The 55,308-nt window shown below is 72.2% G+C and carries 55 protein-coding genes and 1 pseudogene (2 of these 56 only partly in view); 32 read left to right on the forward strand and 24 right to left on the reverse strand.

The genetic code is table 11. The features are described from left to right. The 5 genes from OG933_RS17070 to OG933_RS17090 form a co-directional block, all read left to right on the forward strand. On the forward strand, nucleotides 1–933 hold the 3' portion of the coding sequence (locus tag OG933_RS17070; protein ID WP_362517347.1) for a serine hydrolase domain-containing protein. It extends 189 nt beyond the left edge of the window; 933 of the gene's 1,122 nt are visible here — the last part of the coding sequence; its start codon lies beyond the left edge, outside the window; the stop codon is at nucleotides 931–933. 84 nt (nucleotides 934–1,017) lie between these two features. Continuing rightward, nucleotides 1,018–1,833, forward strand: coding sequence for a hypothetical protein (locus OG933_RS17075; protein ID WP_405627697.1), 816 nt, complete (start codon nucleotides 1,018–1,020; stop codon nucleotides 1,831–1,833). Nucleotides 1,834–2,049: 216 nt separating this feature from the next. Further along, the gene (locus tag OG933_RS17080; RefSeq protein WP_405627698.1) at nucleotides 2,050–3,102 is read left to right on the forward strand and encodes an ABC transporter substrate-binding protein; all 1,053 of its coding nucleotides are present in this window, start codon (nucleotides 2,050–2,052) and stop codon (nucleotides 3,100–3,102) included. Nucleotides 3,103–3,109: 7 nt separating this feature from the next. After that, nucleotides 3,110–4,096 carry a FecCD family ABC transporter permease gene (locus tag OG933_RS17085; RefSeq protein ID WP_405627700.1) on the forward strand — a complete coding sequence of 329 codons (987 nt, stop codon included), beginning with the start codon at nucleotides 3,110–3,112 and terminating at the stop codon, nucleotides 4,094–4,096. Beyond that, complete coding sequence (locus OG933_RS17090; RefSeq protein ID WP_405627702.1) at nucleotides 4,093–5,298, forward strand: FecCD family ABC transporter permease; 1,206 nt, start codon at nucleotides 4,093–4,095, stop codon at nucleotides 5,296–5,298. The genes OG933_RS17085 and OG933_RS17090 overlap by 4 nt, the downstream gene beginning before the upstream one ends. A gap of 149 nt (nucleotides 5,299–5,447) precedes the next feature. Here the strand turns inward: OG933_RS17090 and OG933_RS17095 are convergent, their stop codons facing one another. Next, entirely contained in the window at nucleotides 5,448–6,488 is a 1,041-nt protein-coding gene (locus OG933_RS17095) for an NAD(P)-dependent alcohol dehydrogenase (protein WP_405627703.1), read from the reverse strand. A gap of 173 nt (nucleotides 6,489–6,661) precedes the next feature. Here OG933_RS17095 and OG933_RS17100 point away from each other — a divergent pair, with 173 nt between their 5' ends. Further along, entirely contained in the window at nucleotides 6,662–7,567 is a 906-nt protein-coding gene (locus OG933_RS17100; RefSeq protein WP_362517364.1) for a helix-turn-helix transcriptional regulator, read from the forward strand. A gap of 61 nt (nucleotides 7,568–7,628) precedes the next feature. Here the strand turns inward: OG933_RS17100 and OG933_RS17105 are convergent, their stop codons facing one another. The 5 genes from OG933_RS17105 to OG933_RS17125 form a co-directional block, all read right to left on the reverse strand. Then, nucleotides 7,629–8,420 carry an antibiotic biosynthesis monooxygenase gene (locus tag OG933_RS17105; protein WP_362517367.1) on the reverse strand — a complete coding sequence of 264 codons (792 nt, stop codon included), beginning with the start codon at nucleotides 8,418–8,420 and terminating at the stop codon, nucleotides 7,629–7,631. A 90-nt stretch (nucleotides 8,421–8,510) separates the two neighbouring features. Then, entirely contained in the window at nucleotides 8,511–9,197 is a 687-nt protein-coding gene (locus OG933_RS17110; protein ID WP_054242539.1) for an ABC transporter ATP-binding protein, read from the reverse strand. Nucleotides 9,198–9,243: 46 nt separating this feature from the next. After that, a complete protein-coding gene (locus OG933_RS17115; RefSeq protein WP_405627705.1) occupies nucleotides 9,244–10,725 on the reverse strand; it encodes an ABC transporter permease in 1,482 nt (493 codons plus the stop codon). 155 nt (nucleotides 10,726–10,880) lie between these two features. After that, complete coding sequence (locus OG933_RS17120) at nucleotides 10,881–12,128, reverse strand: Ig-like domain-containing protein (protein WP_234438182.1); 1,248 nt, start codon at nucleotides 12,126–12,128, stop codon at nucleotides 10,881–10,883. 215 nt (nucleotides 12,129–12,343) lie between these two features. After that, on the reverse strand, nucleotides 12,344–12,700 hold the full coding sequence (locus OG933_RS17125) for a hypothetical protein (RefSeq protein ID WP_082412881.1): 357 nt from the start codon (nucleotides 12,698–12,700) through the stop codon (nucleotides 12,344–12,346). Between the two features lie 109 nt (nucleotides 12,701–12,809). Here OG933_RS17125 and OG933_RS17130 point away from each other — a divergent pair, with 109 nt between their 5' ends. Next, entirely contained in the window at nucleotides 12,810–13,211 is a 402-nt protein-coding gene (locus OG933_RS17130) for an LPXTG cell wall anchor domain-containing protein (protein WP_405627707.1), read from the forward strand. Nucleotides 13,212–13,240: 29 nt separating this feature from the next. On the opposite strand, the gene OG933_RS17135 is transcribed toward OG933_RS17130, so the two are convergent. Beyond that, nucleotides 13,241–13,426, reverse strand: a complete 186-nt coding sequence (locus OG933_RS17135) for a hypothetical protein (RefSeq protein ID WP_405627708.1) — start codon at nucleotides 13,424–13,426, stop codon at nucleotides 13,241–13,243. A 10-nt stretch (nucleotides 13,427–13,436) separates the two neighbouring features. Between OG933_RS17135 and OG933_RS17140 the strand changes: the two genes are divergently transcribed. Next, complete coding sequence (locus OG933_RS17140; RefSeq protein WP_405627710.1) at nucleotides 13,437–14,042, forward strand: hypothetical protein; 606 nt, start codon at nucleotides 13,437–13,439, stop codon at nucleotides 14,040–14,042. A 74-nt stretch (nucleotides 14,043–14,116) separates the two neighbouring features. Here the strand turns inward: OG933_RS17140 and hutH are convergent, their stop codons facing one another. The 3 genes from hutH to OG933_RS17155 form a co-directional block, all read right to left on the reverse strand. Then, the gene (gene hutH / locus OG933_RS17145) at nucleotides 14,117–15,655 is read right to left on the reverse strand and encodes a histidine ammonia-lyase (protein ID WP_362268721.1); all 1,539 of its coding nucleotides are present in this window, start codon (nucleotides 15,653–15,655) and stop codon (nucleotides 14,117–14,119) included. Between the two features lie 84 nt (nucleotides 15,656–15,739). After that, the gene (locus OG933_RS17150; protein ID WP_405627712.1) at nucleotides 15,740–16,882 is read right to left on the reverse strand and encodes a diguanylate cyclase domain-containing protein; all 1,143 of its coding nucleotides are present in this window, start codon (nucleotides 16,880–16,882) and stop codon (nucleotides 15,740–15,742) included. A 102-nt stretch (nucleotides 16,883–16,984) separates the two neighbouring features. Beyond that, the gene (locus tag OG933_RS17155; RefSeq protein ID WP_142268034.1) at nucleotides 16,985–17,788 is read right to left on the reverse strand and encodes an enoyl-CoA hydratase/isomerase family protein; all 804 of its coding nucleotides are present in this window, start codon (nucleotides 17,786–17,788) and stop codon (nucleotides 16,985–16,987) included. Nucleotides 17,789–18,033: 245 nt separating this feature from the next. Here OG933_RS17155 and OG933_RS17160 point away from each other — a divergent pair, with 245 nt between their 5' ends. Then, nucleotides 18,034–18,741: a hypothetical protein gene (locus tag OG933_RS17160; RefSeq protein ID WP_405627713.1), complete on the forward strand. Its 708-nt coding sequence runs from the start codon at nucleotides 18,034–18,036 to the stop codon at nucleotides 18,739–18,741. Here the strand turns inward: OG933_RS17160 and OG933_RS17165 are convergent. Further along, entirely contained in the window at nucleotides 18,738–19,886 is a 1,149-nt protein-coding gene (locus tag OG933_RS17165) for an adenylate/guanylate cyclase domain-containing protein (RefSeq protein WP_054242530.1), read from the reverse strand. The two genes, OG933_RS17160 and OG933_RS17165, sit on opposite strands and share 4 nt — an antisense overlap. A 114-nt stretch (nucleotides 19,887–20,000) precedes the next feature. Further along, nucleotides 20,001–20,867, reverse strand: coding sequence for a biotin--[acetyl-CoA-carboxylase] ligase (locus OG933_RS17170; protein ID WP_362517389.1), 867 nt, complete (start codon nucleotides 20,865–20,867; stop codon nucleotides 20,001–20,003). Between the two features lie 110 nt (nucleotides 20,868–20,977). On the opposite strand from OG933_RS17170, the gene OG933_RS17175 reads away from it, so the two are divergent. The 4 genes from OG933_RS17175 to OG933_RS17190 all read left to right on the forward strand — a co-directional run bounded on the left by OG933_RS17175 (nucleotide 20,978) and on the right by OG933_RS17190 (nucleotide 23,763). Next, the gene (locus OG933_RS17175; protein ID WP_362517392.1) at nucleotides 20,978–22,591 is read left to right on the forward strand and encodes an acyl-CoA carboxylase subunit beta; all 1,614 of its coding nucleotides are present in this window, start codon (nucleotides 20,978–20,980) and stop codon (nucleotides 22,589–22,591) included. A 9-nt stretch (nucleotides 22,592–22,600) separates the two neighbouring features. Continuing rightward, nucleotides 22,601–22,810 (forward strand): acyl-CoA carboxylase epsilon subunit, encoded by a 210-nt coding sequence (locus tag OG933_RS17180; protein WP_267018692.1) that lies wholly within the window; start codon nucleotides 22,601–22,603, stop codon nucleotides 22,808–22,810. Nucleotides 22,811–23,001: 191 nt separating this feature from the next. Continuing rightward, the gene (mmpB, locus tag OG933_RS17185) at nucleotides 23,002–23,130 is read left to right on the forward strand and encodes a morphogenic membrane protein MmpB (RefSeq protein ID WP_020128130.1); all 129 of its coding nucleotides are present in this window, start codon (nucleotides 23,002–23,004) and stop codon (nucleotides 23,128–23,130) included. Nucleotides 23,131–23,157: 27 nt separating this feature from the next. After that, nucleotides 23,158–23,763, forward strand: a complete 606-nt coding sequence (locus OG933_RS17190) for a nucleoside triphosphate pyrophosphatase (RefSeq protein WP_327184791.1) — start codon at nucleotides 23,158–23,160, stop codon at nucleotides 23,761–23,763. Here the strand turns inward: OG933_RS17190 and OG933_RS17195 are convergent. Further along, the gene (locus OG933_RS17195) at nucleotides 23,732–24,226 is read right to left on the reverse strand and encodes a hypothetical protein (RefSeq protein WP_362517397.1); all 495 of its coding nucleotides are present in this window, start codon (nucleotides 24,224–24,226) and stop codon (nucleotides 23,732–23,734) included. The two genes, OG933_RS17190 and OG933_RS17195, sit on opposite strands and share 32 nt — an antisense overlap. A gap of 373 nt (nucleotides 24,227–24,599) precedes the next feature. Here OG933_RS17195 and OG933_RS17200 point away from each other — a divergent pair, with 373 nt between their 5' ends. After that, nucleotides 24,600–26,372: an acetyl/propionyl/methylcrotonyl-CoA carboxylase subunit alpha gene (locus OG933_RS17200; RefSeq protein ID WP_393822518.1), complete on the forward strand. Its 1,773-nt coding sequence runs from the start codon at nucleotides 24,600–24,602 to the stop codon at nucleotides 26,370–26,372. A 244-nt stretch (nucleotides 26,373–26,616) separates the two neighbouring features. Here OG933_RS17200 and OG933_RS17205 read toward each other — a convergent pair whose 3' ends face one another. Together OG933_RS17205 and OG933_RS17210 are read right to left on the reverse strand one after the other, a co-directional pair. Further along, nucleotides 26,617–27,582, reverse strand: coding sequence for a DeoR/GlpR family DNA-binding transcription regulator (locus OG933_RS17205; RefSeq protein ID WP_362517403.1), 966 nt, complete (start codon nucleotides 27,580–27,582; stop codon nucleotides 26,617–26,619). Between the two features lie 188 nt (nucleotides 27,583–27,770). Continuing rightward, complete coding sequence (locus tag OG933_RS17210) at nucleotides 27,771–29,219, reverse strand: NAD(P)H-quinone dehydrogenase (RefSeq protein ID WP_142265905.1); 1,449 nt, start codon at nucleotides 29,217–29,219, stop codon at nucleotides 27,771–27,773. Between the two features lie 96 nt (nucleotides 29,220–29,315). On the opposite strand from OG933_RS17210, the gene OG933_RS17215 reads away from it, so the two are divergent. The 4 genes from OG933_RS17215 to OG933_RS17230 all read left to right on the forward strand — a co-directional run bounded on the left by OG933_RS17215 (nucleotide 29,316) and on the right by OG933_RS17230 (nucleotide 32,787). Then, complete coding sequence (locus OG933_RS17215) at nucleotides 29,316–29,762, forward strand: gamma-glutamylcyclotransferase (protein WP_020128136.1); 447 nt, start codon at nucleotides 29,316–29,318, stop codon at nucleotides 29,760–29,762. Between the two features lie 49 nt (nucleotides 29,763–29,811). Beyond that, entirely contained in the window at nucleotides 29,812–30,090 is a 279-nt protein-coding gene (locus OG933_RS17220; protein WP_054242524.1) for a type II toxin-antitoxin system RelE/ParE family toxin, read from the forward strand. A 106-nt stretch (nucleotides 30,091–30,196) separates the two neighbouring features. Continuing rightward, nucleotides 30,197–31,021, forward strand: a complete 825-nt coding sequence (locus OG933_RS17225; RefSeq protein WP_020128138.1) for a purine-nucleoside phosphorylase — start codon at nucleotides 30,197–30,199, stop codon at nucleotides 31,019–31,021. Nucleotides 31,022–31,158: 137 nt separating this feature from the next. Beyond that, a complete protein-coding gene (locus tag OG933_RS17230) occupies nucleotides 31,159–32,787 on the forward strand; it encodes a phospho-sugar mutase (RefSeq protein WP_362517409.1) in 1,629 nt (542 codons plus the stop codon). A 431-nt stretch (nucleotides 32,788–33,218) separates the two neighbouring features. Here OG933_RS17230 and OG933_RS17235 read toward each other — a convergent pair whose 3' ends face one another. Both OG933_RS17235 and OG933_RS17240 read right to left on the reverse strand, forming a co-directional pair. Further along, on the reverse strand, nucleotides 33,219–34,916 hold the full coding sequence (locus tag OG933_RS17235) for a hypothetical protein (RefSeq protein WP_405627716.1): 1,698 nt from the start codon (nucleotides 34,914–34,916) through the stop codon (nucleotides 33,219–33,221). 405 nt (nucleotides 34,917–35,321) lie between these two features. Next, a complete protein-coding gene (locus tag OG933_RS17240) occupies nucleotides 35,322–36,041 on the reverse strand; it encodes a PH domain-containing protein (RefSeq protein WP_362517415.1) in 720 nt (239 codons plus the stop codon). 123 nt (nucleotides 36,042–36,164) lie between these two features. On the opposite strand from OG933_RS17240, the gene deoC reads away from it, so the two are divergent. From deoC to OG933_RS17255, 3 genes are read left to right on the forward strand one after another with little or no spacing between them, the layout of a single operon-like run. After that, nucleotides 36,165–37,127, forward strand: coding sequence for a deoxyribose-phosphate aldolase (deoC, locus tag OG933_RS17245; protein ID WP_362518306.1), 963 nt, complete (start codon nucleotides 36,165–36,167; stop codon nucleotides 37,125–37,127). Nucleotides 37,128–37,132: 5 nt separating this feature from the next. Next, nucleotides 37,133–38,584, forward strand: coding sequence for an aldehyde dehydrogenase family protein (locus OG933_RS17250; protein WP_171399097.1), 1,452 nt, complete (start codon nucleotides 37,133–37,135; stop codon nucleotides 38,582–38,584). After that, nucleotides 38,574–39,488 carry an aldehyde dehydrogenase family protein gene (locus OG933_RS17255; protein ID WP_362517418.1) on the forward strand — a complete coding sequence of 305 codons (915 nt, stop codon included), beginning with the start codon at nucleotides 38,574–38,576 and terminating at the stop codon, nucleotides 39,486–39,488. The genes OG933_RS17250 and OG933_RS17255 overlap by 11 nt, the downstream gene beginning before the upstream one ends. An 84-nt stretch (nucleotides 39,489–39,572) precedes the next feature. On the opposite strand, the gene OG933_RS17260 is transcribed toward OG933_RS17255, so the two are convergent. Next, complete coding sequence (locus OG933_RS17260; RefSeq protein ID WP_405627717.1) at nucleotides 39,573–40,001, reverse strand: hypothetical protein; 429 nt, start codon at nucleotides 39,999–40,001, stop codon at nucleotides 39,573–39,575. Nucleotides 40,002–40,057: 56 nt separating this feature from the next. Between OG933_RS17260 and OG933_RS17265 the strand changes: the two genes are divergently transcribed. After that, complete coding sequence (locus OG933_RS17265) at nucleotides 40,058–40,765, forward strand: uridine kinase (protein WP_362517424.1); 708 nt, start codon at nucleotides 40,058–40,060, stop codon at nucleotides 40,763–40,765. Nucleotides 40,766–41,005: 240 nt separating this feature from the next. Here the strand turns inward: OG933_RS17265 and OG933_RS17270 are convergent, their stop codons facing one another. After that, nucleotides 41,006–41,749, reverse strand: coding sequence for a SigE family RNA polymerase sigma factor (locus OG933_RS17270; protein WP_020130995.1), 744 nt, complete (start codon nucleotides 41,747–41,749; stop codon nucleotides 41,006–41,008). A gap of 248 nt (nucleotides 41,750–41,997) precedes the next feature. Here OG933_RS17270 and OG933_RS17275 point away from each other — a divergent pair. The 6 genes and pseudogenes from OG933_RS17275 to OG933_RS17300 all read left to right on the forward strand — a co-directional run. Next, nucleotides 41,998–42,659, forward strand: a pseudogene (locus tag OG933_RS17275) (methyltransferase); the annotation flags it as partial. A gap of 4 nt (nucleotides 42,660–42,663) precedes the next feature. Beyond that, nucleotides 42,664–43,341, forward strand: a complete 678-nt coding sequence (gene afsQ1 / locus OG933_RS17280; RefSeq protein ID WP_028807033.1) for a two-component system response regulator AfsQ1 — start codon at nucleotides 42,664–42,666, stop codon at nucleotides 43,339–43,341. Next, on the forward strand, nucleotides 43,338–44,963 hold the full coding sequence (locus OG933_RS17285; protein WP_405627719.1) for an ATP-binding protein: 1,626 nt from the start codon (nucleotides 43,338–43,340) through the stop codon (nucleotides 44,961–44,963). Before afsQ1 ends, OG933_RS17285 begins: the two co-directional genes overlap by 4 nt. 5 nt (nucleotides 44,964–44,968) lie before the next feature. Then, nucleotides 44,969–45,595, forward strand: a complete 627-nt coding sequence (locus OG933_RS17290; RefSeq protein ID WP_405633417.1) for a hypothetical protein — start codon at nucleotides 44,969–44,971, stop codon at nucleotides 45,593–45,595. Between the two features lie 175 nt (nucleotides 45,596–45,770). After that, nucleotides 45,771–46,322, forward strand: coding sequence for a VanZ family protein (locus tag OG933_RS17295; RefSeq protein WP_142265890.1), 552 nt, complete (start codon nucleotides 45,771–45,773; stop codon nucleotides 46,320–46,322). A gap of 130 nt (nucleotides 46,323–46,452) precedes the next feature. After that, complete coding sequence (locus OG933_RS17300) at nucleotides 46,453–46,656, forward strand: PspC domain-containing protein (protein WP_020131001.1); 204 nt, start codon at nucleotides 46,453–46,455, stop codon at nucleotides 46,654–46,656. 86 nt (nucleotides 46,657–46,742) lie between these two features. On the opposite strand, the gene OG933_RS17305 is transcribed toward OG933_RS17300, so the two are convergent. Together OG933_RS17305 and OG933_RS17310 are read right to left on the reverse strand one after the other, a co-directional pair. Further along, a complete protein-coding gene (locus OG933_RS17305; RefSeq protein ID WP_362517428.1) occupies nucleotides 46,743–47,096 on the reverse strand; it encodes an ATP-binding protein in 354 nt (117 codons plus the stop codon). A 138-nt stretch (nucleotides 47,097–47,234) separates the two neighbouring features. After that, a complete protein-coding gene (locus tag OG933_RS17310; RefSeq protein WP_362517431.1) occupies nucleotides 47,235–48,398 on the reverse strand; it encodes an adenosine deaminase in 1,164 nt (387 codons plus the stop codon). Between the two features lie 113 nt (nucleotides 48,399–48,511). Between OG933_RS17310 and OG933_RS17315 the strand changes: the two genes are divergently transcribed. Beyond that, entirely contained in the window at nucleotides 48,512–49,285 is a 774-nt protein-coding gene (locus OG933_RS17315; protein ID WP_267018709.1) for a prolyl oligopeptidase family serine peptidase, read from the forward strand. Between the two features lie 10 nt (nucleotides 49,286–49,295). Here OG933_RS17315 and OG933_RS17320 read toward each other — a convergent pair whose 3' ends face one another. After that, nucleotides 49,296–50,267 carry a LysR family transcriptional regulator gene (locus tag OG933_RS17320; RefSeq protein WP_037736001.1) on the reverse strand — a complete coding sequence of 324 codons (972 nt, stop codon included), beginning with the start codon at nucleotides 50,265–50,267 and terminating at the stop codon, nucleotides 49,296–49,298. Between the two features lie 63 nt (nucleotides 50,268–50,330). Here OG933_RS17320 and OG933_RS17325 point away from each other — a divergent pair, with 63 nt between their 5' ends. From OG933_RS17325 to OG933_RS17335, 3 genes are all read left to right on the forward strand, one after another. Continuing rightward, nucleotides 50,331–51,617, forward strand: coding sequence for an MFS transporter (locus OG933_RS17325; protein WP_362517441.1), 1,287 nt, complete (start codon nucleotides 50,331–50,333; stop codon nucleotides 51,615–51,617). A gap of 101 nt (nucleotides 51,618–51,718) precedes the next feature. Further along, nucleotides 51,719–52,834 carry a DNA polymerase III subunit beta gene (gene dnaN, locus OG933_RS17330; RefSeq protein ID WP_405627721.1) on the forward strand — a complete coding sequence of 372 codons (1,116 nt, stop codon included), beginning with the start codon at nucleotides 51,719–51,721 and terminating at the stop codon, nucleotides 52,832–52,834. 172 nt (nucleotides 52,835–53,006) lie between these two features. Next, nucleotides 53,007–54,023, forward strand: coding sequence for a sigma-70 family RNA polymerase sigma factor (locus OG933_RS17335; protein ID WP_362517447.1), 1,017 nt, complete (start codon nucleotides 53,007–53,009; stop codon nucleotides 54,021–54,023). Here OG933_RS17335 and OG933_RS17340 read toward each other — a convergent pair. Further along, complete coding sequence (locus OG933_RS17340; RefSeq protein ID WP_405627723.1) at nucleotides 53,907–54,293, reverse strand: STAS domain-containing protein; 387 nt, start codon at nucleotides 54,291–54,293, stop codon at nucleotides 53,907–53,909. The genes OG933_RS17335 and OG933_RS17340 overlap by 117 nt on opposite strands. 48 nt (nucleotides 54,294–54,341) lie before the next feature. Then, nucleotides 54,342–55,308 carry the 3' portion of a thymidine phosphorylase gene (locus OG933_RS17345; protein WP_362268578.1) on the reverse strand. Its footprint extends 317 nt past the window's final position, so only the last 967 of its 1,284 coding nucleotides appear in the window; the start codon falls outside the window, past its right edge — the gene reads right to left on this strand; its stop codon occupies nucleotides 54,342–54,344.

The raw sequence follows: 55,308 nt of genomic DNA on the forward strand, positions 1-55,308 counted from the left end.
AACGTCTGGTCCGTCACGAAGACGATGACGGCGCTGTGCGCGCTGGTTCTGGCCGACCGGGGCGAGCTCGATCCGGACGCGCCGGTGGCCCGGTACTGGCCGGAGTTCGCGGCGGCGGGCAAGGAGGCGGTGCTGGTACGGCACTTGCTCTCGCACACCGCCGGACTGCCCGACTGGGACGGCCCGGTGGCGGACATCTACGACTGGCCGGCCGCGACGGCACGACTGGCCGCGCAGGCTCCGCAGTGGGAGCCGGGCAGCGCGGCCGGATACCACTCGCTCACCCAGGGGTTCCTCGTGGGCGAGGTCGTGCGCCGGATCACCGGCCGGAGCCCGGGTGAGTTCTTCGCCGAGGAGATCGCCGGACCGCTGGGCGCGGACTTCCGCATGGGGCTGCCGGCCGAGCACGATCACCGGGTGGCGCTCACGGTCCCGCCGCCGTCCCGGGACGAGGACTACACGGCGGGCGCGGCCCGCAGCGACGTGGACCGGACCGTGACGGCCACCCCGACCGCGATCCGGCTCCGCGACGGCAACAGCGTGGCCTGGCGGCGGGCGCAGATCCCGGCGGCGAGCGGCTTCGGCAACGCCCGCTCGGTCGCCCTCGTCCAGTCGGCGATGGCCTGCGGGGGCTCCGTGCGTGGGGTGCGGCTGCTGTCCCGGGCGGGCTGCGACCGGGCCTGGGAGGAGCAGTTCAGCGGCGAGGACCGCGTCCTGGGCATGCCGATCAGCTGGGGTCTGGGCTACGGGCGGTTCGGCGGCACCTACGGGTGGGGCGGTTGGGGCGGCTCGACGGTCATGATCGACCCCGAGGCCCGCGCGGTGGTGGCCTACGTGACCAATCAGATGCGCGAACCGGCGCAGGACACCCGGGGGCTGGACCTCGTGATGGCCGCCTACGACGGTCTCCAGGGGCTCCGGGCCGGTGGCTGAGGCGCGAACCGGCCGGACCGGCCGCCCTTCGTGAGTTACTTGCCCGAGTCGTCCATGAGCCATGAACCCTGGGGGGAAGTGCACGTGAGCAGCGGTACGAAGAGCAGTGGTGGCCGGGTGTTCCTGATCGGCGGCGGGTGGGAGGAGACGGTCGCCGACGTCGTGCACGGGCCGTTCCTGCGCGCGGCCCGCGCCGCGTCGGAGGCGTCGAAGGCCTCGAAGGCGTCGGTGTCCGGCTCCGGCCCGGCGCCCCGCGTCCTCTGTGTGATCGTCGACGAGGGCGACGGAGCCGAGCAGTTCGCCCGGTACGAGGTCGCGTTGCGGAAGGCAGGGGACTGTACGCCCGTGCCCGTGCTGGTGCCGGTCGGGGAGCGGTTCGAGGTCGGCACGGTGACCGAGGACGTGGCCGGGGTGTTCGTCTGCGGTGGGCTGACGCCCGCGTATCAGGAGGCGTTCGCCGAGTCCTCCGGTCCGCTGTCCGCCCTGCTGCGCGAGCGCGGACTTCCGTACGCCGGGTTCTCCGCGGGAGCCGCGATGGCGTCGCGGGACGCGGTGGTCGGGGGGTGGCTGGTGGACGGGGTCGCCGTGTGTCCGCCGGACACCGCGGAGGATCTCGAGGAGCTCGAGGTCCGGCCCGGGCTGGGGCTCGTGCCGTTCGGGGTGGACAACCATGCCGCGCAGTGGGGGACGTTGGGGCGGCTGGCGGCCGTCGTGGCGGACGGCCGGCTGGCGCACGGGGTGGCCATCGACGAGAACACGCTGCTGGAGGTCGGGGGCGAGGGTGGCGACGGCCGCGCGCGGGTGGCCGGGCGCGGCCGGGCCCATTCCGTGCGTCCCGCCCCGGGCGGCGGAGTCCTCGTGCGGTCCTACGGCGACGGCGAGTCGTTTCCCGTGTCCTGAACCCGAGATTCCGCAGCCCTCCGGACCAGCTAAGGTAAGGCTCGCCTTAGTAGTGGCGATCGGAGCAGCGCTGTGCGTACGTCGAAGCGGAAGCCCCTCCCGGGCTGGTCCCTCCCGGGCAGGTCCCTCCCGGGAGGATCCGCCGGGCCTGTAGGGGCCGTTCGGGCCGCCGGGCCTGTCAGGGCCGCCGGATCTGTCAGGGCCGCCGGGTCCGGCTTGTCCGTCGGATCCGTCCTGTCCCTCGTGGCGTCCCTCGTCGTCGCAGGGCTGCTGGTCGGATGCTCGGCCGCCGCTGACAACGATGCCAAGTCCTCGTCCCGGACCGAAGGCGAGCGCAACCTCGTCGCCGGGGCGTCGGCGGGCCCCTCGGCCGCACCCGACGTCCTCGCCGACGGTATGGGCGCGGACACCGACACCGACGGGACGTTCCCGCGCACGGTCAAGCACTTCCGGGGGACCACCACCGTCGAGGCGGAGCCGAAGAAGATCGCCGTGATCAGCACGGGGCAGCTCGACGACCTGCTCAGCCTCGGTGTGGTCCCGACCGCCTCCACCCGTGCCGACAACGCGGGTCTGGTCCCGGACTACCTGACGGACGCCTACCCGCAGTACAGGGCGAAGCTCGCGGCGATGACCGACGCGGGCACCCGTCAGGCGCCCAACCTGGAGTCGCTCGCGGCCGCGAAGCCCGACCTGATCCTGGTCAACGACTCCCTGGGCGACCTCTACGCCAAGCTGTCCAAGATCGCGCCGACCGTGGTCACGGCCGGACAGGGCATCAACTGGAAGCGCGATCTGCTGCTCGTCGGCGAGTCGGTCGGCAAGGGGCGGGCCGCGCGGAAGCTGCTCGACGGGATCGTGGGCGACGCGCGGAGCCAGGGGGACGCGGTCGCGGGCGACCCGACCGTCTCCATGGTGCGCTTCACCCCGGACCGCACCCGCATGTTCGGCGTGTCGTCCTTCACCGGGTCGATCGCCGTCGACATGGGGCTCTCCCGGCCCGAGTCGCAGCGGTTCAACGCCATCTCGGAGGACATCAGCGCCGAGAAGATCGACACCGCGGACGGTGACTGGATCTTCTACTCGGTCCAGGGGGACGCGAGCAGGACGGATGCCGCGAGCACGGTGGCCGGGCCGCTGTGGAAGGGGATGAGCGCCGTCAAGGCCGGGCAGGCCGTGCAGGTCGACGACGACCCGTGGTACCTCAACGCCGGTCCGACCGCCGCCCGCCTGGTCGTCACCGAACTCGCCGACCACCTCGGCAGGTAACCGTCCCGTGAAACACCTCGCCTGGCCGGCGGCCGCCCTGCTGGTGACCGCGGCGGCCGTGCTCAGCCTCGCCGTCGGTACCCGCGCGGTGCCCCCGTCCGCCGTGCTCGACGCCCTGCTGCACGGCGGGAGCTCACCGGACGCCCTCGTCGTGCGGTCGCTGCGGCTGCCGCGGACGGAGATCGGGCTGACGGCGGGAGCCGCGCTCGGTGTGGCCGGGGCGGCCCTCCAAGGGGTCACCCGCAATCCGCTCGCCGACCCCGGCATCCTCGGCCTCAGCCAGGGCGCCGCGGCCGGGGTCGTCCTCGCCGTCTCGCTCGGCCTCGCCGACGGCTTCTCCGGGTACGTCCGGTACGCCTTCGTCGGCGCCGTCGCCGCCGCGTGCCTGGTGTACGCCATCGCCGCCCGCGGCCGGGGCGGCGCCTCACCGGTGAAGCTGGCGCTGGCCGGTACCGCCCTGTCCGCCATGACCGCCGGTGCCACGACCGTCGTCCTGACCTCGAGTGCGGCGACCCTCGACCAGTTCCGGTTCTGGCAGGTCGGCGCGTTGAGCGGGCGCGACGCCGACACCGTCGTACGGATGCTGCCGTTCCTGGCGGTGGGCGCGGCACTGGTGCTGGCGTGCGCGCGGGGGCTGGACGCCCTGGCCCTCGGCGACGAGACGGCTCGGGCGCTCGGTCATCGGGTGCACACGGTACGGGTGTGTGCCGCGCTCGGGGCGACCCTGCTGACCGCGTCCGCGGTGGCCGCGGCGGGGCCGATCGCCTTCGTGGGACTGGCCGTTCCGCATCTCGCCCGCCGGGTCGCGCGCGGTGCCGCGCACCGGCTCGTGCTGCCGCTGTCCGCGCTGCTGGGCGCCGCGCTGCTGCTGCTCGCGGATGTGGCGGGACGGGTGGTGCGGGCTCCCGCCGAGGTACCGGCCGGGGTGATGACGGCGTTGGTGGGGGTGCCGGTGCTGGTGGTGCTGGTGCGGCGGAAGGGGGCGGTGACATGACCCCCGAAGCGACGGACCGACACCTCGACCCGACGGACCGACACCACGGGTCGGCGAACCGATACCCCGGGTCGGCGGCCGCGAAGACCGGGTCGGCGGCCGCGAGAACCGAGGTGCCGGCCGCGAGAACCGAGGTGCCGGCCGCGAGAACCGGGGTACCGGCCGCGCGTCCGGCAGGTTCCGCGGTTCTGCGCCCCCACCCCCGGGTCTCCCTCCTCCTGCACCGCCGGTCCGCCGGTGTCGCCGCGGCCCTCGTGCTGCTCCTCGCGGCCGTCATGCTCGGCTCCGCCTGTCTCGGCCAGACCTACGTCCCGCCGGCCGAGGTGTGGCGCACCCTGCGCGGTGACACCGGTCCCTACGATCTGGTCGTCGGCGAGCTCCGGGTCCCGCGTATCGCTCTCGGCGCCCTCGTCGGCGCCGCCCTCGGGCTGTCCGGTGCGCTCGTGCAGACGGTCACCCGCAACCCGCTGGCCGGCCCGGACGTGATCGGGGTGGGGCACGGCGCCGCCGCCGCGACCGTCCTCGCCCTGGCCACCGGGGCCGTCACCTCGCCCGGCGCGCTGCCCGCGGTGTCCGTCGCGGGCGGTCTCGCGGCCGCCGCCCTCGTCTATCTGCTGGCCTGGCGCCGCGGGATGCAGCCGAGCCGCTTCGTGCTCACCGGTGTCGGCATCGGCGTCGCGCTGTCCGCGGTCGTCCAGCTGTACCTCACGGACAGCGAGCTGGAGGCCGCCGAGCAGGTCAAGCTGTGGCTCACCGGCAGCCTCAACGGCCGCGGCCCGGAGCAGGCCGGGCCGCTGGCCGCCGTGCTCCTGCTGGCGCTCCCCGCGCTGGTGTGGGCGAGCCGCGCCGCCCGTCCGCTCGGCCTCGACCCGGACACCGCGGCCGCGCTCGGCGTACGGGTGGGCCGGGCGCGGCTGGGTCTGACCGTCCTCGGGGTCGTGCTCGCGGCGACCGCGACGGGCGCGGCGGGACCGATCGGGTTCGTCGCCCTCACCGCGCCCCAACTGGCCCGCCGCCTCACCCGCACGCCCCGACTTCCTCTGGTGGCGAGCGCGTTGACGGGAGCGGTGGTCCTGGTCGGCGCGGATCTGGCCGCCCGCACCCTGCTGCCGCCGCTGGAGATCCCGGTGGGCGCGCTGACCGCGCTGGTGGGCGGGCCGTATCTGCTGTGGCTGCTGGGGAGGGACCGGCGCAACCCGTGAGGCGTCCGGCGCCCGTCCGGTGACGAGGAGGGCCCCCGGCGCGATGCGCCGGGGGCCCACTCACGGTCGGGAGGCCGCGGGGACCGTCCCGAGGGCGACGGAGATCGTCACGAGGTCCGCGAGGTCCGTCACGGGATCCGCGGGGACCGTCAGATCGTCGACGTGTCGATCACGAAGCGGTAGCGGACGTCGCTGGCGAGCACCCGCTCGTACGCCTCGTTGATCTGGTCGGCGCTGATCAGCTCGATCTCGGCGCCGAAGCCGTGCTCGGCGCAGAAGTCCAGCATCTCCTGGGTCTCCTGGATGCCGCCGATGCCGGAGCCGGCGAGGGTCTTGCGGCCGCCGATCACCGAGAACAGGTTGAGGGCGACGGGCTCCTCGGGCGCGCCGACGTTCACGAAGGCGCCGTCGGTCTTGAGGAGGGACAGGTAGGCGTCCAGGTTCAGCGGGGCGGAGACCGTCGAGAGGATGAAGTCGAAGGTGCCCTTCAGCTCCTTGAAGGTGTTCTCGTCACTGGTGGCGTAGTAGTGGGCGGCGCCCAGCTTCAGGCCGTCGTCCTTCTTGCGCAGCGACTGGGACAGGACGGTCACCTCGGCGCCGAGGGCGTGCGCGATCTTGACGCCCATGTGGCCGAGGCCGCCCATGCCGAGGATCGCGACCTTCTTGCCGGGGCCGGCGTTCCAGTGCTTCAGCGGGGAGTACGTGGTGATGCCGGCGCAGAGCAGCGGCGCGGCGACGTCGAGCGCGAGGCCGTCGGGAATGCGGACGACGTAGTTCTCGTCCACGACGATCTTCTGCGCGTAGCCGCCGTAGGTGGGCTCGCCGTCCTTGCCGACGGCGTTGTACGTACCGACGCTGCCGCCGGTGCAGTACTGCTCCAGGCCGGCCTTGCAGTTGTCGCACTCACGGCAGGAGTCGACGAGGCAGCCGACACCCACGCGGTCGCCGACGGCGAACCGGGTGACACCGGGGCCCACCTCGGAGACGACGCCCGCGATCTCGTGACCGGGCACCATCGGGAAGATCGCCTCGCCCCAGCCCTCCCGGGCCTGGTGGATGTCCGAGTGGCAGATTCCGGCGAACTCGATGTCGATGAGGACGTCGAACTCGCGCACCGCGCGGCGTTCGATCGTCGTGCGCTCCAGCGGAGCCTTGGCGGAGGGTGCGGCGTACGCGGCAACGGTGGTCATGCCCTGGATCTCCTAGCGGGGGGTTCGTGTTCCGGCCTGCCTTCCGGCCGGGTACGACGTCCAGCCTGCCCCATCGCACAACATTCACCCAGGTCACGCCTCTGCGTACGTCTGCTGTGCCTACCACTGGCGGGGTCAGGCTGGTGTGCGTACGACCGGGAATACTGGACGGCATGGACGAACACCCCGAACCTCCCGGCGCCCCCCTGGACCGGCGTGCCGAGCTCAGCGAGTTCCTGCGCACCCGGCGGGCCAGGCTGAAGCCGGAGGACGTGGGGCTGCCGGACTTCGGGCGGCACCGCAGGGTGCCGGGGCTGCGGCGCGAGGAGCTGGCGCAGCTGGCCGGGGTCTCGGTGGCGTACTACACGCGCCTGGAGCAGGGCAACGGGCGGAACGTGTCGGCGGAGGTGCTGGACTCCATCGCCAGGGCGCTGCGGCTCTCCGACGCCGAGCACGCGCATCTCACCCACCTGGCGAAGCCCAAGCACAAGAAGAAGCAGAGCGCGCCGCAGCAGCAGGTGAGGGGCCCGCTGCGGCAGCTGCTGGACGCGATGGACTCGGTGCCGGCGTACCTCATCGGGCGGCGCACCGAGATCCTGGGCTGGAACCGGATGGCGGCGGCCGTCTTCGGCGACTGGGCGGAGCTGCCGGTGGCGGAGCGCAACTGGGCCCGGCTGGTCTTCCTGCGCCCCGACTACCGGGACCTCTTCGTGGACTGGGAGCAGAAGGCGATCGACATCGTCTGCGCCCTGCGCATGGACGCGGGCTGCTATCCGGACGACCCGCGGCTCTCCGCGCTGGTGGGCCAGTTGTCGGTGAAGAGCGAGGACTTCCGGCGGCTGTGGGCGACCCACGACGTCAAGGAGAAGAGCCACGGCGTGAAGCTGCTCAGGCATCCGTTGGTCGGCGAACTCTCCCTGAACTTCGAGGGGTTCAGGCTGATGGGCGACGGCGAACAGACGATGGTGACGTATCACGCGGATCCGGGGTCGGCCTCGGCGGAGGCGCTGCGGCTGCTGGCGAGCTGGGGCGCGGACGCGACGCGGGCGGGGGCCGGCTCCCAGACTCCGTCCGTTTGAGAGCCGCCCCTCCCCCGGCCGCCCCTCCCCCTCGAGGGGGGCCGTCAGCCCTCGGGGGCCGTCAGCCCTGGTACGGCGGAGCCGCGCCCCATCCCCACTGCGGCACCGGCTGCTCGGCCGGCGGCTTGGCGTCCGGGCCGGAGAAGTGGACGGCCAGCCGGGTGCCCCACTCCACATAGGCGAGGAACGCCGAACGGAACTCGGCGTCGGTCGGCAGACCTGCCTCGTCAGCCGCGTCCTGGATGAGGTTGACCCAGCGGCGGCGCTGGGGCTCGGTGATGTCCCGCCCGAAGTGCTTGGCCACCATGTGGCTGTGGCCGCCCTGGGTCGCCGAGTAGCTCTGCGGCCCGCCGAAGACCTCCGCGAGCCAGAGCGCGACGTGCTCGGCGTGCTCGGGGGCGAGGCCCGCGAAGACCGGCGCGAGCAGGTCGTCCCGGAGCACCTTGGTGTAGAAGGCCTCGGTGAGCCGGGCGAAGGCCTCCGCGCCGCCCGCCCAGTCGTACAGCGTGGGCACGGCGGAGCCCGTCCCGTGCACCGAGGTGGCCTTGTAGTGCCGCATCTCGTCGATGTGCCCGATGTACGGGCGGATCTCCGCGAGGAAGGCGGGGAACAGGTCCGAGGTGCGGAAGCCCTCGAGGTGGTCTTCGGTCGACGTCCAGGTGATCCGCAGGATGTAGTGGCCGAAGTCCTCCTCGCAGCGGGCGAGTTCGTAGTCGACGCAGTGCGGGGAGGCCGCGAGTTCACGCGCGGCTCGGGTGTACGCGGCCAGGAACTCCGCGGACCGCTCCTCGGGGATCCGGTACCGGATGTACTCGACCGTGGTGCGGGGCGTGCTTGTCTCGGGTGCCGTCATGGGGCCACGCAAGCACGAACGGCCCGCCGGAGGCTTGTCTTCCGGCGGGCGTTCGCTCAGCGCTCAGCGAACCGGTGTCCCGCGGCCCCGTCAGGCCGACGCCGCGTTCTCCTTCACCGTGATCTTGCCCTTGCGGATCGTCGCCACGCGCGGGGCCTTCTTCGCGATCGAGGAGTCGTGGGTGACCATGATGAAGGTCAGCCCGTGCTCCTTCCACATGGTGTGCAGCACGTCCATGATCTCGTCGCGCATGCTCTCGTCGAGGTTGCCGGTGGGCTCGTCGGCGAGCAGCACCTTCGGCTGCTTGACCAGCGCGCGGGCGATCGCGACGCGCTGCTGCTGGCCGCCGGACATCTCGGACGGCAGGTGCCCGAGGCGCTCTCCCAGGCCGACGGACCTCAGCGCCTCGGCGGCCCGTTCGCGCCGCTCCTTGACCTTCACGCCGAGCGGGACGAGCGCGGTCTCGACGTTCTCCTGCGCGTTGAGCGTCGGGATGAGGTTGAAGGACTGGAAGACGAAGCCGATGTTCTCGCTGCGCACCTTCGTGAGCCTGGCCTCGGAGAGCTTGGCCAGGTCGACGCCGTCGAGGACGATCTCGCCCTCGGACGGCCGGTCGAGCGCGCCGATCATCTGGAGCAGCGTGGACTTGCCGCCGCCGGTGGGGCCCTGGATGACGAGCCGGTCGCCGTCCGGGATGGTCAGGTCGACCCCGGCGAGGGCGTGGACCGTCTCCTTGCCCCTGCTGTAGCGCTTGGTGACGCCTCTGAGTTCGTACATGGGGACAACAACTCCTGGTGTGCGTATGAGGGGTGGGGCGGTTCGGCTACTCGACGCGGCGCAGCGCGTCGGCCGGGCGCAGCCGGGAGGCGCGCCAGCCGCCGAACGCCCCGGCGATCAGACCGCCGGCCACGGCGAGACCCACCGCGACGGCCACCGTCGTGACGCTCACCGGCGCCGTCAGCGCCACGTCGAGGGTCTTGGCCGCCGCCTGACGACCGGGACCGCCGAAGCCGCCGCCACCGCCGCCGGGCCCGCCCTGGCCCCCGCCGCCGCCGCCCAACTGGGCCTGGAGAGTGGGGCTGATGGCGGTCACGACGTATGCGCCGCCCAGGCCCAGGGCGATGCCCAGGGCGCCGCCCAGCAGGCCGTTGACCATGGCCTCGCCGACGACCTGCCGGGTGACCCGGCCGGACTTCCAGCCCAGCGCCTTCAGCGTGCCGAACTCACGGACGCGGCGGGAGACCGCCGAGGAGGTGAGCAGACCGGCGACCAGGAAGGCGGCGATGAGGACCGCGATGGACAGCCACTTGCCGACGTTGGTGGCGAGCGAGGAGGCCGTGGAGAGGGACCCGGAGACGGTGTCCGCGAGGTCGGCGGAGGTCGTCACCGTGGTGCCCGAGACGTTCTTCTGGATGGTCGACTTGACGCTGTCGATCTTCTGGGAGTCGGTCGCCTTGACGTAGATCGTGGTGACCTTGTCCTTCGAGTCGCTGAGGGTCTGAGCCTGGGTCAGCGGAAGGTAGACGTTGGCGGCGGCGTCACCGCTGTCGGCCGTGGCGATGCCGATCACCGAGAACTTGACCTTGCTGATGGTCAGCGTGGAACCGACCTTGAGCGACTTCTCCTTGGCGTACGCCGAGTCGAGGACGGCGACCTTGCCGTTGTTCTCCGTGGTCTTGAAGGTACGGCCGCTGGTGATCGTCGAGGAGGTCAGCGGGCCGAGCGCGGGCTCGGTGACGTCGGTGCCGTAGACGGAGTAGCTGTTGACGTCGAAGTTGGCTCCGCCGCCCTGCACTTCACCCTGCGGCTGGCCGTTGCCGCCGCCGTTGCCACCGGCGCCGCCGCCCTGCTGGCCGCCGGTGCCGCCCGCGTTGTCGTTCTGCTGGAACTGGCCGCGGGTGAACTGGCCGTCGACCTTGAGGACCTGGAGGCTCAGTCCGCCGACCGCGTCGGAGACACCGCCCTGCTTGCCGACCTTGGTGACGGTCGCGGTCGACAGGGTCTGGAAGCCCTGCACCATGACGCGGTCGGTGCTCTGCTCCGCGTCGGAGTCGTTGTCCTGCGCGTCGAACTGGAAGCGCGGCCGGTCCGAGGCGCTCGCGGTGGGCGAGGCGGCCTTGGTGACCGTCATGTCCGTACCCAGTCCGTACAGGGACTGGAGGACCTTGTCCTGGGCCTTGCCCATGCCGGAGGACACGGAGGTGACCACGATGACCAGCGCGATGCCCAGCGCGAGCCCGGAGGCGACGACGAGGGCCGCTTTTCTACGGCGGCGCAGTTCGCGCCTCAGGTAGGTGAAGAACATGGCCGCACGGTAGGTACCGCGCGTGATGAAGGGATAAGGCCGAAATAAGAGAACGATGAGAAGGCTGTGATCAACCCCGGAAACACCGGTGCCGCCCCTGGGGGCGGCACCGGAAAGCTGTGGGCGGACCGTCGGACCGGCCGTCAGGAACTACCTCAGACGGCCGAACCCGCCTTCCACTGCGCCCAGTCCATGTTCCAGCCGTTGAGGCCGTTGTCCGGGGACACGGTCTTGTCGCCGGTGTTCTTGACCACCACGACGTCGCCGACGATGGAGTTGGTGTAGAACCAGTAGCCCGCCGTACCCGAGTCGTTGGCGCCCTTGGTGTCGGACAGACCCACGCAGCCGTGGCTGGTGTTCACCGAGCCGAAGATGGACTTCGCGCCCCAGTAGTTGCCGTGCACGAAGGTGCCGGAGTTGGTGAGGCGGATGGCGTGCGGCACGTCCTTGATGTCGTACTCGCCCTTGCCGTCGTCATCGGTGAAGCCCACGGTCGCGCCGTTCATGCGCGTCTCCTTGAACTTCTCCGACATCACCATCTGGCCCTCGTACGTCTTGTTGTCGGGCGAGCCGGCGGAGATCGGGATCGTCTTGATGACCGCGCCGTTGTGCGTGATCTTCATCTGCTTGGTCTTCGCGTCGACGTAGGAGACCTGGTTGCGGCCGACCTTGAAGGTGACCGTCTTCTGCTGGACACCGATGACACCGTCGGCGCCCTCCACCCCGTCGAGCGCGAGCTTCAGCGTGACGGTGGAGTTCTCCTTCCAGTAGTCCTCGGGGCGGCAGTCCATGCGCTGGGTGGAGAACCAGTGGCAGACGACCTCCTGACCGCTGGTGGAGGTGACCGTGACGCCCTTCTGGACGGCGGCCTTGTTGGTGATCTCCTTGTTGAAGTTGATCGACACCGGCATGCCCACGCCGACGGTCGAACCGTCCTCCGGCGTGAAGTTGCCTATGAAGCTGTCGTCCGGGGAGACCGTGGTGAAGGAGGCGTTCTCGTGCGCCACGAGGCCGCCCGAGTCCTTCGCCTCGGCCGCCACCTTGTAGGTGGTGGAGCGCTCGAGCTGCGTGTTCGGCTTCCAGCTGGTCTTGTCGGCGGAGAGCGCGCCCTCGACGGCCGTGCCGTCGGAGGTGGTCATCGTCACCGTGGTGAGCGTGCCCTTGCTCACCGTGACCGCCGCGGAGTTGTTGATGGAGGCGTTGTCCGAGCCGTCCGCGGGCGTGATCTTGATCTGGGCCTCGGAGGACTTCTTGGCCGCCGCCTCGTCGGCCTTGGCCTGCGAGGAGCTGCCTCCGCCGTCGGAGGCGTCATTGTCGCCGCCGGAACACGCAGAGAGCACCAGAACACCGCCGAGCAGTGCGGACGCGGTCATCAGACCTCGGCGCCGCCTACTGTCCGTCATCACACGCTTCTCCATCGTTGCCGATTGCCAGAACCCAGAGAGTCCCCGTCAAGAACATCAACGCTACGACCGGTTCCTCCCGTTCCACATTCCCGAAGGTGTGGGGCACGCCACGTTCGTGGCGCGGATGATGCGGGTGTCGGTTCGTGCGCCTGGTGAGACGACGAAACCCCGGTCGGCGGTTGCCGTCCGGGGTGACGAGTTTCCCGGAACGCTCAGCCGATGCGTCCCTCTTCGCCGTCCGCCTCGTCATCCTCGTCGACATCATCCTCGTCGAGGTCCCACTCCGGCGAATCCGGGTCGTAGTCGATCCGTTCGCTGGACCAGGAGGCCTGCTGGAGCTCCACCCCGGGTACCTCACCGACCAGGTCGAACGGGTCGACGAGATAGGCGAGGGCCTCCGCCGTGTCCTCCGTCACAGCCCCCTCGGCGTGCGCGCGCTCGGCGTCCGGGAGCTCCGCGTCGTCGGCGATCCGCCGCAGTGCCGCCGTCGTCACGGCGTTCTCGTCGTGCACCTCGAGGAGAATATCTACTCTGATCCGCACAAAACGTGATGTCTCTTCAGTACTCATGGCCGGAGCGTACGGCTCACAGCTCCCGCAACTTTCCCGCGACCCGCGACTTTCATTAGCATCGGACCACACGGCCAATTCGCCAGCGCCACAAGGGGATCGATATTCCGTGTCATCCGCTCGACGTCCGTTGCTGACCGCCACCGCCGCGGGGACCCTGCTGGGTGCCCTGTGGTTCGTCCCGTCCGCGAACGCGTCCCAGGACACCCCGGCCAGAACGGGCACGACGACGCAGATCACGACCCAGGCACGGGCCGCGTCGACGACCACGACCGACACCACCGCCGATACCGCCGGCACCGCCGCCGACGGCACCACCGGGACGACAGCCAGAACGGCAGCCGATACAGCGGCCGACACCGCGGCCGACACCACGGTCGACGACGGCACCCGGCTCGCCGACACCGGCAGCTTCGACACGACCCCCTACGTCGTCGGCGGAACCACGCTTCTCGCGCTCGGCGCGGGCTTCGTGGTCTATTCCGTTCGCCGGGAACGCCTGGGTTTTTGAATCAACTTGACTGTTCTTTGACAGGCTCTTCATAGTTCGCTCATGAAGAGATCACCGGGGGCACGGCTGTGCGCCACCGCCGCAATAGGCGCACTGTCGCTCTCCCTCCTCACCGCATGTTCGGACGACGGGTCGAAGGACTCCGCGGACTCGAAGGCCTCCGCCTCCTCGTCCGCCGGTTCCTCCTCGTCGGCTCCGGCCGCGAAGGCGCTCACCTCCGCCGAGTTGGAGAAGCTGCTGCTCGCGCAGGGCGAACTCAAGGGCTACAAGTCCGAATCGGGCGACGACACCCTGCCGGCCTCCAAGACCTCGGTGAAGACGGACAAGCCGGCCTGCGACCCGCTCGCCTGGGCCACGGCCGCTCTCGCCCCGGGCGACACGGACGCGAACGCCAGCAACACGGTCTCGGAGGACAAGACCTCGGGCGCCACCGTGCAGCCGGAGGACATCGCGGACGCCTTCGACGTCGACATGACGTTCGTGGGTCTCTCCTCGTACGAGGGTGACGGCGCCGAGAAGGCCATGAAGGCCGTCTCCGACGGCGTGACGGCCTGTGCCGGCGGCTACGGCCTGACGGCCGAGGGCGAGACCACCAAGGTCACCAAGGTGGTCGCGGAGAAGGGCGCCGCGAAGGGTGACGAGGCGGTGACCTTCGCCGCGGACGTCGACATGGACGGCGCGGGCACGGCCACCTTCCACACCCAGGTGGTGCGCAAGGGCAACACCGTCGCCTCGTTCTACACGGTGAACTTCGCCGCGATGTCGAAGGGCGGCGACATGGGCGCCGTCCCGGCGGCCGTGGTCGACGCGCAGGTCGCCAAGCTGAAGTAGCCCGCCGACCCACGCACACCGAAGGGGCCCCACCGCATCCGTGCGGTGGGGCCCCTTCGCGCTGCCGGAGCTCCTTACCGGAGCGGTCCGGTGACCGTCTCCACCGCGGCGACGATCCCTCCGTCGCGCACGAACGCGTCCGCCGCCGCGAGGTCGGGCGCGAGGAACCGGTCCGGGCCGGGGCCCCGCACGCCCGCCTTGCGTGCCGCCTCGATGACCGCACGCGTCGCCGGCGCCGGGGTGAGCCCCTCGCGCAGCTCCACACCGCGGCCGGCGGCGTACAGCTCGACGGCGATCACGCGCGTGAGGTTGTCGACGGCGGTGCGCAGCTTGCGGGCCGCGGACCAGCCCATCGACACATGGTCCTCCTGCATCGCGGAGGACGGGATGGAGTCGGCGGACGCCGGTACGGCCAGTCGCTTCAGCTCGCTGACCAGCGCGGCCTGCGTGTACTGGGCGATCATCAGCCCGGAGTCGACGCCGGCGTCGTCCGCGAGGAACGGCGGGAGGCCGTGGCTGCGGTTCTTGTCCAGCAGCCGGTCGGTGCGCCGCTCGGCGATGGAGGCGAGGTCGGCGACGGCGATGGCGAGGAAGTCCAGGACGTAGGCGACCGGCGCGCCGTGGAAGTTGCCGTTGGACTCGACCCGTCCGTCGGGAAGAACGACCGGGTTGTCGACGGCCGAGGCGAGCTCCCGCTCGGCGACGAGCCGGGCGTGCGCGATGGTGTCGCGGCCGGCGCCGGCGACCTGCGGGGCGCAGCGCACCGAGTAGGCGTCCTGGACCCGGGGCGCGTCGTCCTGGTGGTGGCCGGTGAGTTCCGAACCCGCCAGCACGGCCAGCATGTTGGCGGCCGAGGCGCCCTGCCCCGGGTGCGGGCGGATGGCGTGCAGCTCGGGGGCGAGCACCTTGTCGGTGCCGAGCAGCGCCTCCAGGCTGAGCGCGGCGGTGACGTCGGCGGACTTGTAGAGCATGTCGAGGTCGGCGAGGGCCATGACCAGCATGCCGAGCATGCCGTCGGTGCCGTTGAGGAGCGCCAGCCCCTCCTTCTCGCGCAGCTCGACGGGGGCGATGCCGTGCTCGGCGAGCAGCTCGCCGGCGGGCCGTACGGCGCCGTCCGGGCCCTCCGCGTCACCTTCGCCCATGAGGGTGAGGGCGCAGTGCGAGAGCGGGGCCAGGTCGCCGGAGCAGCCGAGGGAGCCGTACTCGTGCACGACCGGGGTGATGCCGGCGTTGAGGATGTCGGCCATGGTCTGCGCGACCTCGGGCCGGACGCCGGTGTGCCCGGAGCAGACGGTCTTCAGCCGCAGGAACATCAGCGCCCGGACGACCTCGCGCTCGACCCGCGGGCCCATGCCGGCGGCGTGCGAGCGGACGATGTTGCGCTGGAGCTGGGCGCGCAGCTCCGGGCTGATGTGCCGGGTGGCGAGGGCGCCGAACCCGGTGGAGACGCCGTAGACGGGCTCGGGCTTGGCCGCCAGCGCGTCCACGATCTCGCGGGCCGCGGCGAGGGCCGCCACCGCCTCGCCGGAGAGCTCGATCCGGGCGCCGCCGCGCGCCACCGCGAGCACGTCGGACGCGGTCACGCCGGACGTCCCCACCACCACAGTGTGCATATCCATATTCAGGAGCGTACGCAGTGAAGACCAGGATGTCACCAGTGGGTACCGGGTTCACCCCTTACCGAATAGGTCACATCCTCAACGCCGCCCCCTGAACCGCCGCCGCTCGGCGGTCCGCTCGTGGGAGGGCTCGTCCGCGAGGCGTACGACGGGATCGTCGGGGCCCTCCCGCCCGGCGACCACCGGCCGGGCGGCCCGCACCGCCTTGGCCCGGTACTGGGCGGCGTCGGCCAGCCGGAACAGCCGGCGGGCGGAGGTCACCGGCCCGATGGGGTCCTCGGTGGAGGCGACCCCGCAGGCCACCCCCTCACCGAGCTCCAGCTCACCGGCCCGCCGGCAGAGGTCGTCGGCGACCTTGACGACCTCGTCGGCGAGCGGCCCGACGGCCAGCAGACAGAACTCGTCGCCGCCGAGCCGGGCGGCCAGCGCGCCGGGCAGCATGGCCCCGCACAGCGACAGCACCGACCCGAACCGTTCGAGGAGCCGGTCCCCGACGGCGTGCCCGAGGGTGTCGTTGACCCGCTTCAGCCCGTTGAGGTCACACACCACGAGGCTGACGACGACCCCCTCCGCGCGATGCCGCTCGACCGCCTCCTCCAGCCGTACGTCGACGGCGCGGCGGTTGGCCAGCCCGGTGAGGGCGTCGGTGAAGGCGAGCCGGCGAGCCTCCTCCAGCCGCTCGGTCTGGGCGAGCCCGGCGGCGACGACGGCGGCGAGGACGGTGGCGAAGTCCGCGTCGGCCCGGCCGAAGACGGGGGTGCCCACGGAACGGGCGACATACAACTCCCCCCAGGCGCGGCCGTGCAGCACGATCGGCGCGACCACACAGGAGCCACGGCCCCGGCGGCGCAGGGCGGCGACCCGCTGATGGCAGTAGCCGGGGCGCCCGGCGGCGGGGCCCTCGGCCGTCTCCACCCAGGCGTTGGGCTCCCCGCCCGCCACCCAGCGCTCGTGCAGGAACTCGGTGATCTCGGGGAACTGGTGCACCGGATAGGCCTCCCCGTCCGGGAACTCGTCCTCGTCGGCGGCCCGGTCCCCCACGTTCACCAGGACGCGCAGCCGCCCGAGGTCCCGCTCCCACACCGAGAGCGCGGCGAAGCCTCCGGAGAGCGCCCGGCAGGCCCCGAGCGCGGCCGCGCGCCACGACTCACGGGGGGTGTGCGCGGCCGCCATTCCCTGCGCGAGCGCCACCACGGCCACCAGGCGTCTGTCCTCACCCATCTCCCCAGGCTAGGGACATTCAGCCCGAAAGGGGACACCGAAGGGCCACCGAGAGTGATGAGCGCACGTCCGGTCGCGTGTCGCCCGCCGTCCGCCGCCCGCTCACTCGCCCGGCCACTGCGGCTTCCGCTTCTCGTTGAAGGCCGCCACCCCTTCCGCCCGGTCCCCGGAGAAGGCCACCGACCGCCACGCCGCGTCCTCGACCTCCAGCCCGGCCCGCAGGTCCAGCCCCTGCCCCAGGCGCAGCGCCCGCTTCGCCGCCCGCAGGCCCACCGGCGAGTTGCCGCCGATCCGCGCGGCCAGCGCCAGCGCCTCCTCCCGGTCCCGCCCGTCGTCCACCAGGACGTCCACCAGACCCAGGTCCCGCGCCTCGGCCGCCGCCACCCGGCGGGCCGTGAACACCAGCTCGGCCGCCCGGGCCGCCCCCACCCGGCGCGGCAGCAGCTGGGTCCCGCCGCCGCCGGGGATCACGCCCACCGACACCTCCGGCAGCCCGACCACGGCCGTGCCGTCGGCCACGATCACGTCGCACGCCAGCGCCAGTTCGAAGCCGCCGCCCAGCGCGAAGCCGTGCACCGCCGCGACCGAGGGCACCGGCAGTTCCAGCACCCCGGTGTAGGCGGCGCGGGTGAGCGGCCGCTGCCGCAGCAGTTCGGCGTCACTGAAGGAGTTGCGCTCCTTCAGGTCGGCGCCGACGCAGAACGCCCGCTCGTGCGTCGAGGTCAGCACCACCACCCGCACGTCCCGGTCCCCGCCCAGCGCCGCGCACGCCCCGGCGATCGACCGGGCCATGTCGGTGGAGACGGCGTTCATGGCCTTCGGCCGGTCGAGGACCAGCTCGGCGACGTGCCCGCCGTCCCCGTGCCGCCGCACCAGGACGAACTCCCCGAACCGCTCCTCGCTCATGCCACCGTTCCCGACACCGCTCACGACACCCTCCGGTTAACGCGGGTTAACAACGCTCGTCCGATCATCGCAGCCGGGACCGGGAGACGAAAGAGCGGACCGGTCCCCTGAACCCCCTGCATCCGGGCCCCGGCTACCCGTTCGGGTGACATGCCACCCAACTCCCCCCGCAACGCCCACCAGAGCGCATAACGTGCGTCCGCCCCGGCGCATCGGGGGCACGACCGCACCGGGGAGAGAACGCGATGACGAGCACGCCGGTGAGCACGTGGACCGGGCCGTACGAGACGGCTGCGCAGGACGAGGCGGCGTCCGGGGAGACCGGCGGGCTGTGGGCCCCGCGCCCCCGGGGCCGGCACCGCCGTCCCCGCCCCCGCAAGGTGCTGTTCGCCGCCGGCGGCCTCGCGCTGGCCGCCGGGGTGCTGAGCCTCGTCCGGCTGACCCCCGACCCCGGCGGCGCCGGTGGTCTCGGCACCGCGGGGGCCGAACCCCGGCCCGAACCCGTCGCGGGCACCGACACCGCCGACACCGCCGCCGACACGGACACCGCCGCCGACACAGACACCGACGCCGACCGCCCGGCCGGCCCGTCCACCCCCGTCGTGCCCTCGCCGACCGCACCCAGCGCGATGGGCGGTGCGAGCCCCGCCCCGGCGCCCGAGGCAGGCCTGCTCCCGGGCGTCCCCGGCGCGCCGACGTCCGTCGCCCTCACCCCGGGCACCACCTACACCCCGGCCGCGCCCGCGCCGGCACCCCGCTCCCCGGCGCCCGACACGAGCGCCGCCCCGCGGCCCACCTCGCCCCCGAGAACACCGGCACCCGCCCCGACCACGGCCGCGCCCACGCCCGCGCCCCGGCCGGAGCAGCCCGACGCGCCACGTCAGCCGGGCGTCTGCGTTCCCGTCATCGGCCTCTGCGTGGACCCGCTGGGTGCCGCCGTACCGAGGCTCTAGCCGTCGGCGTCGTTGCGTCGCGTCAGCAGCCAGGGCTCGACCACGCCGAGACCGCGCACCGGCCGCTGCCACATCGGCTGGAGCGCGAAGCGGTACTTCGGCGGCTCCTCGCCCTCCTTCTCGGCGGCGGCCGCCTCCTCGGCTGCCTCCGCCTCCGAGGCCGGGGCGTCGCCGGTGCGGATCAGTTCCTCGGCGAAGGCGCTGTCGACGAGCACGGCGTCCCGGGGAGCTATCGACGTCAGCCGGGAGGCCAGGTTGACCGTCGTGCCGAAGACATCGCCCATCCGGGTGGTGACCGTGCCGAACGCCATGCCGACCCGCAGTTCGGGCATCGTCTCGTCGTTGCTCATCGTCTCGACGAGCAGCAGCGCGATGTCGGCGGCGATGCCCGCGTCGTCGGCCGCGTACAGCACCTCGTCGCCGAGCGTCTTGATCAGCCGTCCGCCGCGGGCGGCGACCAGGTCGGCGGCGGTCGTCTCGAAGGCCTCGACGAGTTCGCCGAGTTCCTCCTCCTCCATCCGCCGGGTCAGCCGCGTGAAGCCGACGAGGTCCGCGAAGGCGACGGCCAGCCGCCGGTCGACCATCTCCTCGTCGTCGGCGGCCTGGACGACCCGTCCCGCCGAGGCGGCGAGCTGCCGGCGCCAGACGTAGACGAGGAACTCCTCCAGCTCGGGCAGCAGCAGCTCGACGATGGGATACGTGACCTCGGTGCGGGTCATCCCCGGCTCGGGCGGCTCGGTCAGGCCCTCCAGGAAGGAGTCGATCTGCCATTCCGCCAGTCGGGCGGTGGTCTGCCCGGTGGACCGCGCCACCTGTACGGCCATCGCCTCGCTCAGCAGCCCCGCCTCCACGAGACCGGCCAGGCGCCGCAGGGCGAGGACGTCGGCCTCGGTGAGCGCCTTGGCCTGCCCGATGTCGGCGAAGCCCATGGCCCGCCAGAAACGCGACGCCAGCTCCATGGAGACACCGGCGCTGCGGGCGGCCTGGAACGGCGTGTAGCGCCGCTCGGCGCCGAGGATGAGCTGTTCGAGGCGCAGGGCGAGAGGATGCGGGTCCTCTCCGGGGTCGCCCGGCTCACCCGGCTCGGCCGGCAGGTTTCCCCGGCCGTCCGCGCCCGCGCCGGAGCCCGTGTCGTCGACGGTCACGCCTGCTGCCCTTCCGATCTTCCGCGGTCAGGTATCGACCGGCCTCAACTCTACGGCAGGTGTGCGCCAGCTCACTCCGTCCGGTTCGGCGGGGTCACGTCACCCGGCGCTGGGTCACGCCGGCCTCAGATGCACGATGTCTCCCGCGCCCACCGGCTCCTGTACCCCTTCCTTCGTGGCGATCACAAGCCGTCCGTCCCCGTCGACCGCGACCGCCTCGCCGACGATCGACCGGTCCCCCGGCAGTTCGGCCCGTACCGTTCGTCCCAGCGTCGCGCACCCGGCCGCGTACGTCTCCTGGAGACCGCTCGCCGCCGGGTCGCCGCCGGCCGCCCGCCAGCGCCCGTACCACTCCTCCAGCGAGCGCAGGACGCCCCGCAGCAGCGGGTCCCGGTCCGTGCTCACCGCGCCCGCCAGGGCCAGCGACCCCGCCAGCGGTACCGGGAGCTCGTCCGCGCGCAGGGTGACGTTGAGGCCGACACCGACGACCACCGCGTCCCGACCGGCCCGCTCCGCGAGGATGCCGCCCGCCTTGCGCTCCTCTCCCCCGACGGTCACCAGCAGGTCGTTGGGCCACTTGAGTGCCGTGTCGACGCCCGCCGCCCGGGACAGTCCCGTCGCCACGGCGACCCCGGTGAGCAGGGGCAGCCAGCCCCAGCGGGCCACCGGCACCTCGCTCGGGGTGAGCAGCACGGAGAAGAACAACCCGGAACGCGGGGGCGCGGTCCACCGGCGGTCCAGCCGGCCGCGCCCCGAGGTCTGCTCCTCGGCGACGAGGACCGCGCCCTCGACCGCCCGGCCGGCACTCGCCGCGTCGACCAGGTCGGAGTTGGTGGAACCGGTGCTCTGCACCACCCCCACCTGCGACCACAGCCCGCCCTCCCGTACCAGCGCCCGGCGCAGTGCCGGGGCGTTGAGGGGCGGACGGTCCAGATCGGACCACCGGCTGCCGCCCTCGTCTGCTGCATCTCGCGGTGTCATGCAAGCCACCCTAGGTGTGTTGAATGCCGCACTGCCGATCCCCAGGGCCAGCACTACTCTACGGATGAGTAACCGTCCCCCCTTTTGAGCAGGCAGGGAGCCACATCCCGATGTCCGAGCCGGAAGAGCGCCACGAGATCCCAGGGATCGACATCCACACCACCGCGGGCAAGCTCGCGGATCTCCAGCGCCGCATCCAGGAAGCGACGCACGCCGGTTCGGAGCGTGCCGTCGAGAAGCAGCACGCGAAGGGCAAGTTGACGGCCCGTGAGCGGATCGAGCTGCTCCTCGACGAGGGTTCCTTCGTCGAGTTGGACGAGTTCGCCCGACACCGCTCCACCAACTTCGGCCTGGAGAACAACCGCCCGTACGGGGACGGCGTCGTCACCGGTTACGGCACGGTCGACGGCCGCCCGGTCGCCGTCTTCTCCCAGGACTTCACGGTCTTCGGCGGCGCCCTCGGCGAGGTCTACGGCCAGAAGATCGTCAAGGTCATGGACTTCGCGCTGAAGACCGGCTGCCCGGTCATCGGCATCAACGACTCCGGCGGCGCCCGCATCCAGGAGGGGGTCGCGTCCCTGGGCGCGTACGGCGAGATCTTCCGCCGCAACACGCACGCGTCCGGTGTGATCCCGCAGATCAGCCTGGTCGTCGGCCCGTGCGCGGGCGGCGCGGTGTACTCGCCCGCGATCACCGACTTCACGGTGATGGTGGACCAGACCTCGCACATGTTCATCACCGGTCCCGACGTCATCAAGACGGTCACCGGCGAGGACGTCGGCTTCGAGGAGCTGGGCGGCGCGCGCACCCACAACGCGGTGTCGGGCGTGGCGCACCACATGGCCGGCGACGAGAAGGACGCCATCGAGTACGTCAAGCAGCTGCTGTCGTACCTGCCGTCCAACAACCTCTCCGAGGCCCCGGTGTTCCCGGAGGAGGCGGACCTGTCCGTCACCGACGAGGACCTGGAGCTGGACTCCATCGTCCCGGACAGCGCCAACCAGCCGTACGACATGCACGCGGTGATCGAACACGTGCTGGACGACGCCGAGTTCTTCGAGACCCAGGCGCTGTTCGCGCCGAACATCCTCACCGGCTACGGCCGGGTCGAGGGCCACCCGGTCGGCATCGTCGCCAACCAGCCGATGCAGTTCGCGGGCTGTCTGGACATCACGGCCTCGGAGAAGGCGGCCCGCTTCGTCCGCACCTGCGACGCCTTCAACATCCCGGTCATCACCTTCGTGGACGTGCCCGGCTTCCTGCCCGGCGTCGACCAGGAGCACGACGGCATCATCCGCCGCGGCGCCAAGCTGATCTACGCCTACGCCGAGGCCACCGTCCCGCTCATCACCGTCATCACCCGCAAGGCCTTCGGCGGCGCCTACGACGTCATGGGCTCCAAGCACCTGGGCGCGGACCTCAACCTGGCCTGGCCGACCGCCCAGATCGCCGTCATGGGCGCCCAGGGCGCGGTCAACATCCTGCACCGCCGCACGATCGCGGAGGCGGCGGCGAGCGGTGAGGATCTGGAGGCGGTGCGGGCCCGGCTGATCCAGGAGTACGAGGACGCCCTCCTCAACCCGTACGTCGCGGCCGAGCGCGGCTACGTCGACTCGGTGATCATGCCGTCCGAGACCCGCCGGCACATCGTGCGCGGCCTGCGTCAACTGCGCACCAAGCGGGAATCCCTCCCGCCGAAGAAGCACGGCAACATCCCCCTCTAAGGAGCCGCTGTGACGATCAAGGTCGTACGGGGCAACCCGACCCCCGAGGAGCTCGCCGCCGCCCTGGCGGTGGTCCGGGCCCGCGCCGCGGCGGCAGCGGTCACGCCGTCCGGCGCGGAGACCCCGAGGGACGCGTGGTCCGACCCGTCCCGCATCGCGGCACACCGAGTGCCACAGCCCGGCCAGGCGTCCTGGACCCGCACCTACTGGCCGAGCTGAGCACAACCCACCCGCCTGTTGCTCTCAGGGGCGCGGGGCCGTATCGATTTGCGGCTCCGCCGCGCGGGCGCGATCAGCCCCCACCGGCCCGCAGTCGACAGACACCCGAACATCGGGTGAACGGCTGCGGGCCCGCAACTTGAGTACGGGTACTCAGGCGCCGTCAACCCGCCAAGCCGCACGCTGGTGGCATGCTGTGGTCCGACCCCGAGAACGAGCCCCCCGAGGAACTCCGCGAGATGCAGGAGAGCCTGCGGAGACTCGGCCTCTTCCTCGCACTGGCCATGGTGATAGCGATGATCGTGCTGGGGCTCAGGTAGAGCGCGCCACGCCGCTAGGCTGATCACATGCGCCGACTCGTCCTCGCCTCCCAGTCCCCCGCCCGGCTGAACCTGCTGCGCCAGGCCGGTCTCGCCCCCGAGGTGATCGTGAGCGGGGTCGACGAGGACGCCGTCACCGCCCCCACCCCGGCCGACCTGGCGCTCGCGCTCGCCGAGGCGAAGGCCTCCGTCGTCGCCGCGAAGCCCGAGGTCAAGGGCGCCCTGGTGATCGGCTGCGACTCGGTCCTCGACCTGGACGGCGAGGCGCTGGGCAAGCCCGCGGACGCCGCGGAGGCCACCGCGCGCTGGAAGGCGATGCGCGGCCGGGCCGGGACACTCCAGACCGGCCACTGCGTCTACGACACGCTCAGCGGGCGCTACACCTCCGCGACCGCCTCCACCGTCGTCCGCTTCGGCGAGCCGACCGACGAGGAGATCGCGGCGTACGTCGCCTCGGGCGAACCCCTCTACGTCGCCGGGGCGTTCACCCTCGACGGCCGCTCGGCCCCCTTCATCGAGGGCATCGACGGCGACCACGGCAACGTCATCGGCATCAGCCTGCCCCTCGTGCGCCGGCTGCTGGCGCAGCTGGGCGTCGGGATCACGGAGTTGTGGGCGCCGCCGGAGGCGTGACCGGGGCCGGCGCGACCGGTGGGGCGCCGCCGTCGCCCTTGCTGTCCTCCGGCTGCCGGGCCACGGGCCGCTCCTGGGCGTCGTACGTCACCAGGAGCAGCACGATCAGGGCGAGGACGACCACCATGAACAGGAACTGCGTCCAGCCCAGCAGACCCCACGCGAAGGCCCCCAGCAGGCCGTGCACGACCGCGGCACTGATCAGCAGCACCCGGCCCACCCCGGCGGGCGCGCGGTCGCGCAGCGCCACCAGCAGGGCCACCAGGGCGCACAGGCCGAAGTAGAGGCCGAAGAGGATCCCGCCGACCTTCGAGGACGTCGACATGACGTCCGGGTCCATTCCGGCCAGGGACATGTCCTGCCGGTCCACCACGACGCCCATGAACCAGTTCAACGCGGCGACGCCGAGCGCCTCCGCGAAGAGCACGACCGCCACGATCCACGCCACCGGTCTGCGCACCACCGGTCCCACCCACTTTCGACCCCGACCCGAGCAAGGGTGCTGTTACCTGAAGTACGTTCGGAACATCCTGAACGCTACTAACGGGTAAACCGCGGGACAAGGGTTCTGCGCGCGGCAAAGAATCGTTGGGCCATTCGTAGGGACTCCACAAAGAAACGGAGTGTGCCGCAGCACGTGCTCACAGAGACCTTGGCCACATCAGAGGGCTAGGGTTTGCCGGAGGAGTGCTGCGTACGGCGGTACTACAAGGGATTTCGCGGTCGAGTGAGCCTGGCATCACGCTCCGTGTGGGCAAGCTCACCTTTGGGGACGGGTCGATGAGGCGTGTCGGCAGTCCCTAAACTCGGCTTGTTTCAAGGAGGGAGCCTCAATCGTGCGCAAGGTGCTCATCGCCAACCGTGGCGAAATCGCAGTCCGCGTGGCCCGGGCGTGCCGGGATGCCGGTATCGCGAGCGTGGCCGTGTACGCCGACCCGGACCGGGACGCTCTGCATGTCCGCGCAGCGGATGAGGCGTTCGCCCTGGGCGGTGACTCTCCTGCGACCAGCTATCTCGATATCGAGAAGGTGCTGAACGCGGCACGGGAGTCCGAGGCCGACGCCGTTCATCCCGGCTACGGCTTCCTCTCGGAGAACGCCGAGTTCGCGCAGGCGGTCCTGGACGCGGGCCTGATCTGGATCGGCCCGCCCCCGCAGGCCATCCGTGACCTCGGCGACAAGGTCGCCGCCCGGCACATCGCCCAGCGGGCCGGCGCGCCCCTGGTCGCCGGTACACCCGACCCGGTCTCCGGAGCCGACGAGGTCGTCGCCTTCGCCGAGGAGCACGGGCTGCCGATCGCGATCAAGGCCGCCTTCGGCGGCGGCGGGCGTGGTCTGAAGGTCGCCCGGACGCTGGAAGAGGTGCCGGAGCTGTACGACTCGGCCGTCCGCGAGGCGGTCGCCGCCTTCGGCCGGGGCGAGTGCTTCGTCGAGCGGTACCTGGACAAGCCGCGGCACGTGGAGACGCAGTGCCTGGCCGACAGCCACGGCAACGTGGTCGTCGTGTCGACCCGTGACTGCTCGCTCCAGCGCCGCCACCAGAAGCTGGTCGAGGAGGCCCCGGCGCCGTTCCTCTCCGAGGCGCAGGTCGCCGAGCTGTACTCCTCCTCGAAGGCCATCCTCAAGGAGGCCGGCTACGTCGGCGCGGGCACCGTCGAGTTCCTCGTCGGTGTCGACGGCACGATCTCCTTCCTGGAGGTCAACACCCGTCTCCAGGTCGAGCACCCGGTGACCGAGGAGGTCGCGGGCATCGACCTGGTGCGCGAGATGTTCCGGATCGCCGACGGCGAGGAGCTCGGCTACGGCGACCCGGAGCTGCGCGGTCACTCGTTCGAGTTCCGTATCAACGGCGAGGACCCGGGCCGGGGCTTCCTGCCGGCCCCCGGCACGGTCACCACGTTCGCCGCGCCGTCCGGTCCGGGTGTGCGGCTGGACGCGGGCGTCGAGTCCGGCAGTGTGATCGGCCCGGCGTGGGACTCGCTCCTCGCCAAGCTGATCGTCACCGGCGCCACCCGTGAGCAGGCGCTCCAGCGGGCCGCCCGCGCCCTGGAGGAGTTCCAGGTCGAGGGCATGGCCACGGCCATCCCGTTCCACCGCGCGGTGGTCAGGGACCCGGCGTTCGCGCCGGAGCTCACCGGCAGCCAGGACCCGTTCACGGTCCACACCCGCTGGATCGAGACCGAGTTCGTCAACGAGATCCCCGCGTTCTCGGCCCCGGCCGACACCGAGGCCGAGGACGAGACCGACCGCGAGACGATCGTCGTCGAGGTCGGCGGCAAGCGCCTGGAGGTCTCCCTGCCGTCCTCGCTCGGCATGAGCCTGGCCCGCACGGGCCTCGCGGCGGGCGCCAAGCCCAAGCGCCGCGCGGCCAAGAAGTCGGGCCCCATGGCCTCCGGCGACACGCTCGCCTCCCCGATGCAGGGCACCATCGTGAAGGTGGCCGTCGAGGAGGGCCAGGAGGTCAAGGAGGGCGACCTGATCGTCGTCCTCGAAGCGATGAAGATGGAGCAGCCGCTCAACGCGCACCGCTCCGGCACCGTCAAGGCCCTGGCCGCGGAGGTCGGCGCGTCCATCACCTCGGGCGCGGCGATCTGCGAGATCAAGGACTGACCCCAGGGATCACCCGTGTCGAGGCGCCCGCTCCCCGGGCGCCTCGCCGCGTTTCACCACCCTGAGATCCATCCGGGCCCTCAGACCCACATTGCGGCTTGGGGGGCCCACCGGCCTACGGGGGCGACATCCAGCCCGTCTGGGGGTCCCCCCTCCGGGGGAGTTCGAGGACGGGGCCCGTTCAGGGCCGGACGGGGGTCTGGGGGCGGACCCCCAGGTCACCCGCGCCGACGACCGCCCGAGGTCACCGACGGCGCAGATCCGCGACCCGCGCCCGCTCCCCGCCAGGGGTCTGCTCACCCAGCATCGAGGCCGCCCGCAAACCCGCGGCGGAGCCCGGCACCTGCCCCCGCCGCGGAGCCGGCAACGGCACGTCCCGACGCTGCTGCTGATGGCGCGCCGGGACCGCATCACCCCCCGGGCTTCCCGACGCCCCGGCCACGGCGATCTGCACCCCCTGGTCCGCCAGAGCCTGCAGCTCGGTGGCCGCACGGTCGTCGTGCGCGGGCGGCTCGTCGGTCACCAGCCGGGTGATGACGTCCGTCGGCACGGTCTGGAACATCGTGTCCGTGCCGAGCTTGGTGTGGTCGGCGAGGACGACGACCTCGGCGGCAGCCTGCACCAGCGCCCGGTCCACGGACGCCGACAGCATGTTGGACGTGGACAGCCCGCGCTCCGCGGTCAGTCCGCTCCCGGAGATGAAGGCCCGCGACACCCTGAGTCCCTGGAGGGACTGCTCGGCGCCGCTCCCCACGAGGGCGTAGTTGGAGCCGCGCAGGGTGCCGCCGGTCATCACGACCTCGACCCGGTTGGCATGGGCCAACGCCTGGGCGACGAGCAGGGAGTTGGTGACGACGGTCAGACCGGGCACCCGGGCGAGCCGGCGGGCCAGCTCCTGTGTGGTGGTGCCCGCCCCGACCACGATGGCTTCGCCTTCTTCGACGAAGTTTGCGGCGAGGTCCGCGATGGCGGTCTTTTCGGCGGTCGCGAGATGGGATTTCTGCGGAAAGCCGGATTCTCGCGTGAACCCACCCGGCAATACCGCACCGCCGTGCCGGCGGTCGAGGAGTCCTTCTGCCTCCAGTGCGCGCACGTCCCGCCGTACGGTCACTTCGGAGGTCTGGACGACGCGGGCGAGTTCACGGAGCGACACGGCCCCGTTCGCTCGCACCATTTCGAGGATCAATTGACGACGTTCTGCAGCGAACACGAAACTGACAGTAACGCGGGCGACCGTCTGCTTTCAGCTCTTTGCGCCGAATAGTAGAAGTTGTTCGCACAGGGGGACGGGGAGTGGTATAGGGCCCAGTTCCGGCGCCTATGCCTCCCGCATGTCCGGCAACCCGGCGACGACGCGCCGTCAACTCCCCGTGACCAGCGGGGAGTCGAAACCGGCCGTCAGCCCTCGTCCGCCGTCTTGCGGGTGTGCAACTGTCGCGCCACTTCCGCGATCGACCCGGAAAGAGACGGGTACACGGTGAACGCGTTCGCGATCTGTTCGACCGTCAGATTGTTGTCGACGGCGATCGAGATCGGGTGGATGAGTTCCGAGGCGCGCGGCGCCACGACCACACCGCCGACGACGATCCCGGTGCCGGGCCGGCAGAAGATCTTGACGAAGCCGTCGCGGATGCCCTGCATCTTGGCGCGCGGGTTGCGCAGCAGCGGCAGCTTGACGACCCGGGCGTCGATCTTGCCGCCGTCCACGTCGGCCTGGCTGTAGCCGACGGTGGCGATCTCGGGGTCGGTGAAGACGTTCGAGGAGACGGTCTTGAGGTTGAGCGGGGCCACCGCGTCGCCGAGGAAGTGGTACATGGCGATACGGCCCTGCATGGCGGCGACGGAGGCCAGGGCGAAGATCCCGGTCACGTCGCCGGCCGCGTACACACCGGGGGCGGTGGTCCGCGAGACCTTGTCGGTCCAGATGTGACCCGACTCGCGGACCTTGACGCCCGCCTCCTCCAGCCCCATCCCCTCGCTGTTGGGAATGGCGCCGACCGCCATGAGGCAGTGCGAGCCGGTGATGACCCGGCCGTCGGACAGGGTGACCTCGACCCGGTCACCGACCCGCTTGGCGGACTCGGCGCGCGAGCGGGCCATGACGTTCATGCCGCGGCGCCGGAAGACGTCCTCGAGGACGGCTGCGGCGTCCGGGTCCTCGCCGGGCAGCACGCGGTCGCGCGAGGAGACGAGGGTGACCTTGGAGCCGAGGGCCTGGTAGGCGCCGGCGAACTCCGCGCCGGTCACACCCGAGCCGACCACGATGAGCTCCTCGGGGAGCTCGCCGAGGTCGTAGACCTGGGTCCAGTTCAGGATGCGCTCGCCGTCGGGCTGGGCGTCCGGCAGCTCGCGCGGGTGAGCGCCGGTGGCCAGCAGGACGGCGTCGGCGGTGAGGGTCTCCTCGGTGCCGTCGGCGGCGCTGACGACGACCTTGCGCGAGCCGTCGAGGGCCTGCATGCCCTCCAGCCGGCCGCGCCCGCGCAGCACGCGCGCGCCGGCCCGGGTGACGGAGGCGGTGATGTCGTGCGACTGGGCGAGCGCGAGCCGCTTCACCCGGCGGTTGACCTTGCCGAGGTCCACCCCGACGACCCGGGCGGCCTGCTCCAGCGGCGGGGTGTCGTCGGCGACGATGATCCCCAGCTCCTCGTACGAGGAGTCGAAGGTGGTCATCACCTCGGCCGTGGCGATCAGGGTCTTCGACGGCACGCAGTCGGTCAGCACCGACGCTCCGCCCAGACCGTCGCAGTCGACGACGGTCACCTCCGCGCCGAGCTGCGCAGCCACCAGCGCTGCCTCATAGCCGCCGGGTCCGCCACCGATGATCACGATCCGAGTCACGTACTCCATTGTCCCGCACGGGGGCCGGTGGTACTGCCCCGGGGGCCGCGGGGGGCGCCACTGTTACGAGAGTGACGCGTGCGCGGGCTGCCGTACTCTCCTTGCATGTCGCTCTACGCCGCGTACGCCGGCAACCTCGACGCGCGGCTGATGACCCGCCGCGCTCCCCACTCGCCACTGCGTGCCACCGGCTGGCTGAACGGGTGGCGGTTGACGTTCGGCGGCGAACAGCTGGGCTGGGAGGGCGCGCTGGCGACGGTCGTCGAGGATCCCTCGGACCCCGGCGCGCAGGTCTTCGTCGCGCTGTACGACGTCGCCCCCATGGACGAGGACTCGCTGGACCGCTGGGAGGGCGTGAGTCTCGGCATCTACCGGCGCGCCCGGGTGCGGGTGCAGACGATGGACCGGGAGGAGTCCGCCTGGATGTTCGTCCTGAACGGCTACGAGGGCGGCCTGCCCGCGGCCCGCTACCTGGGCGAGATCGCCGACGCGGCGGAATCGGCGGGAGCACCACACGATTACGTGATGGAGCTCCGCAAGCGGCCTTGCTGAGCGCGACCGACTCTAGACTCGGAGCATCTGCGCACCAACGGGAGATCGCATGAGCCCCAGCACATATGACGTCTACTACACGGTGCAGGCCGCCGAGGCCCGTGACCGACTCGACGATCAACAGCGCACCTCGTTCGACAAGGGCATCGCCCTGCTGGCTCGCGACCCGTTCCTTTCGGTGTCCAGGCCCATAGGGTCCACCGGCGACGACCGTACGATCCGCCTGACCCAGAACATTCTCGTCGAGTACACGGTCAGCCGCGGACGCCTGCTGGTCTTCATCGTCGAGGTGTTCAACGACAAGGACGTCCTGATCACCGACGACTGATCGTCGCCCAGCGGTCCGCGCCTCGTTGGAAACGACAAGACAACGATCGCCATCCCGTGGGCTCTGTCATCTACGCGCGTAGGCCGGAACCGGCTACCCTCATCGCGTGAACGCATCTCTTCTCCCGGACGACATCCAGGGCGACCCGCACGCCGCGGCCGACGCCGCCGCCGCACGCCTGCGCGAACTGACCGGCGCCGAGACCCACGACGTCGCCCTCGTGATGGGCTCCGGCTGGGCACCGGCCGTGGACGCCCTGGGCGCTCCCGACGCCGAGTTCCAGGTCACCGAGCTGCCCGGTTTCCCGCCGCCCGCGGTCGAGGGCCACGGCGGCAAGATCCGCTCGTACCAGATCGGCGAGAAGCGGGCGCTGGTCTTCCTGGGCCGCACCCACTACTACGAGGGCCGCGGCGTCGCCGCCGTCGCCCACGGTGTCCGTACGGCGGTGGCGGCCGGCTGCAAGACGATCGTGCTGACGAACGGCTGCGGCGGCCTGCGCGAGGGCATGCGCCCCGGGCAGCCGGTGCTGATCAGCGACCACATCAACCTCACGGCGACCTCCCCCATCCTCGGCGCGAACTTCGTGGACCTCACGGACCTGTACTCGCCGCGGCTGCGCACCCTGTGCAAGGAGATCGACGCCACGCTCGAGGAGGGCGTCTACGCCCAGTTCCCCGGCCCGCACTACGAGACGCCCGCCGAGATCCGGATGGCCCGCACCATCGGCGCGGACCTGGTGGGCATGTCGACCGTGCTGGAGGCCATCGCGGCCCGTGAGGCGGGGGCCGAGGTGCTCGGCATCTCCCTCGTGACCAACCTCGCCGCCGGCATGACCGGCGAGCCGCTGAACCACGAGGAGGTCCTCCAGGCGGGGCGCGACTCGGCGACCCGCATGGGCTCCCTGCTGGCACAGGTGCTGGGCCGGCTGTAGGGGCGCTCGCACCGCGGCGCCGGTCCCTGCGACTCGGCCCGTCCGGTGCTCGACGAGGCCCGTTCCGGGCCGATGGGGGTCCGGGGCCGCAGTCCCCGGGAACCCGGACCACGAGACGACGAGAGGTTGACACCGACGTGCACGACGTCATCGCCCGCGCCCACGCGTGGCTCGCCGAGGACCCCGACCCGGAGACCCGCGACGAACTCGCCGCGCTCATCGAGGCCGCGGACGTCAGCGAGCTCGCCGAGCGCTTCGGCGGCACCCTCCAGTTCGGTACGGCGGGGCTCCGCGGTGAGCTCGGAGCCGGGCCCATGCGGATGAACCGCTCCGTCGTGATCCGGGCCGCGGCCGGCCTCGCCGCGTACCTCACGAAGAACGGCGGGACCGGCGGCGTCGTCGTCATCGGCTACGACGCCCGTCACAAGTCGGAGGACTTCGCCCGCGACACGGCGGCCGTGATGACGGGCGCGGGCTTCCGCGCGGCCGTGCTCCCCCGTCCTCTCCCCACCCCCGTCCTCGCCTTCGCCATAAGGCACCTGGGCGCGGTCGCCGGCGTGGAGGTCACCGCCAGCCACAACCCGCCGCGCGACAACGGCTACAAGGTGTACCTGGGGGACGGCTCGCAGATCGTGCCGCCCGCCGACGCCGAGATCGCGGCCGAGATCGACGCGATCGCCGCCCTGAAGGACGTTCCGCGTCCGGAGGCCGGCTGGCAGACCCTCGACGACGCCGTCCTCGACGCCTATCTGGCCCGTACGGACGCCGTCCTCGCCGCGGACTCCCCCCGCACGGCCCGCACGGTGTACACGGCGATGCACGGCGTCGGCAAGGACGTCCTGCTGGCCGCCTTCGCCCGCGCGGGCTTCCCCGAGCCCGTCCTCGTCGCCGAGCAGGCCGAACCCGACCCGGACTTCCCGACCGTCGCCTTCCCCAACCCGGAAGAGCCCGGCGCGATGGACCTGGCCTTCGCCAGGGCCCGCGAGACCGGTCCCGACCTGATCATCGCCAACGACCCGGACGCCGACCGCTGCGCCGTGGCCGTGCCCCACGACGGCGACTGGCGCATGCTGCGGGGCGACGAGGTCGGCTCGCTCCTCGCCGCGCACCTCGTCCGGCGCGGCGCGCGGGGCACGTTCGCCGAGTCGATCGTGTCCTCCTCCCTCCTCGGCCGTATCGCCGAGAAGGCGGGCCTGCCCTACGAGGAGACCCTCACCGGCTTCAAGTGGATCGCCCGCGTCGACGGCCTGCGCTACGGCTACGAGGAGGCCCTCGGCTACTGCGTCGATCCCGAGGGCGTACGCGACAAGGACGGCATCACCGCCGCCCTGCTGATCACGGAGCTCGCCTCCACCCTCAAGTCCGAGGGCCGCACCCTCCTCGACCTGCTCGACGACCTCGCCGTGGAGCACGGTCTGCACGCCACCGACCAGCTCTCGGTGCGCGTCCAGGACCTCTCGCTCATCGCCCGCGCGATGCGGCGCCTCCGCGAGCAGCCCCCGGCCTCCCTCGCGGGCCTGGCCATCACTCGCGCCGAGGACCTCACTCAAGGCACCGACAGGCTGCCCCCCACCGACGGCCTGCGCTACACGCTGGACGGCGCCCGGGTCATCGTCCGCCCCAGCGGCACCGAACCGAAGCTGAAGTGCTACCTGGAGGTCGTGGTCCCGGCCCCCACCCACGCCGACCTCCCGACGGCCCGCAGCACGGCCGACGCCCTGCTCACCGCGATCAAGCGGGACCTGTCGGCGGCGGCCGGCATCTGACCTCGGAAGCCACCCGAGAGACACAGCCGCACGGACTCCACGGACCGCACGACCCTCGTGGGAGGCCGCGCGTCATACGCGCGGCAAGCCCGGCGAGGCGTTCGGACACCCGGGCGATGGAGAACCGAGCCGCACGAGCCGCACGAGCCCCGTGGGACGGTCCCTTCACGGGCCGGGCGGGCGTCAAGGAGGAGGACCACCGTCCGCGCGTACGCCGACGGCTCCTACCGGTGGCCCTGCCCCGGCACGGCGGGCACCGCGCCGCGGTCTCCTCGGGCGCCTTCGTCGACGGGGTGGGCCGAACCCACGACATACGTGCGCCGGGCACCCCTCCCGGGTGACCCGGCGCCGCCGCACGCGGACCCCGGACGAGGCCACCGAAGGGGGCCCACGGCGGGAGCCGCCCGGCGGGAGCCGCCCGGCGGGAGCCGTCACGGCAGGAGGATCACCGTCGCCGCGCCCACGATGCCGATGGCGATCCCGAGCGGCCACAGCGCACGTCCTCGTTGCCGCTCATCGGCAGGGGCGGACGGGCGGGTCGCCGGGTCCCGCCACATCGCGGTGATCTCGGCGGCAGTCCGCTCGTACGGGTGCAGCACGCCGAGCCTGCTCTCCAGCCACGGCCAGCGCGGCGAGGCCACCCGCCACTCCTCGAACGAGGCCCGCGTGCCGAGGACCCGCAGCCGGGCGCCCTCGCACTCCGCGACCCGGATGTGATCCCAGGCGAGGTGCCGGGGGCCGCTCAGACCGTTGAACCACAGGCCCTCGTGATCGGCGGTGACCCGCCAGGCGATCCGGCGCGGCAGCAGCAGGGCGGCGAGCAGCGTGGCGACCAGGCCGTAGCCGTACCTCCACCACCCGGAGTCCTCCCAGTAGATCGGGAGGAACAGCAGCACCAGCCCGACGGCGAGCCAGTCTGCCCACCCGGCACGCCACTTCCGTACCCCCGCGGCGGCCTTCCGGCCGGTCCGCTCGGCGACGACGACCGCGGCGGCGGCCCCGCGCAGCTCCTCCTGCCGAGCCTCCCGGAGAGCCTTCCCCCGCTCGGTCCTGGCCCGCCACCGGTAGGCGAGGGCCGTCACCGGCCGCACGGGCCCGACGGACGCCTCCACCACCGGCGGCTCACCGGCCTTGTCGGCGGCGGCGAGGAACACGACCTCGGCGCCGTCGTAGGGGGTCCCGTACAGAACGGCCTCGCGCAGCGGCCCGGCGCGCTCGTCGTCGATCCGCGAGATCAGCTCCCGAAGGCTCTCGTCGTCAGCGTCGTCCTCAGTCTCGTCCTCGGTCTCGTCCTCGTCCTCGTCGTCGCCCGCGCGCCCGTCGACCTCGATGGTGGAGACCGTGAACAGGGGTCGCAGCGCGGCGAGGTCGTCGGCGGCGAAGACCTCGGTCTCGACGTCGGCGTTCTCCCGCACGAGCACGCGCAGCACCGGGACGGGCGCCCCGCGCAGGCCGACGGCCCGGCGGCGGGCCGACACCGCCGAGAACAGCACGGTGAGGCCGAGCCCCGCGAGGCACCAGGCGGCCGCCGGGACCACCTGCCGGTCCTCGGCCAGGTCCCAGAGACCCGCGGTGGCGTACAGGGCGCCTGCGGCGACGACCATGACGAGCCCGGACCACAGCAGGAACGTGCCCCGCTCCGCCCGTCCGCCCCCGGCCCCGGGCGCCCGGGGCACCTCGGCGGTCACTCCGCCGGCGGCCTCCAGCCCCGCCGCCCGCTGCCGTTTCCGCGCGGCCAGCCGCAGGCCCACGGCCACCCAGACGCCCACGAGCGCGGCCGTCAGCCCCAGCCGGACGGGCCAGGCGAGGTCCCCCGGCATCGATACGACGGCAACGGCGAACGGCACGAGGACCAGGGCCGCCTCAGGCCGCAGCACCAGCCACACGACGTGCAGGGCGACCAGCGCGGCAGCCCAGGCGGGCAGTCCCGCGGACCGGTGCAGCAGACCGGCACCGGCAGTGGCCACCACCGGCAGCGCCACGAACACGGACGTCCGCGCCCGCACGGGCACCCAGCGCGGCGGCAGCCCGCGCGTCCAGCGCCCCGCCTGCTCGGCGTCCCAGGACCGGCAGCCCTCGGGTATCACCGCCCCCGGCAGCCGCAGAACCTCAGCAGAATCTGTACTCATCGCTCCCCCGACCTACCGACCCACCAGATCTCCGCCCCACACCGGCCGTCCCGACCGAGACAGAGCCACACCCGTCACGACCAGGGCACGAGCCACACCCGTCACGACCAGAGCATGTGCCGATGATGACGAAAGACCCTGTGATCCGCGGCAACGCCCAGATCACAATCCGCCCCACCCGACTTCGACACCCCACCCCGCAACCCGCTCCGGGCCTCCGGGCCCACACCCCCTACACCGCGCCGCACCCCACGCGACACCCCCACCTCACACGCGACACCCCGCGTCACGCGCGCCCAGCACTCGCCGTCCCGCACTCGCCGTCCCGCACCCCACACACGACGCCCGGCCCCCCGCGCCCAGGGCCCGACACCCCGCACCCCGCACCCAGCACCCCGCGCCCCCTCACCCCACAGCCAGCAGAATCCCCAGCACCACGGCCCCCGCCACCGCCGGGCCCAGGATCTCCCAGGCCCAGCGCGCGGTCACCTCGCCCTGCGCGGTCTCCTCCTTCTCGCGCGCCCCCCACAGCTCCCGCAGCTCGTCCATGACCCGGTCGGTCTCGGCGCGCACGGGCCCGTCCGGTACGGCGGCGCCGCCGCCACGCGACAGCCCGCCGCCGAGGCCGCCGAGGCCTCCGAATCCGCTGCCGCCCCGGGCGGCGTCACGGCCGCCGGTCCGCCCGGTCCGCTCCGCCGCCGCCTTGGACTCCCGCCGGTTCGCCTTCTTCCGCGCGCGCAGCGAGACCGGGATGGACCACAGCTGGAACTTCTTCCCCGACGCGGCGACGACCTCGTTGGAGTAGCCGGACCGCAGGGAGGCCACCTGCCCCCACGGCAGCACGATCACCCGGAACGGATTGCGCACCCGGAGCCGGTCCTGGCCCGCGAACACGGCGGGCCGCAGCGTGAAGGCGACGACCAGCGGCACCGCCAGGATCAGCGAGGCGAGCGCCAGCCACGGCGTGCTCCCTTCGCCCACGAGGATCGCGTCGAGGCCGAGCCAGCCCACCAGGCCCAGCAGCAGCACGCCACCGGCCATGCCCGCGGGCGACCGGTAGATGCGGTCCTTGGTCTCGGGTGCCGAAGGCTGCGGCGCGGGTGACTGGTCTTCCGGGGTCGTCATGGCCCCGATTCTGCCCGACGCCCGCCGGCCCGCTCATCCGCGGCCCCGCCGTTCCCGACGAGCACGGATGCAACCGACGGGGTGTACAGCCGCTACGCGCGTAGATATGCTCGTCTGGTGACCATGCCCACCAATACACCTACCGCAGCCGACGCACTCACGGACGTCACGGCGTCCGACGGCTCGCTGCGCCGCTTCCTCCACGGGCTGCCCGGCGTCGACACGGTCGGCCTGGAGGCGCGCGCCGCCGCGCTCGGCACCCGTTCCATCAAGACGACCGCGAAGGCGTACGCCATCGACCTCGCCATCTCGATGGTCGACCTGACGACGCTGGAAGGCGCGGACACCCCGGGCAAGGTCCGGGCGCTCGGCGCGAAGGCGGTCCACCCCGACCCGACCGACCGTACGACCCCGACCGCGGCCGCGGTCTGCGTGTATCCGGACATGGTGGCCACCGCCAAGGCGGCCGTCGCCGGCTCCGGCGTCAAGGTCGCGTCGGTCGCCACCGCCTTCCCGGCCGGCCGCGCCGCCCTCGACGTGAAGCTCGCGGACGTCCGCGACGCCGTCGCCGCGGGCGCCGACGAGATCGACATGGTCATCGACCGCGGGGCGTTCCTCGCGGGCAAGTATCTGAAGGTGTACGACGAGATCACCGCCGTGCGCGAGGTGTGCGGGACGGCCGCCCGGCTGAAGGTCATCTTCGAGACGGGCGAGCTGTCGACGTACGACAACATCCGCCGGGCGAGCTGGCTCGGCATGCTCGCGGGCGCCGACTTCATCAAGACCTCGACCGGCAAGGTCGCCGTCAACGCCACTCCCGCGAACACCCTGCTGATGCTGGAGGCGGTGCGCGACTTCCGTGCCCAGACCGGCGTCCAGGTCGGCGTGAAGCCCGCCGGCGGCATCCGCACCACCAAGGACGCGATCAAGTTCCTCGTCCTGGTCAACGAGACCGCGGGCGAGGACTGGCTGGACAACCACTGGTTCCGCTTCGGCGCCTCCTCGCTCCTGAACGACCTGCTGATGCAGCGTCAGAAGCTGGCCACCGGCCGCTACTCCGGCCCCGACTACGTGACGGTGGACTGATCACCATGGCATCCACGACTGCATCCGCATTCGAGTACGCTCCGGCCCCCGAGTCCCGCTCGGTCGTCGACATCGCCCCCTCCTACGGTCTGTTCATCGACGGTGAGTTCACCGAGGCGGCCGAGGGCAAGGTCTTCAAGACCGTCTCGCCGTCCACCGAGGAGGTCCTCTCCGAGATCGCCCAGGCGGGCGAGGCGGACGTCGACCGTGCCGTGCGGGCCGCCCGCAAGGCCTTCGGGAAGTGGTCCGCGCTGCCGGGCTCCGAGCGCGCCAAGTACCTGTTCCGCATCGCCCGGATCATCCAGGAGCGCAGCCGCGAGCTGGCCGTCCTGGAGACGCTGGACAACGGCAAGCCGATCAAGGAGACGCGCGACGCCGACCTGCCCCTGGTCGCCGCGCACTTCTTCTACTACGCGGGCTGGGCAGACAAGCTCGACCACGCCGGCTTCGGAGCGTCCCCGAGGCCGCTGGGCGTCGCCGGCCAGGTCATCCCCTGGAACTTCCCCCTGCTGATGCTGGCGTGGAAGATCGCCCCGGCGCTCGCCACCGGCAACACGGTCGTCCTGAAGCCGGCCGAGACGACCCCGCTGTCGGCCCTGTTCTTCGCGGACATCTGCCGCCAGGCGGGCCTGCCCAAGGGCGTCGTCAACATCCTTCCCGGGTACGGCGACGCCGGTGCCGCGCTGGTCGCGCACCCGGACGTGAACAAGGTCGCCTTCACCGGCTCCACCGCCGTCGGCAAGGCGATCGCCCGGCAGGTCGCGGGCTCGCACAAGAAGGTCACGCTCGAACTGGGCGGCAAGGGCGCCAACATCGTCTTCGACGACGCGCCGATCGACCAGGCCGTCGAGGGCATCGTCAGCGGCATCTTCTTCAACCAGGGCCAGGTCTGCTGCGCGGGCAGCCGGCTCCTCGTCCAGGAGTCGATCCAGGACGAGCTGCTGGAGTCGCTCAAGCGCCGCCTCGCCACCCTCCGGCTCGGCGATCCGCTCGACAAGAACACCGACATCGGCGCGATCAACTCCGCCGAGCAGCTCTCGCGCATCACCTCGCTCGTCGAGCAGGGCGAGGCGGAGGGCGCCGAACGCTGGTCCCCGGCCTGCGAACTGCCCACGTCCGGCTACTGGTTCGCCCCGACGCTCTTCACGAACGTCACCCAGGCGCACACCGTAGCCCGCGACGAGATCTTCGGCCCGGTCCTGTCGGTCCTCAGCTTCCGCACGCCGGAGGAGGCCGTCGCCAAGGCCAACAACACGCCGTACGGCCTGTCGGCCGGCATCTGGACGGAGAAGGGCTCCCGCATCCTCGCGGTGGCGAGCAAGCTCCGCGCGGGCGTGATCTGGTCCAACACGTTCAACAAGTTCGACCCGACGTCGCCGTTCGGCGGCTACAAGGAGTCGGGCTTCGGCCGCGAGGGCGGCCGCCACGGCCTGGAGGCGTACCTCGATGTCCGATAAGACCGACAAGACCGATCAGCAGCAGCGGCTCAGCGTCTTCAAGACCTACAAGCTGTACGTCGGCGGGAAGTTCCCGCGTTCCGAGAGCGGCCGGGTGTACGAGGTGACCGACGCAAAGGGCAAGTGGCTGGCCAACGCACCGCAGTCGTCCCGCAAGGACGCCCGGGACGCGGTCGTCGCCGCGCGCAAGGCGTTCGGCGGCTGGTCCGGGGCGACGGCGTACAACCGCGGCCAGATCCTCTACCGCGTCGCGGAGATGCTGGAGGGCCGCAAGGGTCAGTTCGTCCACGAGGTCGCCGAGGCCGAGGGCGTGTCGAAGTCCAAGGCCGCCGACCAGGTCGAGGCGACGATCGACCGCTGGGTCTGGTACGCGGGCTGGACCGACAAGATCGCCCAGGTCGTGGGCGGCGGAAACCCGGTCGCGGGCCCGTACTTCAACCTCTCCTCGCCCGAACCGACGGGCGTGGTCGCGGTGCTGGCCCCGCAGGAGTCGTCCTTCCTGGGCCTGGTCTCGGTGCTCGCCCCGGTGATCGCGACCGGCAACACGGCGATCGTGATCGCGAGCGAGCGCTCGCCGCTCCCGGCGCTGTCGCTCGGCGAGGTGCTGGCCACCTCCGACGTGCCCGGCGGGGTCGTCAACGTCCTGTCCGGCCGTACGGCGGAGATCGCGGCGCCGCTCGCCTCCCACCAGGACGTCAACGCGATCGACCTGGCGGGCGCCGACGACGTGCTGGCGAAGGAGCTGGAGATCGCCGCGGCCGACAACCTGAAGCGCGTCCTTCGTCCACAGCCTGTGGACGACTGGTCGGCGGCTCCCGGCACCGACCGCATGACGGCCTTCCTGGAGACGAAGACGGTCTGGCACCCCACGGGTTCACTGGGCGCCTCGGGCTCGTCGTACTAGGCAGGTCACCGGGCCCCCGAGACGCGGAAGCCGCGCCACCCCTCCGTCCGGGGGCGGCGCGGCTTCCGTCCGTGCGGGCCGGCCTCAGCCGCCCAGCACCTTCGTGACGCCTCCCAGCGCCTTCGTCACGTCACCCAGCACCGGGACCGAGCCGATGGACTGCGCCTGCGCCACCGGCCCGGTGAGCATCTGGGAGGTCAGCGGCTTGAAGTCGGCGAGCTGGGTGCCGACGCCGTTGTCGAGCGGGTCGACGCCGGTGCCCGCGAGGGGGTTGGGCTTGAGGCCGGTCACGGCGCCGGTGACGTACGTCAGGGAGCCGAGCACCCCCTGCACGCCCGCCTGCGGGTCGAGCTGACCGGCCGAGGTGGGCCTCGTCCGCACCACTTCGGCGACCGGCTCGCCGGTCGCCGCGGCGGCGGTCCCGGCGCCGGCGCCCAGCGCCACCCCGGCGGTCGCGAGGGCGGCGAGGGCGCGCCGGCCGGTGGAGGTCTGGGGGGAAACATGTCGGGCCATCGATGCCGCCTTCTGATGCGCAAGGTGATCAGGTCGACACGAAGGGTAGTTGAGGTGTGACGCACGCATCAAAGCCGACCCGCGGGGTCGTTGACGGCCGGGGGGATGCCTCACACTGGTGTCCCGTGACCTCCCCTCCGCCCATACCGACGCGAGTCGTGCTGCTCTGCGGCCCTTCCGGCTCCGGCAAGTCCCTGCTCGCGGCCCGCTCCGGCCTGCCGGTGCTGCGGCTCGACGACTTCTACAAGGAGGGCGACGACCCGACGCTGCCGCTGGTCGACGGGAGTTCCGACATCGACTGGGACCACCCCGGCTCGTGGGACGCGGACACGGCCGTCGCCTCGATCGTGGAACTGTGCGGCACGGGCCGTACGAACGTTCCCGTCTACGACATCTCGCTCAGCGCGCGTACCGGTGCGGACGCGATCGACATCGGACGGACCCCGGTGTTCATCGCGGAGGGCATCTTCGCCGCCGAGATCGTGAACCGGTGCCGCGAACTGGGCGTCCTGGCCGACGCGCTGTGCCTGAGCCGCGGACCGGTGAAGACCTTCCGCCGCCGCTTCCTGCGCGATCTGAAGGAGGGCCGCAAGTCGGTGCCCTTCCTGCTGCGCCGCGGCTGGCGGCTGATGCGCTCCGAACGCTCGATCGTCGCCCGGCAGACCGCGCTCGGAGCGCACGCCTGCGACCGCGACGAGGCGTTGGGCCGCCTGGCGGCGGCGACGGCGGGCGACCGCGCCCCGACGGCGCGCACGGCCGCCTAGGACGCTCACACCGGCGCGGCGGACACGCAGAAGCGGGACTGGACGGACCCCCCGGCCCTCCAGCCCCGCTTCCTCGGTGCTCCCCCGTGTCCCCCCGGGGTGGTGCTTCCCCCGTGCTTGCGCGGTACCGCTCCGCCGACGTCCCCCGTCGGGCCCCCCGGTACCGCTTCCCCCGTGTTCCCCCGTGCTCCCCCGTTCACCGGCTCCCCTGAGCGGAGCCGGGCCTTCCCCCGTTCACCCTCAGGCGACAAGCTCCCCGAAGGCGTCTTCCTCGTCACGGCCGAAGCTGAGGACCTCGTCCTCGCGCAGCCGGCGGAGCGACCGCCAGATGCTGGACTTCACCGTGCCGACACTGATGTCGAGGATCTCCGCGATCTCCGGGTCGGTGCGGCCCTCGTAGTAACGAAGGACCAGCATCGTCCGCTGGAGTTCGGGGAGCCGGGCCAGCGCCTGCCACAGGACCGCGCGCAGCTCGGTGCCGCGCATCGCGTCCGTGTCGCCGGCCGTCTCCGGCAGCTCCTCGGTCGGGTACTCGTTCAGCTTGCGGCGGCGCCACGCGCTGATGTGCAGGTTGGTCATCGTCCGGCGGAGGTATCCGCCGACCGCGGCCTTGTCACTGATCCGGTCCCACGCCCGGTACGTCGAGAACAGCGCGCTCTGGAGCAGGTCCTCGGCCTCGAAGCGGTCGCCGGTGAGGTGGTAGGCGGTGGCGTACAGGGAGGCGCGGCGCTCCTGGACGTAGGCGGTGAACTCCGCCTCGGTCAGCGAGCGACGCTCCCCCGTGTCCTCCCTGTACGCGGCTCCCCCGTGAGCCGCCTGTTCCCCCGTGTCGACCACCGTCATGAAGGTGGTGTGCTGTCGCCCGGTGCCGCGAGCGCACCCCCGCCCGCTCACGGCACCGGACTTCTCGGAACCCCGGTGTACGTCGTGCAGACGCGTGACGACTGCGACTGCGTTGGTGCTCATACCGTGCAGCGTGTTCATCTCGCGCCCCCCGTCGTGGACTTCCGGTGTTCGGTCTCCTGCGCCGGTCCGGCTCCGCTGTGTTTCCGCGTCGCCTTGTCCGTGACCAAAAGATTGCCCGGGGCACTTCATCGCCGTGTCCGCCGACTGTCACAGACCTGTCACAGGGGCCTGTCACGACAACTCCACAGACCGTCCACAGGCGTCCGGGGTACGGCAGTTGACGTGCTGGACCGGCTGCTGGTCGAACTGGCCGACGACTGCACGGTGGCCCGTCGCCGGTCCCGCTGCGGGAGCTGCTGGGGGTGATCGGTGCCCACCAGTGGCGGGTGCGGGGCGTCGAGGTGCCCGTGCTGGGCGCACGCGTCCGTCCCCACTACGGCGTCTTCGCGCCGACCCGGAGCGAGTACGTCGTCCTCGTGGCGGACGCTCCCCTGCCGACGACGGTACGGCGCGACCCGGCCGCGGCCGTCGCGTTCGACCTGGGCACCGGCACCGAGGTCCTCGCGGCGGTGCCGGCGCGGCGGACGGTGCCGCGTCCGGGCGTGCCGATCTCGTCGTCTGCAACCCGCCGTGGCTGCCAGGCCGGCCGACCGCCGCTCCGGAACTGGGGGTGTACGACGAGGACAGCGGGATGTCGGGCGGGTTCCTGGCGGGTCTCGGGCAGCACCTGCGGCCGGATGGCGAGGGCTGGCTGATCGTGTCCGATCTGGCCGAACATCTCGGTCTGCGCACCCGCGAGGAGCTGCTCCGGCTCGTCGAAACCGCAGGTCTGCGGGTTGTGGGTCGTACCGGCGTACGACCCAGGCGCAGGTGTTCGCGGGATGTGTCCGACCCCCTGTACGCGGCCCGCGCCGCGGAAACCATCTCCCTCTGGCGCCTCACCACCGACCCACAGGTCGAACGACAGCCCCCTCATGGGCCAGAATGAGCCCGTGCCTTCCCTGTTGCTGATCGAGGACGACGACGCCATCCGTACGGCCCTGGAGCTCTCACTGACGCGCCAGGGACACCGGGTGGCCACCGCTGCCAGCGGTGAGGACGGTCTGAAGCTGCTGCGCGAGCAGCGGCCGGATCTCATCGTGCTGGACGTGATGCTGCCCGGCATCGACGGATTCGAGGTGTGCCGGCGCATCCGGCGCACCGACCAACTGCCGATCATCTTGCTGACCGCGCGCAGCGACGACATCGACGTGGTCGTCGGGCTGGAGTCCGGCGCCGACGACTACGTCGTCAAACCCGTGCAGGGCCGGGTGCTGGACGCCCGGATCCGGGCCGTGCTGCGGCGCGGAGAGCGCGAGTCGAGCGATTCGGCGACGTTCGGCAGTCTCGTCATCGACCGCGCGGCGATGACGGTGACGAAGAACGGCGAGGATCTGCAGCTCACGCCGACCGAACTGCGGCTGCTGCTCGAACTGAGCCGGCGGCCGGGGCAGGCGCTGTCCCGGCAGCAGCTGCTGCGGCTGGTGTGGGAACACGACTACCTGGGCGACTCGCGGCTGGTGGACGCCTGTGTCCAGCGGCTGCGGGCCAAGGTGGAGGACGTGCCGTCGTCCCCGGTCCTGATCCGTACCGTGCGCGGCGTCGGCTACCGCCTGGACGCCCCTCAGTGACACAGCGGCAAGGGGGGCTCCGCGGCTGGTCCGCGGCGCGTAAGGGAAGACTTTCGCGGCTGCGTTTCACCAGCCTGCGGCTGCGGCTCGTCGTCGTCTTCGGGGCGGTGGCGCTGACCGCCGCGGTGTCCGCGTCCGGCATCGCGTACTGGCTCAACCGCGAGGCCGTGCTGACCCGTACCCAGGGTGCGGTGCTGCGGGACTTCGAGCAGGAGATGGAGAACCGGGCGGGTTCGCTGCCCGAGCATCCCTCGCAGGACGAGCTCCAGCACACCGCCGGGCAGATGGCCAACAGCAGCCAGCGCTTCAGCGTGCTGCTGGTGGGCGAGGACTCCAGCGGCAAGACCGTCTACGGCAACTCGGGCGGCCTCAACGGGTTCTCGCTGGAGGACGTGCCCGGGGCGCTGCGTACGGCGGTGAACAAGCGGCAGGACGTCACGGGCGGCAACAAGGCGCCGTACCACCTGTACTGGCAGCGGGTCGTCGACCACGGAACGCCGTATCTGGTGGCCGGGACGCAGGTGAACGGGGGCGGGCCGACCGGGTACATGCGCAAGTCGCTGGAGCCGGAGGCCAAGGACCTCAACTCGCTGGCCTGGTCGCTGGGGATCGCCACCGGTCTCGCACTGATCGGGGCCGCGCTGCTCGCGCAGGCCGCCGGGACGACCGTGCTGAAGCCGGTGCACCGGCTGGGCGTCGCGGCGCGGCGGCTCGGCGAGGGCCGGTTCGACACCCGGCTGCGGGTGTCCGGGACGGACGAACTCGCCGATCTGTCACGGACGTTCAACCGGGCCGCGGAGTCCCTGGAGAAGCGGGTCGCCGACATGGCCGCGCGGGACAACGCCTCACGGCGGTTCGTCGCCGACATGTCGCACGAGCTGCGGACTCCGCTGACCGCCATCACCACCGTCGCGGAGGTGCTGGAGGAGGAGCTGGACGCCGAGTCGGGCAGCATCGACCCGATGATCGAGCCCGCGGTGCGGCTGGTCGTCAGCGAGACACGGCGGCTGAACAACCTCGTCGAGAACCTGATGGAGGTCACCCGCTTCGACGCCGGTACGGCGCGGCTGGTCCTGGACGACGTCGATGTCGCCGACCAGATCACCCACTGCATCGACGCGCGCGCCTGGCTGGACGCGGTCGACCTGGACGCCGAGCGCGGCATCCACGCCCTGCTCGACCCGCGCCGGCTGGACGTGATCCTCGCCAACCTCATCGGCAACGCGCTCAAGCACGGCGGTTCGCCGGTGCGGGTGTCGGTGTCGGCGGCGGACGACGCGGTCGTCATCTCGGTGCGCGACCACGGGCCCGGCATCCCCGAGGAGGTGCTGCCGCACGTCTTCGACCGGTTCTACAAGGCGAGCGCCTCCCGGCCGCGCTCCGAGGGCAGTGGGCTCGGCCTGTCCATCGCCCTGGAGAACGCCCACATCCACGGCGGCGAGATCACCGCCGCCAACTCCCCGGAGGGCGGTGCGGTGTTCACACTGCGGCTGCCCCGGGGCGTCCTGGAGGCGGCGGACCAGGGCGGCGAGGAGGACGAGCGGGCCGTGCGGCCCACGCCGTCCGTCCAGTCCATGCCCGTGCAGTCCGGGAAGTCCGTGCAGGACAAGGGGGACGCGTAGTGACCATGCGCCGTGCGACGGTACGACGGCTGCTCGCCGTGCCCGTGCTGGCCGGCCTGGCCGGTCTGCTCGCCGGCTGCGGGATCCGGGCGACCGAGGTGCCGACCGACTTCGGGCCCGCCCCCTCCCGGGCGCGCTGCTCGCTCACCGAGCCGGACGTGACGTCACAGTCCGCCCGGGCGGGCGTGCCGGTGCAGGTGTTCCTGCTGTGCGGTTCGTCGCTGGTGACCGTCGACCGGTCGGTGCGGGTGCCGGACGGCGCGGCGGACTTCGAGCGGCGGGTGCTGGTGGCGCAGGGCCTGCTCGACCAGCTCGCCGAGTCGCCGTCGACGGGCGAGAAGGAGGCCGGGTACACGACGGACGTGCGCGGCGGCATGACGGTCGGCGGGCCCCGTGCGAACGACCCCGACGACGCGCTGCGGCTGAGCACCCCGCCCGGCGACCTGACCTCGTACGCCCTCGCCCAGCTCGTCTGTACGTTCTCCGACTCTGCGGCGGCCGAGGGCGACGGCAAGGTGGTGCTGGGCGGCCCCGGCTCCGACCCGCTGCGCCGCTACGAGTGCACCGACGAGGTCCGCTCCCGCCCCGGCAGCACCGAGCCCCCGTCCTCGGCGGTCACCGACAGCGGCTGACCCGGACCGGGCGTCCGGCCGGTGTGGCGGACGCCTCACGTGGTGCCCGGTGACCGTGGTCGTCGCAGGTCACCCTCTGTCGGAAGGCCGTGGCGGCCGGGCGGGGCGGGTGACTCGTGCCGGTGTCGGGGGACGGGCCGGAACCGATCGTGCCGGGGGTCGCGTCTTGGGGGGCGTGCAGCGTCAAGGCTCCATCGGCGGCAGCGCCGCGATCCGCATCCGCGCGACCGGGATTCTCCTCCTGGCCGCCCATCTCGTGTTCGTCGCCTGGGTCGCGCTGCGCCCGCTCAACGTCCCATGGGTGGTGCCGGCCAACCTCCATCCGTTCGACGGGATCCGGGCCGACCTGAGACTGGGCTGGCCCGAGGCGGCCCGGCGGATCGGCGAGGGGCTGGGGCTGCTGGCCCCGCTGGGCTTTCTGCTGCCGCTGGTGCACGGCAGGCTCCGGGTCTCGCCGCTCGCCTCCCTGATCCGTACGGTCACGGCGGGCGCCCTGCTGTCGCTGGGTATCGAGCTGTTGCAGACCGGGGTGCCCGGTCAGGTCGTGGACGTCGACTCGATGCTGCTGAACACCCTGGGCGTGGCGCTGGCGCATGTCGCGGTGGTGCCGACGGCACGCGCGTGGCTGCGGCGCAGGGACGAGCGCCGGGGACGGGCCGCGGTCCGTCAGGAGGAGGCCGCTCAGGGTCTGACCCCGAGGATTCCCAGGGTCGGGGTCGCACCGTAGAGCGACGCTTCGTCCCCTTCGTCACCGTAGCGTGGAAGACAGATGGAGGGGCCGCAGGGGCCGCCTCCGTCCCCCACTCTCGACTTCGCTCGAGCGGGTGGGGCCCCCATCACTCGTGAAGGAGCCGCAGATGTCCAGCCTCGCTCGCCCCACCAACGGCCGCATGATCGGCGGAGTGTGCGCCGCGCTGGCCCGGCGCTTCGGCACCTCCGCGACCACGATGCGCGTGATCTTCGTGCTCTCCTGTCTGCTGCCCGGCCCGCAGTTCCTGCTCTACATAGCGCTGTGGGTCCTGCTGCCGTCGGAGGACAAGGCGGCGCGCACGGCCTGGTGACGGCCGTCCACAGCAACGCCGTCGGGGCGTGCCCGGTGTTTCCGGGTGCGCCCCGACGGCGTGTCGTGCGTGACGGGCGGTGCCGTTCAGCCCAGCGGGATGCCGTTCACCGGCAGGCCGTGCGTCGGCAGGCCCTTGAGCGGCAGACCACCGAGCAGACCGGCGACGGGCGCGGTCGGCCCCTCGGCGAGCAACTTCTCGGCGACCGGCTGCGCGGCGGTCAGACCCGCACCGAGCGCCGGCTGGGCCTGCGTCAGCACCTCACCGGCCGCGGGCAGCGCCGAGGTCAGTTTCTCCGCCGGCAGCGTCCTGGTGACACCGTCCAGGGCCTGCGTGGCGTCCGGGACGGCCGGGGCGGCGTTCGCGGCGCCCGCACCGACGGCGGCGAAGGCGGCACCGAGAGCGGCGACACCGAGGGTCTTGGCAGCAGACTGCTTCATGATGAATGCGTCCTCGAATGGGATACGGGGAACTGAGCGGTTCTCGACCGTAAACACGGAGAGGGGTCGGCGGCAAACATCGAAATGCGGACGGATGGTGAACACCCGCCCGCATTCCGTGACCCGGAAAACCGCTAATCAGCCTTCGGTACCCGCAGAACCGCTGGTGGAGGCGGTCTGCTGGAACAGCCATTCGGACTTCAGCTCGGAATAGCCGGGCTTGATCACGTCACTGATCATGGCAAGTCGTTCATCGAAAGGAATGAATGCTGACTTCATAGCATTGACGGAGAACCACTGGAGATCGTCGAGCGTATAGCCGAACGCGTCGACAAGGTGCTCGAATTCGCGGCTCATGCTGGTGCCGGACATCAGCCGGTTGTCCGTGTTGACGGTGGCCCGGAAGTGCAGCCGGCGCAGCAGGCCGATGGGGTGCTCGGCGTAGGAGGCGGCCGCTCCGGTCTGCAGGTTGGAGCTGGGGCACAGCTCCAGCGGGATGCGCTTGTCGCGGACGTAGGAGGCCAGCCGGCCGAGCTTCACACTGCCGTCTGCGGCGATCTCGATGTCGTCGATGATGCGCACCCCGTGGCCGAGCCGGTCGGCGCCGCACCACTGGAGGGCCTGCCAGATCGACGGCAGCCCGAAGGCCTCGCCGGCGTGGATGGTGAAGTGGTTGTTCTCGCGCTTGAGGTACTCGAAGGCGTCGAGGTGCCGGGTGGGCGGGAAGCCCGCCTCCGCGCCCGCGATGTCGAAGCCCACGACCCCCAGGTCCCGGTGGCGGTTGGCGAGTTCGGCGATCTCCAGGGCGCGGGCCGCGTGCCGCATGGCGGTGAGCAGGGCGCCGACGCGGATGCGGTGGCCGTTCCGCCGGGCCGTGCGCTCACCCTCCCGGAAGCCCTCGTTGACGGCCTCGACGACCTCTTCGAGGCTCAGTCCGCCGTCGAGGTGCTGTTCCGGCGCGTAGCGCACCTCGGCGTAGACGACACCGTCCTCGGCGAGGTCCTCGGCGCACTCGCGGGCGACCCGGACGAGCGCGTCACGGGTCTGCATCACGCCGACGGTGTGCGAGAAGGTCTCCAGGTACCGTTCCAGCGAACCGGAGTCGGCGGCCTCCCGGAACCAGATGCCGAGCTTGTCGGGGTCGGTTTCCGGGAGTTGGGAGTACCCGGAGTCCCGGGCGAGGTCGACGATCGTGCCGGGACGCAGCCCGCCGTCGAGATGGTCGTGCAGCAGAACCTTGGGTGCCCGCCGGATCTGGTCCGAGCTCGGGGTGATGCCCGCCTGGGTGCTCTGGCTCGTCATTTCCGCACTCTAACTCCTACGCGCGTAGACGGCGCGCTGTACAACTCCGCCGATACGTAACGGTGACCGCCCGGACAGGTGGAGTACAACGGCGCTTCTGACACTGTTCTGTCATGGCACAGGATGTGACGCCGGTTCGGACGGTCCGGCTGGGGAAGGCGCTCGGCCCCGCGCCGACGGCGGTGAGCGGGGTGGTGCTGCTGCTCCCGGGCGGCGAGGAGGTGTCCAGCCGGAGGCCGTCCGCCGTGTGGGCCGCCGCCTCCGTACGGGGGTTGGGGCGCAGGCTGGCCCGGGCGGGTCGCGAGGAGGGCCTCGCCGTGCACGCCGTGCACTACCGCTACCGCGGCTGGAACGGCAGCGAGGCGCATCTCGCGGCCGACGCGGCCTGGGCGGCCGACGAGGCCGTACGGCGTTACGGAGACGTCCCGGTGTGTCTGACCGGCGTCGACATGGGCGCGCGGGCCGCGCTGCGGACGGGCGGTCACGAGGCCGTCAACTCCGTGCTGGCGATCGCTCCCTGGCTGCCGGAGGAGGACATGGCCGCCCCACCCGAACCGGTGAAGCAGCTGGCCGGGCGGCGGGTACTGATCGTGCACGGCACGAACGACGAGCGCTGCGACCCCGAACTGTCGTTCCGGCTCGCGGCACGGGCGAAGAAGGCGAACCGGGACGTGTGCCGGTTCGAGGTGCACTCCGACGGCCACGGGCTGCATCAGTACCGCGGTGAAGTCCTCGCGCTGGCCGAGGACTTCGTCATGGGCGCGCTGTTCGGCCGGGCGCTCTCCCGGCCGGTCGAGGACGCGCTCGCCGCCCCGCCGCCGCTGGGGCTGCGGATGCCGTTGGCCGTGGGGTTCGGCAGCTCGTTACGGCGCCCGGGCCGCCCGTGAGGCACGGCCCTCAGTCCGGCAGCAGGTTGCCCCTCCTCGACAGCAGGAACTTCTTGAAGGCCGCCACGGGCGGGGTGTCCGGATGTCCGTCCAGCCAGGCCACGCCGATCTCGCGGGCGGCCCTCGGGGCCGTGACCGTCAGCTCCACCACTCCCGGGCGGGCCACGGCGGGCGGTGGCAGCAGCGCCACCCCCAGCCCCGCCGCCACCAGTCCGCGCAGGGTCTCCGCCTCCTCGCCCTCGAAGGCGATCCGGGGCCGGAAGCCGGCCTCCTTGCAGAGGTCGTCGGTGATCCGGCGCAGGCCGTAGCCCGGTTCCAGGGTCACGAAGGTCTCGTCGGCGGCCTCGGCGAGGCGGACCCGCCTGCGGGCGGCGAGACGGTGGTCGGCGGGGACGACCAGGCGCAGCTTCTGCTCATCGAGGCGGCGGGCCACCAGGTCGGGGGCGTCCGGGACGGGGGAGGTCAGACAGAGGTCCAGCTCCCCCGCCCGCAGCCGTTCGAGCATCGCCTCGCCGTAGTTCTGGACCAGGCTGAAGCGGACGCGCGGGTGATCGGCGCGGAAGGCGTGGATCAGCCCCGGGACGGTCTCCGCTCCCATGGTGTGCAGGAAGCCGAACGCGACCTTGCCGGTGGCCGCGTCGGCGTCCGCCCGGACCTCGTCGGCGCCCCGCTCGATCTCGCCGAGGGCCCGCTCGACGGAGGCGAGGAAGGTACGCCCGGCCGGGGTGAGGGAGACCGTGCGGCCGTGCCGGGCGAACAGGTCGACGCCCAGGTCCTGTTCGAGGCGGACCATGGCCCGGGAGAGCGTCGACTGCGGGACCTGCATCTCCTGCGCGGCGCGCGTGACGTGCTCGGTACGGGCGACCCCGGCGAAGTACGCGAGCCGGGGGGCCAGCATCCTCGACATGGCTGCCATGTCCGCCATGTCTTCTGTGTCACTGGACGGTGACAGGCGAGCCGCTGACCTCTGCTGATGCACCATGGGAACGATTATGACGATTCCATGCATTGGACGGATGAGCGGGGGCGTACGTAACTTCGAGGCATGTCTCCCGCCAGTACCGGGGCGTCCACGATCGTGGGCGCCGCGTCCTCCGCTTCCGTCTCCTCCACTCCCCTGTCCGCCGACTCCCGTCTGGCCCCCGGCGGCCCCGGTTACCGCCGGATGAGCTTCGCGCTCTTCCTCGCCGGTGTGGCCACCTTCGCCCTGCTGTACTCCACGCAGGCGCTCCTGCCGCTGATCTCCACCGACTTCGGGGTGGCGGCGAGTCAGGCGAGCTGGACGGTGGCGGCGGCGACCGGTGGACTGGCGCTGTTCGTGCTCCCGATGAGCGCCCTGTCGGAGCGCTACGGCCGCCGTACGGTCATGACGGCCTCGCTGGGTGTCGCGGTCGGCGTGGGCTTGCTGGTCCCGTTCGCGCCCTCGCTGGGCACGCTGGTCGTGCTGCGGGCGGTGCAGGGCGCGGCGCTGGCCGGTCTCCCGGCGTCGGCGACCGCGTATCTCGCCGAGGAGGTCCGGCCGAAGGCGCTCGTCACGGCGATCGGCCTGTTCGTGGCGGGCAACAGCGTCGGCGGGATGAGCGGGCGGGTCATCACCGGCTGGGTCGCGCAGGAGTGGGGCTGGCGGGTGGCCGTCGGGGTGATCGGCGCCCTCGCGGTGGCCTGCGCGATCGCCTTCCGCCTGCTGCTGCCGGCGCCCCGGCACTTCAAGGCGGGTTCACTGGCGCCCCGCGTGCTGATCGGCACGGTCCGCGAGCACCTCGCCAACCCGCTGCTGTGCCGCCTGTACGCGATCGGCGCGCTGTTCATGACGGTCTTCGGCGGCGTGTACACGGTGATCGGCTACCGGCTGACGGAGGCACCGTTCTCCCTCCCCCAGGGCATCGTCGGCTCGATCTTCCTGGTGTACCTGGTGGGCACGGTGTCGGCGTCGACGGCGGGCCGGCTGGTCGGCCGGCTCGGCCGGCGCGGCGCGCTGTACCTGGCGGGCGGCACCACGGCCACCGGACTGCTGCTGTCGCTGGCGGACTCGCTGGCCCTGGTCCTGCTCGGCCTGGTCCTGATCACGGCGGGCTTCTTCGCGGGGCACGCGGTGGCCTCCTCGGCGGTCAGCAAGACGGCGACGACCGGCCGCGCCCAGGCCTCCGCCCTCTACCAGTCCGCGTACTACATCGGCTCCAGCGCCGGTTCCACGGTGGGCGCGCTGGCCTTCCACTCGGGTGGCTGGGCCGGCACGGTCTGCGTGGGTGTCCTGGCGGTGCTCGGCGTCGTGACGATCACGGTGTTCGGGACCCGGGCGGCCCGCCGGGAGACGCTGGTCGCCGCTCACTGATCGTCCCGCGGCCGTCCCGCGGTCCTCCCCCTGCTCGCGGCCGGTTGTCAGTGGTGGCGCATAGCCTCCGCGCGACGACCGGTACGAGCAGGGGGTTTTTGATGGAGTTCCGGATCGACCGCGGTGACCTCGCCGAGGCGGTGGCCTGGGCGGCCCGCGCGCTGCCCGCCCGTACGCCGGTGCCCGTGCTGGGCGGGCTGCTGCTGGACGCGGCGGCGGGCCGGCTGACCGTGTCGGGGTTCGACTTCGAGACGGCGGCGCGGATCGAGACCGACGCCGAGGTCGGTGCGGCGGGCCGGGTGCTCGTGCTCGGCCGCCGGCTCCTCGACATCTGCAAGGTGCTGCCGGACGGGCCGGTGAGCTGCGCCCTGGCCGGCACCCGGTTCACGGTCGAGGCGGGCGGCACCGCCTTCGGCCTGTCGACCCTCCCGCGCGAGGAGTACCCCACCCCGCCCGAGCCGCCGCGGGCGTACGGCACCGTGGACGCGGCCGCGTTCGCCACCGCCGTCGCCCAGGTCGCGGTGGCGGCGGGCCGCGACGACACGCTGCCGGTCCTGACCGGTGTCCAACTGCACCTGGACGGCGACGAGATGACGCTGTCGGCGTCGGACCGCTACCGGTACGCGGTACGACGGCTGGAGTGGAAGCCGCAGGCGGCCGCCGAAGGGGTGGCGGAGGCGCTCGTGCCGGCCCGGCGGTTGCTGGACGTGACCCGCTCGCTGGCTCGGTGCGGGACCGTCCGGGTCGGGCTCGACGGGGCCTCGGGGGCCGGCCCGATCGGGTTCGAGGGCGGGCGGACGCGGACGGTGGTCCGGCGGCTGGACGGACGGCTGCCCGCCTACGGGAAGCTGTTCGACATGGCGGGGGCAGCGGTCGCCGAGGTGGACAGCGGGGCGCTGACGGAGGCCGTGCGGAGAGTGGCGGTGGTGGCGGAGGCGAACAGCCCGGTACGGCTGGACTTCTCGGCCGGGTCCGTCCTGCTGCGCGCCGGGTACGGCGACGACGTGGCCGCACAGCGGCTGCCCGCCGGGCTGACCGGCGCCGAGGAGGTGACCGTGGCCTTCAACCCGGTCTACCTGCTGGAGGCGCTGACCTCCTTCGAGGCGCCGAGGCTGCGGGTGGAGCTGCTGGGGACGGGCCAGCGAGCGCTGCTCGGCGCGGTGGACGCGCCCGAGGTCCATCGGCACCTGCTGATGTCCGTGAAGCAGCTGGTCTGAGAGCGCCTTGCAGGTGCCGTCCAGCGCCGCCCAGGCGCCTTCCGCGTGCCGTCCACACGCCTTCTGGCTGGGCCTTTGCCGACTCGGCGGGCCATTGTCAGTGGGCTGCGGTAGCTTCCGAAGTGCTGGGCGCGAAGACGCGTGACAGAACGGCCACAGGGGTGGGTGGACGATGGGCGACAGCACGGCGACGACGACCGACATCGACGTCGCACTGGAGAAGCACCGGACGGAACTGACCGGCTACTGCTACCGCATGCTCGGCTCCTCCTTCGAGGCCGAGGACGCGGTGCAGGACACCCTGGTCCGCGCCTGGCGGAGCTACGCGAAGTTCGAGGGCCGCTCCAGTCTGCGCTCGTGGCTGTACCGGATCGCGACGAACGTCTGTCTGGACATGCTGACGGCCGGCAGCAAGCGGGCCCGGCCGATGGACCTCTCCGAGTCCACCCCGCTCGCCCGGGCGGCGCTCTCGCCCCGCCCCGACAACACCTGGCTGGAGCCGATGCCGGACGCCCGTGTGCTGCCGACGGTGGAGGACCCGGCCGAGGCGGCGGTCGCCAAGGAGTCGGTGCGTCTGGCGTTCATGGCCGCGCTGCAGCAGCTGCCGCCGAAACAGCGGGCGGTGCTGATCCTGCGGGAGGTGCTGGCGTGGAAGGCGAGCGAGGTCGCCGAGCTGCTCGACACCTCGGTCGCCTCGGTCAACAGCGCGCTCCAGCGGGCGCGGGCGACCCTGTCCGAGCGGGAGAACGCCGGCGCGGACGCGGCGGTGTCCGACCCGTTGGACGAGGAGCAGCAGAAACTGCTCGACCGCTATGTGGCCGCCTTCGAGGGCTATGACATGACGGCGCTGACGGCCCTCCTCCACGAGGACGCCATCATGACGATGCCGCCGTTCGACCTGTGGCTGACCGGCCACGACGACATCACCGGCTTCATGACCACGCTCGGCTCCGCGTGCGAGGGCTCGCGCCTGCTGCCGGTCCAGGTCAACGGCCTGCCGGGCTTCGCCCAGTACAAGCCGGACCCCGACAAGGGCGGATTCACCCCGTGGGCGATCCAGGTCCTGGAGATCTCAGACGGCCGCCTCACCGGGTTCCACTTCTACCTCGACACCCAGCGCTGGTTCCCCCTCTTCGGCCTCCCCCTCCACCTCGAAGCGGAGACCGACGAGGTCGAGCAGGGCGCGTAGGGCCGGGTCGGGGGCGCGCAGTCGCAGGTGTCCCCCGGCCCGCCGGGCGGCCAGCTGGAGCCGCGCCAGCAGGTCGACGGCGGTGAGCCCCGGCGGCCCTATCCCGGCGACGTCACAGACGACGACGGCGGCGCCGGTGGCCTCCATCAGCGCCCGCACGTCGTCGACGAGCCCGGTCACCCGGGGGCGGGTGACGGGGCCTGTCAGGGTGAACACGGGCGGTGTCGTCGATTCCACGATCGGTAGACCGGTGCGGGGCGCCCAACTCATCGAAAGCGGGAGATCCGCCGCCGGGCGATCCGCCGCCGGGCGATCCGTTCAGGCGATGCGCTCCAGCACCACGGGGGACGCGGTGAACCCGGTGCCGGCCGCGCCGATGTCGTACGAGCCCGTCACCGCCTCGAGTGCGTACGCGAAGCGCTCCGGGGTGTCCGTGTGCAGGGTCAGCAGGGGCTGGCCCGCCGTGACCGTGTCGCCGGGCTTGGCGTGGAGTTCGACGCCCGCGCCCGCCTGCACCGGGTCCTCCTTGCGGGCCCGGCCCGCGCCGAGGCGCCAGGCGGCGATGCCGATGTCGTAGGCGTCGAGGCGGGTCAGGACGCCCGAGGCGCCCGCCGTCACCACGTGCTGTTCCTTCGCCGTGGGAAGCGGGGCGTCCGGGTCGCCGCCCTGGGCCGCGATCATGCGGCGCCAGACGTCCATCGCCGAGCCGTCGGCCAGCGCCTTCGCCGGGTCCGCGTCCTTCACGCCGGCCGCGTCGAGCATCTCGCGGGCGAGCGCGATCGTCAGTTCCACCACGTCCGCCGGGCCGCCGCCGGCCAGCACCTCGACCGACTCGCGGACCTCGAGGGCGTTGCCGGCCGTGAGGCCGAGGGGGGTGGACATGTCGGTCAGCAGGGCGACCGTCTTCACTCCGTGGTCGGTGCCGAGGCCGACCATCGTCGAGGCCAGCTCACGCGCGTCCTCGATGGTCTTCATGAAGGCTCCGGTGCCGACCTTCACGTCGAGGACCAGGGAACCGGTGCCCTCCGCGATCTTCTTCGACATGATCGACGAGGCGATCAGCGGGATCGCCTCCACCGTGCCCGTGACGTCCCGCAGCGCGTACAGCTTCTTGTCGGCCGGGGCCAGGCCGTCGCCCGCCGCGCAGATCACCGCGCCGGTCGTGTCCAGGACGTGCAGCATCTCCTCGTTCGACAGCAGCGCGCGCCAGCCCGGGATCGACTCCAGCTTGTCCAGGGTGCCGCCGGTGTGGCCGAGACCCCGGCCGGAGAGCTGCGGGACCGCC

The organism is Streptomyces sp. NBC_00016 (assembly GCF_045040885.1).
Taxonomy (GTDB): Bacteria; Actinomycetota; Actinomycetes; order Streptomycetales; family Streptomycetaceae; genus Streptomyces; species Streptomyces coriariae.

What these genes read in the sequence shown, in the direction of transcription:
- OG933_RS17090 (WP_405627702.1), top strand. Translation starts at nt 4,093, where the DNA reads ATGACCCCCGAAGCGACGGACCGACACCTCGACCCGACGGACCGACAC.
- OG933_RS17095 (WP_405627703.1), bottom strand. Translation starts at nt 6,488, where the DNA reads ATGACCACCGTTGCCGCGTACGCCGCACCCTCCGCCAAGGCTCCGCTG.
- OG933_RS17255 (WP_362517418.1), top strand. Translation starts at nt 38,574, where the DNA reads ATGTCCGATAAGACCGACAAGACCGATCAGCAGCAGCGGCTCAGCGTC.
- OG933_RS17190 (WP_327184791.1), top strand. Translation starts at nt 23,158, where the DNA reads ATGCGCCGACTCGTCCTCGCCTCCCAGTCCCCCGCCCGGCTGAACCTG.
- OG933_RS17105 (WP_362517367.1), bottom strand. Translation starts at nt 8,420, where the DNA reads ATGACGGCACCCGAGACAAGCACGCCCCGCACCACGGTCGAGTACATC.
- OG933_RS17210 (WP_142265905.1), bottom strand. Translation starts at nt 29,219, where the DNA reads ATGGAGTACGTGACTCGGATCGTGATCATCGGTGGCGGACCCGGCGGC.
- OG933_RS17300 (WP_020131001.1), top strand. Translation starts at nt 46,453, where the DNA reads ATGTCCAGCCTCGCTCGCCCCACCAACGGCCGCATGATCGGCGGAGTG.
- OG933_RS17290 (WP_405633417.1), top strand. Translation starts at nt 44,969, where the DNA reads ATGCGCCGTGCGACGGTACGACGGCTGCTCGCCGTGCCCGTGCTGGCC.
- OG933_RS17315 (WP_267018709.1), top strand. Translation starts at nt 48,512, where the DNA reads ATGGCACAGGATGTGACGCCGGTTCGGACGGTCCGGCTGGGGAAGGCG.
- OG933_RS17125 (WP_082412881.1), bottom strand. Translation starts at nt 12,700, where the DNA reads ATGAGTACTGAAGAGACATCACGTTTTGTGCGGATCAGAGTAGATATT.
- OG933_RS17340 (WP_405627723.1), bottom strand. Translation starts at nt 54,293, where the DNA reads ATGAGTTGGGCGCCCCGCACCGGTCTACCGATCGTGGAATCGACGACA.
- dnaN (WP_405627721.1), top strand. Translation starts at nt 51,719, where the DNA reads ATGGAGTTCCGGATCGACCGCGGTGACCTCGCCGAGGCGGTGGCCTGG.
- OG933_RS17325 (WP_362517441.1), top strand. Translation starts at nt 50,331, where the DNA reads ATGTCTCCCGCCAGTACCGGGGCGTCCACGATCGTGGGCGCCGCGTCC.
- OG933_RS17270 (WP_020130995.1), bottom strand. Translation starts at nt 41,749, where the DNA reads ATGAACACGCTGCACGGTATGAGCACCAACGCAGTCGCAGTCGTCACG.
- mmpB (WP_020128130.1), top strand. Translation starts at nt 23,002, where the DNA reads ATGCTGTGGTCCGACCCCGAGAACGAGCCCCCCGAGGAACTCCGCGAG.
- OG933_RS17155 (WP_142268034.1), bottom strand. Translation starts at nt 17,788, where the DNA reads ATGAGCGAGGAGCGGTTCGGGGAGTTCGTCCTGGTGCGGCGGCACGGG.
- deoC (WP_362518306.1), top strand. Translation starts at nt 36,165, where the DNA reads ATGCCCACCAATACACCTACCGCAGCCGACGCACTCACGGACGTCACG.
- OG933_RS17120 (WP_234438182.1), bottom strand. Translation starts at nt 12,128, where the DNA reads ATGACGGACAGTAGGCGGCGCCGAGGTCTGATGACCGCGTCCGCACTG.
- OG933_RS17260 (WP_405627717.1), bottom strand. Translation starts at nt 40,001, where the DNA reads ATGGCCCGACATGTTTCCCCCCAGACCTCCACCGGCCGGCGCGCCCTC.
- OG933_RS17220 (WP_054242524.1), top strand. Translation starts at nt 29,812, where the DNA reads ATGAGCCCCAGCACATATGACGTCTACTACACGGTGCAGGCCGCCGAG.
- OG933_RS17305 (WP_362517428.1), bottom strand. Translation starts at nt 47,096, where the DNA reads ATGAAGCAGTCTGCTGCCAAGACCCTCGGTGTCGCCGCTCTCGGTGCC.
- OG933_RS17175 (WP_362517392.1), top strand. Translation starts at nt 20,978, where the DNA reads ATGTCCGAGCCGGAAGAGCGCCACGAGATCCCAGGGATCGACATCCAC.
- hutH (WP_362268721.1), bottom strand. Translation starts at nt 15,655, where the DNA reads ATGCACACTGTGGTGGTGGGGACGTCCGGCGTGACCGCGTCCGACGTG.
- OG933_RS17310 (WP_362517431.1), bottom strand. Translation starts at nt 48,398, where the DNA reads ATGACGAGCCAGAGCACCCAGGCGGGCATCACCCCGAGCTCGGACCAG.
- OG933_RS17170 (WP_362517389.1), bottom strand. Translation starts at nt 20,867, where the DNA reads ATGACACCGCGAGATGCAGCAGACGAGGGCGGCAGCCGGTGGTCCGAT.
- OG933_RS17110 (WP_054242539.1), bottom strand. Translation starts at nt 9,197, where the DNA reads ATGTACGAACTCAGAGGCGTCACCAAGCGCTACAGCAGGGGCAAGGAG.
- OG933_RS17235 (WP_405627716.1), bottom strand. Translation starts at nt 34,916, where the DNA reads ATGAGTACAGATTCTGCTGAGGTTCTGCGGCTGCCGGGGGCGGTGATA.
- OG933_RS17240 (WP_362517415.1), bottom strand. Translation starts at nt 36,041, where the DNA reads ATGACGACCCCGGAAGACCAGTCACCCGCGCCGCAGCCTTCGGCACCC.
- OG933_RS17320 (WP_037736001.1), bottom strand. Translation starts at nt 50,267, where the DNA reads ATGGTGCATCAGCAGAGGTCAGCGGCTCGCCTGTCACCGTCCAGTGAC.
- OG933_RS17115 (WP_405627705.1), bottom strand. Translation starts at nt 10,725, where the DNA reads ATGTTCTTCACCTACCTGAGGCGCGAACTGCGCCGCCGTAGAAAAGCG.
- OG933_RS17150 (WP_405627712.1), bottom strand. Translation starts at nt 16,882, where the DNA reads ATGGGTGAGGACAGACGCCTGGTGGCCGTGGTGGCGCTCGCGCAGGGA.
- OG933_RS17100 (WP_362517364.1), top strand. Translation starts at nt 6,662, where the DNA reads ATGGACGAACACCCCGAACCTCCCGGCGCCCCCCTGGACCGGCGTGCC.
- OG933_RS17160 (WP_405627713.1), top strand. Translation starts at nt 18,034, where the DNA reads ATGACGAGCACGCCGGTGAGCACGTGGACCGGGCCGTACGAGACGGCT.
- OG933_RS17335 (WP_362517447.1), top strand. Translation starts at nt 53,007, where the DNA reads ATGGGCGACAGCACGGCGACGACGACCGACATCGACGTCGCACTGGAG.
- OG933_RS17215 (WP_020128136.1), top strand. Translation starts at nt 29,316, where the DNA reads ATGTCGCTCTACGCCGCGTACGCCGGCAACCTCGACGCGCGGCTGATG.
- OG933_RS17250 (WP_171399097.1), top strand. Translation starts at nt 37,133, where the DNA reads ATGGCATCCACGACTGCATCCGCATTCGAGTACGCTCCGGCCCCCGAG.